The 56,595-nt window shown below is 31.6% G+C and carries 62 protein-coding genes, 1 tRNA gene and 1 pseudogene (2 of these 64 running past the window's edge); 33 read left to right on the plus strand and 31 right to left on the minus strand.

What is annotated here, in order from left to right:
- From KCTC32516_RS12135 to KCTC32516_RS02555, 10 genes are all read left to right on the plus strand, one after another.
- A protein-coding gene (locus KCTC32516_RS12135; RefSeq protein ID WP_366911547.1) for a four helix bundle protein crosses the window boundary here: on the plus strand, positions 1–128 show its 3' portion. It extends 88 nt beyond the left edge of the window; 128 of the gene's 216 nt are visible here — the last part of the coding sequence; the start codon falls outside the window, past its left edge; the stop codon is at positions 126–128.
- A 48-nt stretch (positions 129–176) separates the two neighbouring features.
- Complete coding sequence (gene hppD, locus KCTC32516_RS02515) at positions 177–1,340, plus strand: 4-hydroxyphenylpyruvate dioxygenase (RefSeq protein WP_301401769.1); 1,164 nt, start codon at positions 177–179, stop codon at positions 1,338–1,340.
- A gap of 86 nt (positions 1,341–1,426) precedes the next feature.
- Positions 1,427–2,347, plus strand: coding sequence for a tryptophan 2,3-dioxygenase family protein (locus KCTC32516_RS02520; protein WP_301401770.1), 921 nt, complete (start codon positions 1,427–1,429; stop codon positions 2,345–2,347).
- Between the two features lie 97 nt (positions 2,348–2,444).
- The gene (locus KCTC32516_RS02525; RefSeq protein WP_301401771.1) at positions 2,445–3,221 is read left to right on the plus strand and encodes a DUF3108 domain-containing protein; all 777 of its coding nucleotides are present in this window, start codon (positions 2,445–2,447) and stop codon (positions 3,219–3,221) included.
- A 43-nt stretch (positions 3,222–3,264) separates the two neighbouring features.
- Complete coding sequence (locus tag KCTC32516_RS02530) at positions 3,265–4,548, plus strand: M23 family metallopeptidase (protein WP_301401772.1); 1,284 nt, start codon at positions 3,265–3,267, stop codon at positions 4,546–4,548.
- 11 nt (positions 4,549–4,559) lie between these two features.
- Positions 4,560–6,131, plus strand: a complete 1,572-nt coding sequence (gene pgi, locus KCTC32516_RS02535) for a glucose-6-phosphate isomerase (protein WP_301401773.1) — start codon at positions 4,560–4,562, stop codon at positions 6,129–6,131.
- A 217-nt stretch (positions 6,132–6,348) separates the two neighbouring features.
- Positions 6,349–9,012, plus strand: a complete 2,664-nt coding sequence (locus KCTC32516_RS02540) for a TonB-dependent receptor (protein ID WP_301401774.1) — start codon at positions 6,349–6,351, stop codon at positions 9,010–9,012.
- A 100-nt stretch (positions 9,013–9,112) separates the two neighbouring features.
- On the plus strand, positions 9,113–9,541 hold the full coding sequence (locus tag KCTC32516_RS02545; protein WP_301402716.1) for a hypothetical protein: 429 nt from the start codon (positions 9,113–9,115) through the stop codon (positions 9,539–9,541).
- Between the two features lie 43 nt (positions 9,542–9,584).
- Entirely contained in the window at positions 9,585–10,313 is a 729-nt protein-coding gene (locus KCTC32516_RS02550) for a lysophospholipid acyltransferase family protein (RefSeq protein ID WP_301401775.1), read from the plus strand.
- Between the two features lie 4 nt (positions 10,314–10,317).
- Complete coding sequence (locus KCTC32516_RS02555; protein WP_301401776.1) at positions 10,318–11,301, plus strand: acyl-ACP desaturase; 984 nt, start codon at positions 10,318–10,320, stop codon at positions 11,299–11,301.
- A gap of 26 nt (positions 11,302–11,327) precedes the next feature.
- On the opposite strand, the gene KCTC32516_RS02560 is transcribed toward KCTC32516_RS02555, so the two are convergent.
- Positions 11,328–12,104 (minus strand): amidohydrolase, encoded by a 777-nt coding sequence (locus KCTC32516_RS02560; protein WP_301401777.1) that lies wholly within the window; start codon positions 12,102–12,104, stop codon positions 11,328–11,330.
- Between the two features lie 79 nt (positions 12,105–12,183).
- On the opposite strand from KCTC32516_RS02560, the gene KCTC32516_RS02565 reads away from it, so the two are divergent.
- Positions 12,184–14,922: a PD-(D/E)XK nuclease family protein gene (locus KCTC32516_RS02565; RefSeq protein WP_301401778.1), complete on the plus strand. Its 2,739-nt coding sequence runs from the start codon at positions 12,184–12,186 to the stop codon at positions 14,920–14,922.
- 3 nt (positions 14,923–14,925) lie between these two features.
- Here KCTC32516_RS02565 and KCTC32516_RS02570 read toward each other — a convergent pair whose 3' ends face one another.
- Positions 14,926–15,720, minus strand: coding sequence for a universal stress protein (locus tag KCTC32516_RS02570; protein ID WP_301401779.1), 795 nt, complete (start codon positions 15,718–15,720; stop codon positions 14,926–14,928).
- Between the two features lie 120 nt (positions 15,721–15,840).
- On the opposite strand from KCTC32516_RS02570, the gene KCTC32516_RS02575 reads away from it, so the two are divergent.
- The 3 genes from KCTC32516_RS02575 (at position 15,841) to KCTC32516_RS02585 (ending at position 18,518) form a co-directional block, all read left to right on the plus strand.
- A complete protein-coding gene (locus KCTC32516_RS02575; protein WP_301402717.1) occupies positions 15,841–17,175 on the plus strand; it encodes an MATE family efflux transporter in 1,335 nt (444 codons plus the stop codon).
- A gap of 24 nt (positions 17,176–17,199) precedes the next feature.
- On the plus strand, positions 17,200–17,967 hold the full coding sequence (locus KCTC32516_RS02580) for an enoyl-CoA hydratase/isomerase family protein (RefSeq protein WP_301401780.1): 768 nt from the start codon (positions 17,200–17,202) through the stop codon (positions 17,965–17,967).
- Positions 17,968–18,068: 101 nt separating this feature from the next.
- Positions 18,069–18,518, plus strand: a complete 450-nt coding sequence (locus KCTC32516_RS02585) for a 6-pyruvoyl trahydropterin synthase family protein (protein WP_301401781.1) — start codon at positions 18,069–18,071, stop codon at positions 18,516–18,518.
- 77 nt (positions 18,519–18,595) lie between these two features.
- On the opposite strand, the gene pth is transcribed toward KCTC32516_RS02585, so the two are convergent.
- The 3 genes from pth to KCTC32516_RS02600 form a co-directional block, all read right to left on the minus strand.
- Positions 18,596–19,162, minus strand: a complete 567-nt coding sequence (gene pth, locus KCTC32516_RS02590; RefSeq protein WP_436410109.1) for an aminoacyl-tRNA hydrolase — start codon at positions 19,160–19,162, stop codon at positions 18,596–18,598.
- Between the two features lie 154 nt (positions 19,163–19,316).
- A complete protein-coding gene (locus KCTC32516_RS02595; RefSeq protein ID WP_301401783.1) occupies positions 19,317–19,937 on the minus strand; it encodes a 50S ribosomal protein L25/general stress protein Ctc in 621 nt (206 codons plus the stop codon).
- A 24-nt stretch (positions 19,938–19,961) separates the two neighbouring features.
- Positions 19,962–20,903, minus strand: a complete 942-nt coding sequence (locus KCTC32516_RS02600) for a ribose-phosphate pyrophosphokinase (protein ID WP_301401784.1) — start codon at positions 20,901–20,903, stop codon at positions 19,962–19,964.
- Positions 20,904–21,094: 191 nt separating this feature from the next.
- On the opposite strand from KCTC32516_RS02600, the gene KCTC32516_RS02605 reads away from it, so the two are divergent.
- Both KCTC32516_RS02605 and KCTC32516_RS02610 read left to right on the plus strand, forming a co-directional pair.
- Entirely contained in the window at positions 21,095–21,340 is a 246-nt protein-coding gene (locus KCTC32516_RS02605; protein ID WP_301401785.1) for a GIY-YIG nuclease family protein, read from the plus strand.
- 3 nt (positions 21,341–21,343) lie between these two features.
- Positions 21,344–21,425: transfer RNA gene (locus KCTC32516_RS02610), tRNA-Leu, on the plus strand.
- 326 nt (positions 21,426–21,751) lie between these two features.
- Here the strand turns inward: KCTC32516_RS02610 and KCTC32516_RS02615 are convergent.
- The 5 genes from KCTC32516_RS02615 to KCTC32516_RS02635 all read right to left on the minus strand — a co-directional run bounded on the left by KCTC32516_RS02615 (position 21,752) and on the right by KCTC32516_RS02635 (position 28,643).
- Positions 21,752–22,285 carry a hypothetical protein gene (locus KCTC32516_RS02615; protein ID WP_301401786.1) on the minus strand — a complete coding sequence of 178 codons (534 nt, stop codon included), beginning with the start codon at positions 22,283–22,285 and terminating at the stop codon, positions 21,752–21,754.
- A 169-nt stretch (positions 22,286–22,454) separates the two neighbouring features.
- Positions 22,455–25,562, minus strand: a complete 3,108-nt coding sequence (locus KCTC32516_RS02620) for a GAP1-N1 domain-containing protein (protein ID WP_301401787.1) — start codon at positions 25,560–25,562, stop codon at positions 22,455–22,457.
- Positions 25,555–26,412, minus strand: coding sequence for a TRAFAC clade GTPase domain-containing protein (locus KCTC32516_RS02625; RefSeq protein WP_301401788.1), 858 nt, complete (start codon positions 26,410–26,412; stop codon positions 25,555–25,557). The genes KCTC32516_RS02620 and KCTC32516_RS02625 overlap by 8 nt, the downstream gene beginning before the upstream one ends.
- Positions 26,405–27,376, minus strand: a complete 972-nt coding sequence (locus KCTC32516_RS02630) for a TRAFAC clade GTPase domain-containing protein (RefSeq protein WP_301401789.1) — start codon at positions 27,374–27,376, stop codon at positions 26,405–26,407. The genes KCTC32516_RS02625 and KCTC32516_RS02630 overlap by 8 nt, the downstream gene beginning before the upstream one ends.
- 1 nt (position 27,377) lies before the next feature.
- On the minus strand, positions 27,378–28,643 hold the full coding sequence (locus KCTC32516_RS02635) for a GTPase-associated system all-helical protein GASH (RefSeq protein WP_301401790.1): 1,266 nt from the start codon (positions 28,641–28,643) through the stop codon (positions 27,378–27,380).
- Between the two features lie 646 nt (positions 28,644–29,289).
- On the opposite strand from KCTC32516_RS02635, the pseudogene KCTC32516_RS02640 reads away from it, so the two are divergent.
- From KCTC32516_RS02640 to KCTC32516_RS02650, 3 genes and pseudogenes are all read left to right on the plus strand, one after another.
- A pseudogene (locus KCTC32516_RS02640) lies at positions 29,290–30,234 on the plus strand (IS110 family RNA-guided transposase).
- Positions 30,235–30,717: 483 nt separating this feature from the next.
- Entirely contained in the window at positions 30,718–30,927 is a 210-nt protein-coding gene (locus KCTC32516_RS02645) for a hypothetical protein (RefSeq protein WP_301401791.1), read from the plus strand.
- 23 nt (positions 30,928–30,950) lie between these two features.
- Positions 30,951–31,499: a hypothetical protein gene (locus KCTC32516_RS02650; RefSeq protein WP_301401792.1), complete on the plus strand. Its 549-nt coding sequence runs from the start codon at positions 30,951–30,953 to the stop codon at positions 31,497–31,499.
- A 232-nt stretch (positions 31,500–31,731) separates the two neighbouring features.
- On the opposite strand, the gene KCTC32516_RS02655 is transcribed toward KCTC32516_RS02650, so the two are convergent.
- From KCTC32516_RS02655 to KCTC32516_RS02700, 10 genes are all read right to left on the minus strand, one after another.
- Positions 31,732–32,109: a hypothetical protein gene (locus KCTC32516_RS02655; RefSeq protein WP_301401793.1), complete on the minus strand. Its 378-nt coding sequence runs from the start codon at positions 32,107–32,109 to the stop codon at positions 31,732–31,734.
- A 265-nt stretch (positions 32,110–32,374) separates the two neighbouring features.
- Positions 32,375–32,578, minus strand: a complete 204-nt coding sequence (locus KCTC32516_RS02660) for a hypothetical protein (protein WP_301401794.1) — start codon at positions 32,576–32,578, stop codon at positions 32,375–32,377.
- A gap of 185 nt (positions 32,579–32,763) precedes the next feature.
- Positions 32,764–33,060: a hypothetical protein gene (locus KCTC32516_RS02665; protein WP_301401795.1), complete on the minus strand. Its 297-nt coding sequence runs from the start codon at positions 33,058–33,060 to the stop codon at positions 32,764–32,766.
- Positions 33,061–33,083: 23 nt separating this feature from the next.
- On the minus strand, positions 33,084–33,530 hold the full coding sequence (locus KCTC32516_RS02670; RefSeq protein ID WP_301401796.1) for a relaxase/mobilization nuclease domain-containing protein: 447 nt from the start codon (positions 33,528–33,530) through the stop codon (positions 33,084–33,086).
- Between the two features lie 92 nt (positions 33,531–33,622).
- Complete coding sequence (locus KCTC32516_RS02675) at positions 33,623–34,018, minus strand: hypothetical protein (RefSeq protein ID WP_301401797.1); 396 nt, start codon at positions 34,016–34,018, stop codon at positions 33,623–33,625.
- Complete coding sequence (locus KCTC32516_RS02680) at positions 34,005–35,456, minus strand: type IV secretory system conjugative DNA transfer family protein (protein ID WP_301401798.1); 1,452 nt, start codon at positions 35,454–35,456, stop codon at positions 34,005–34,007. The genes KCTC32516_RS02675 and KCTC32516_RS02680 overlap by 14 nt, the downstream gene beginning before the upstream one ends.
- A 131-nt stretch (positions 35,457–35,587) precedes the next feature.
- Positions 35,588–36,208 carry a hypothetical protein gene (locus KCTC32516_RS02685; protein ID WP_301401799.1) on the minus strand — a complete coding sequence of 207 codons (621 nt, stop codon included), beginning with the start codon at positions 36,206–36,208 and terminating at the stop codon, positions 35,588–35,590.
- 83 nt (positions 36,209–36,291) lie between these two features.
- Positions 36,292–37,416 carry a hypothetical protein gene (locus tag KCTC32516_RS02690; protein ID WP_301401800.1) on the minus strand — a complete coding sequence of 375 codons (1,125 nt, stop codon included), beginning with the start codon at positions 37,414–37,416 and terminating at the stop codon, positions 36,292–36,294.
- A 4-nt stretch (positions 37,417–37,420) separates the two neighbouring features.
- Positions 37,421–37,684: a hypothetical protein gene (locus tag KCTC32516_RS02695; RefSeq protein WP_301401801.1), complete on the minus strand. Its 264-nt coding sequence runs from the start codon at positions 37,682–37,684 to the stop codon at positions 37,421–37,423.
- A gap of 64 nt (positions 37,685–37,748) precedes the next feature.
- The gene (locus KCTC32516_RS02700) at positions 37,749–38,222 is read right to left on the minus strand and encodes a hypothetical protein (protein WP_301401802.1); all 474 of its coding nucleotides are present in this window, start codon (positions 38,220–38,222) and stop codon (positions 37,749–37,751) included.
- Between the two features lie 335 nt (positions 38,223–38,557).
- Here KCTC32516_RS02700 and KCTC32516_RS02705 point away from each other — a divergent pair, with 335 nt between their 5' ends.
- Positions 38,558–39,862, plus strand: coding sequence for a hypothetical protein (locus KCTC32516_RS02705; protein WP_301401803.1), 1,305 nt, complete (start codon positions 38,558–38,560; stop codon positions 39,860–39,862).
- A gap of 56 nt (positions 39,863–39,918) precedes the next feature.
- On the opposite strand, the gene KCTC32516_RS02710 is transcribed toward KCTC32516_RS02705, so the two are convergent.
- The gene (locus KCTC32516_RS02710) at positions 39,919–40,041 is read right to left on the minus strand and encodes a hypothetical protein (RefSeq protein WP_301401804.1); all 123 of its coding nucleotides are present in this window, start codon (positions 40,039–40,041) and stop codon (positions 39,919–39,921) included.
- 288 nt (positions 40,042–40,329) lie between these two features.
- Between KCTC32516_RS02710 and KCTC32516_RS02715 the strand changes: the two genes are divergently transcribed.
- The 5 genes from KCTC32516_RS02715 to KCTC32516_RS02740 all read left to right on the plus strand — a co-directional run bounded on the left by KCTC32516_RS02715 (position 40,330) and on the right by KCTC32516_RS02740 (position 44,388).
- A complete protein-coding gene (locus KCTC32516_RS02715; RefSeq protein WP_301401805.1) occupies positions 40,330–41,433 on the plus strand; it encodes an ImmA/IrrE family metallo-endopeptidase in 1,104 nt (367 codons plus the stop codon).
- Complete coding sequence (locus tag KCTC32516_RS02720) at positions 41,433–41,879, plus strand: hypothetical protein (protein ID WP_301401806.1); 447 nt, start codon at positions 41,433–41,435, stop codon at positions 41,877–41,879. Before KCTC32516_RS02715 ends, KCTC32516_RS02720 begins: the two co-directional genes overlap by 1 nt.
- A gap of 265 nt (positions 41,880–42,144) precedes the next feature.
- Entirely contained in the window at positions 42,145–42,702 is a 558-nt protein-coding gene (locus KCTC32516_RS12170; RefSeq protein ID WP_436410106.1) for a multiubiquitin domain-containing protein, read from the plus strand.
- Position 42,703: 1 nt separating this feature from the next.
- Complete coding sequence (locus KCTC32516_RS02735) at positions 42,704–43,090, plus strand: E2/UBC family protein (protein WP_301401807.1); 387 nt, start codon at positions 42,704–42,706, stop codon at positions 43,088–43,090.
- On the plus strand, positions 43,087–44,388 hold the full coding sequence (locus tag KCTC32516_RS02740) for a ThiF family adenylyltransferase (RefSeq protein WP_301401808.1): 1,302 nt from the start codon (positions 43,087–43,089) through the stop codon (positions 44,386–44,388). The genes KCTC32516_RS02735 and KCTC32516_RS02740 overlap by 4 nt, the downstream gene beginning before the upstream one ends.
- Positions 44,389–44,731: 343 nt before the next feature.
- On the opposite strand, the gene KCTC32516_RS02745 is transcribed toward KCTC32516_RS02740, so the two are convergent.
- The 5 genes from KCTC32516_RS02745 to KCTC32516_RS02765 all read right to left on the minus strand — a co-directional run bounded on the left by KCTC32516_RS02745 (position 44,732) and on the right by KCTC32516_RS02765 (position 48,559).
- Positions 44,732–45,220 carry a hypothetical protein gene (locus KCTC32516_RS02745; RefSeq protein WP_301401809.1) on the minus strand — a complete coding sequence of 163 codons (489 nt, stop codon included), beginning with the start codon at positions 45,218–45,220 and terminating at the stop codon, positions 44,732–44,734.
- Positions 45,207–45,572 (minus strand): helix-turn-helix domain-containing protein, encoded by a 366-nt coding sequence (locus KCTC32516_RS02750; protein ID WP_301401810.1) that lies wholly within the window; start codon positions 45,570–45,572, stop codon positions 45,207–45,209. The genes KCTC32516_RS02745 and KCTC32516_RS02750 overlap by 14 nt, the downstream gene beginning before the upstream one ends.
- A gap of 156 nt (positions 45,573–45,728) precedes the next feature.
- Complete coding sequence (locus tag KCTC32516_RS02755; protein WP_301401811.1) at positions 45,729–46,250, minus strand: hypothetical protein; 522 nt, start codon at positions 46,248–46,250, stop codon at positions 45,729–45,731.
- 52 nt (positions 46,251–46,302) lie between these two features.
- Positions 46,303–47,205: a tyrosine-type recombinase/integrase gene (locus tag KCTC32516_RS02760; protein ID WP_301401812.1), complete on the minus strand. Its 903-nt coding sequence runs from the start codon at positions 47,203–47,205 to the stop codon at positions 46,303–46,305.
- 421 nt (positions 47,206–47,626) lie between these two features.
- The gene (locus KCTC32516_RS02765; RefSeq protein WP_301401813.1) at positions 47,627–48,559 is read right to left on the minus strand and encodes a tyrosine-type recombinase/integrase; all 933 of its coding nucleotides are present in this window, start codon (positions 48,557–48,559) and stop codon (positions 47,627–47,629) included.
- A 107-nt stretch (positions 48,560–48,666) separates the two neighbouring features.
- On the opposite strand from KCTC32516_RS02765, the gene KCTC32516_RS02770 reads away from it, so the two are divergent.
- From KCTC32516_RS02770 to KCTC32516_RS02800, 7 genes are all read left to right on the plus strand, one after another.
- On the plus strand, positions 48,667–49,857 hold the full coding sequence (locus KCTC32516_RS02770) for a type IV secretory system conjugative DNA transfer family protein (protein ID WP_301401814.1): 1,191 nt from the start codon (positions 48,667–48,669) through the stop codon (positions 49,855–49,857).
- Between the two features lie 60 nt (positions 49,858–49,917).
- Positions 49,918–50,385 (plus strand): JAB domain-containing protein, encoded by a 468-nt coding sequence (locus KCTC32516_RS02775; protein WP_301401815.1) that lies wholly within the window; start codon positions 49,918–49,920, stop codon positions 50,383–50,385.
- Between the two features lie 50 nt (positions 50,386–50,435).
- Entirely contained in the window at positions 50,436–51,236 is an 801-nt protein-coding gene (locus KCTC32516_RS02780) for a DNA adenine methylase (protein ID WP_301401816.1), read from the plus strand.
- A 53-nt stretch (positions 51,237–51,289) separates the two neighbouring features.
- Positions 51,290–51,895 carry a hypothetical protein gene (locus KCTC32516_RS02785; protein WP_301401817.1) on the plus strand — a complete coding sequence of 202 codons (606 nt, stop codon included), beginning with the start codon at positions 51,290–51,292 and terminating at the stop codon, positions 51,893–51,895.
- A 66-nt stretch (positions 51,896–51,961) separates the two neighbouring features.
- A complete protein-coding gene (locus KCTC32516_RS02790) occupies positions 51,962–52,300 on the plus strand; it encodes a hypothetical protein (RefSeq protein ID WP_301401818.1) in 339 nt (112 codons plus the stop codon).
- Positions 52,301–52,305: 5 nt separating this feature from the next.
- Positions 52,306–52,737: a hypothetical protein gene (locus KCTC32516_RS02795; protein ID WP_301401819.1), complete on the plus strand. Its 432-nt coding sequence runs from the start codon at positions 52,306–52,308 to the stop codon at positions 52,735–52,737.
- Positions 52,738–52,808: 71 nt separating this feature from the next.
- The gene (locus KCTC32516_RS02800; protein WP_301401820.1) at positions 52,809–53,372 is read left to right on the plus strand and encodes a hypothetical protein; all 564 of its coding nucleotides are present in this window, start codon (positions 52,809–52,811) and stop codon (positions 53,370–53,372) included.
- A 60-nt stretch (positions 53,373–53,432) separates the two neighbouring features.
- On the opposite strand, the gene KCTC32516_RS02805 is transcribed toward KCTC32516_RS02800, so the two are convergent.
- The gene (locus tag KCTC32516_RS02805) at positions 53,433–53,777 is read right to left on the minus strand and encodes a hypothetical protein (protein WP_301401821.1); all 345 of its coding nucleotides are present in this window, start codon (positions 53,775–53,777) and stop codon (positions 53,433–53,435) included.
- A 152-nt stretch (positions 53,778–53,929) separates the two neighbouring features.
- On the opposite strand from KCTC32516_RS02805, the gene KCTC32516_RS02810 reads away from it, so the two are divergent.
- Positions 53,930–54,157, plus strand: a complete 228-nt coding sequence (locus KCTC32516_RS02810; RefSeq protein ID WP_301401822.1) for a helix-turn-helix domain-containing protein — start codon at positions 53,930–53,932, stop codon at positions 54,155–54,157.
- Positions 54,158–54,337: 180 nt separating this feature from the next.
- Here KCTC32516_RS02810 and KCTC32516_RS02815 read toward each other — a convergent pair whose 3' ends face one another.
- From KCTC32516_RS02815 to KCTC32516_RS02830, 4 genes are all read right to left on the minus strand, one after another.
- Positions 54,338–55,750: a chymotrypsin family serine protease gene (locus KCTC32516_RS02815; RefSeq protein ID WP_301401823.1), complete on the minus strand. Its 1,413-nt coding sequence runs from the start codon at positions 55,748–55,750 to the stop codon at positions 54,338–54,340.
- A 78-nt stretch (positions 55,751–55,828) separates the two neighbouring features.
- Positions 55,829–56,017 (minus strand): hypothetical protein, encoded by a 189-nt coding sequence (locus tag KCTC32516_RS02820; RefSeq protein WP_301401824.1) that lies wholly within the window; start codon positions 56,015–56,017, stop codon positions 55,829–55,831.
- Between the two features lie 95 nt (positions 56,018–56,112).
- The gene (locus KCTC32516_RS02825; protein ID WP_301401825.1) at positions 56,113–56,244 is read right to left on the minus strand and encodes a hypothetical protein; all 132 of its coding nucleotides are present in this window, start codon (positions 56,242–56,244) and stop codon (positions 56,113–56,115) included.
- A gap of 129 nt (positions 56,245–56,373) precedes the next feature.
- Positions 56,374–56,595 carry the 3' portion of a hypothetical protein gene (locus tag KCTC32516_RS02830; protein ID WP_301401826.1) on the minus strand. 72 nt of this gene lie beyond the right edge of the window, so only the last 222 of its 294 coding nucleotides appear in the window; its start codon lies off the right edge, out of view; the stop codon is at positions 56,374–56,376.

Raw genomic sequence — 56,595 nt, forward strand, 5'->3', positions numbered from 1 at the left:
TCGAACTCGAAACACAAATAATAATTGCATTTAAAAGAAAATATATTTCAAAAGAAAATTTAACAAAAATTGAAGAAAAGGTTCAAGAATTTCAAAAAATGACCATGAGTTTTCAAAACAAACTCTAATCAGTCTTTTTTCTCTTTTCTAACCTCTCTTCTTTAATATAAAACAACATGAGCAAAAAAGAAATAAAATCAGTAAACTACGGTTTAGAAAAAATATTTGAAGGAGCACAAGATTTCCTTCCATTGTTAGGAACAGATTATGTAGAGTTTTATGTAGGAAACGCAAAACAAGCTGCGCATTTTTACAAAACCGCTTTCGGATTCCAATCATTAGCATACAAAGGACTAGAAACCGGATCTAGAGATTCTGTGAGTTATGTATTGGTGCAAGATAAAATTCGTTTGGTTTTAACAACTCCGTTAAATAGTAAATCTATTATAAATGATCATATTGTAAAACATGGCGACGGAGTAAAAGTAATTGCGCTGTGGGTTGATGATGCAAGATCTGCTTATGAAGAAACTACCAAGCGTGGTGCAAAATCGTATTTAGAACCAACGGTAGAAACTGATGAACACGGAGAAATTGTAAAAGCAGGAATTTACACATACGGCGAAACAGTGCACATGTTTGTAGAACGTAAAAACTACAAAGGAACTTTTATGCCAGGTTTTCAAAAATGGGAATCTGACTACAATCCAACTTCAGTTGGTTTAAAATACATTGATCACATGGTTGGAAATGTAGGTTGGAATCAAATGGATGTTTGGGTAAAATGGTACGAAGATGTGATGGGATTCGAAAACTTTTTATCCTTTGATGACAAACAAATTCACACAGAATATTCTGCATTAATGAGTAAAGTGATGTCTAACGGAAACGGTAGAATCAAATTTCCAATAAACGAGCCAGCAAAAGCAGCAAAGAAATCACAAATTGAAGAATATTTAGATTTTTATGAAGGGTCTGGTGTACAACATATTGCCGTTGCAACGGATGACATTATTAAAACGGTTAGTCAGTTAAAAGCGCGTGGAATTGAATTTTTACCTCCACCTCCGCAAGCTTATTATGATGATATTCCGAATAGATTAGGAGCGCACAGAGATATGATGAAAGAAGATATTGGCGAATTGCAAAAATTATCTATCATGATAGATGCTGATGAAGAAGGTTATTTATTGCAAATTTTTACAAAACCATTAGAAGATAGACCAACCTTATTTTTTGAAATCATTCAAAGAATGGGCGCTCGTGGATTTGGAGCTGGTAATTTTAAAGCGTTGTTCGAATCTATAGAAAGAGAGCAGTCTAAAAGAGGAACTTTATAAAACAGAAATCAGGAAAGAGAGTTTAGAAAAGAGAAAAACACAATCTGTCTTTTTTCTGTATTCTCTTCTCTCTATTCTCAAAAAAAATGAACAAAGACGAATTATTAAAAGCAATAGAAGAAAAATATCAAAAGCTTGGTGTTCCTTTAGAAACCATGTTAGAAGGATTATTGCACAGCACGCCAATTACGTATTGGGATTATATTCAAACCGATGCTTTATTAGGATTACAAATTCCGAGAACAACCGAAAAAGATGAAATGGTTTTTATCATGTATCATCAAGTAAATGAGTTGTTGTTTAAAATGATTTTGTGGGAAATTGACCAAATTTCTTTATCTAAAAAAGCAATTACAGCAGAAAAATTTTCGAAACACTTAATGCGGATTAGCAGGTATTTTGATATGCTATGTAGTTCGTTTAGTGTGATGGGAGAAGGAATGGATGTAGAACAATATTTAAAATTTAGAAACACCTTAGCGCCCGCAAGCGGATTTCAAAGTGCGCAATACCGTAAAATCGAATTTGCATCTACAGAGTTAATCAATTTAATTGATGTGAGATTCAGAGATACCATCGACAGAAACTCATCTTTCAAAAACGCTTTTGAACATTTGTATTGGCAAGCCGCTGGTAAAAATCATCAAACAGGCGAAAAATCTATTTTGATAAAATTGTTTGAGAAAAAATACATGGGAGATTTTATCGACTTTATGGAAGATTACAACGAGTGTAATTTGTCTAAAAAGTTCAAACAACTTCCAGAAGATGTGCAACAAAACCCAGAATTGATAAAAGCAATGCGCCATTACGATTATACCGTAAATATAAAATGGGTGCTAGCTCATTACGAAGCTGCAGGAAAATATTTAGGCGGCGGCGATAAAGATTTAGAAGCAACCGGCGGAAGTAATTGGCGAAAATACATGCATCCAAAATACCAACGAAGAATCTTTTTCCCGTATTTATGGAGCAAAGAAGAACTTGAAAATTGGGGAAACTTTTAAAATTTACAGAATATTTAACACCAACTGTTTGAGAAATCAAGCAGCTTTTTTGGTTTTGGAATAGCTATTGTCATTCCTTTTTTATATGTTTGAAAACATGAAAAAAACTATTTTCCTTTTTATTGCATTTAGTAGTGTTGTTCATTCTTATTCTCAAGAAAAAACTACAATTTTTAAAAAAGGGGAATGGCTTCGTTACAAAATGAGTTATAGCGGTTTTTTAAAAGCTGGCAATGCAACTTTATCAGTAGGTACAGATACCATTAAAGGCAAAGAAGTTTTTCATGTAACGGGAAAAGGCTGGACAACTGGAATTATAAAATGGTTTTTTAATGTTGACGACACCTATCAATCTTATTTTGATAAAGAAACCATAAAACCATATGTTTTTAAACGCAATATCAACGAAGGTGGTTATGTAATCAACAGAGAGATTAAATTTAATTACGATACCAAAAAAGCTACGGTTTTAGATTTTAAATTGCAAACTACAGAAACTTTTGATTTTAATAATATACAAGATATGATGTCTTCTTTTTATTATTTAAGAAGTCGTGATGTTAGCAACTTAAAAGTTGGAGATGAAATTGCTTTAGATATGTTTATGGACGCTCAAATTTATCCTTTTAAATTACGTTATTTAGGCGAAGAATTACTAAAAACTAGTTTCGGAAAAATTAAAACTTTAAAGTTTAGACCAATGGTACAGGCTGGCAGAGTTTTTAAAGAAAATGAAAGCGTGACCATTTGGATAACGGCAGATGAAAATAAAATACCCATAAAGTTAAAAGCATCTTTATCTGTTGGATCTTTAAAAGCAGAATTAGATGCTTATAAAGGTCTTGCAAATTCTTTTGAAATTATATATGATTAAATTGTATTTTTGCGTTAATGTCTCGTATAAAATTTAACTTCTTTTGAAAAAAATAATCTTTCTTTTAGTAACACTCCTCATTTTTAGTTCTTGTAAAGAAGATAAACCAGAAAATATTGAGGAAATCCAAACAATACCTCAACCAAAAATAATCTATGAGTTTGGTTATAAACTAAACGATTATAAGGTAATTAATGATACGATTAAAAAAGGCGAAAGTTTTGGAGTAATCTTAGACAGACATCATGTAGATTACCCGATCATAAATAAAATAGCTTCCAAAATTAAAGATACTTTTGATGTTAGACGCGTTAGAGCAGGAAAACCTTATACTATTTTAGCAGCAAAAGATTCAACCGAAAAAGCCCAAGTTTTTATTTACAAAAACAACAAATCTGTTGCAACAATTGTAGAGTTTAACGATTCTATCATCCATAGCTATAAGTATAGAAAAGAAATTAAGACGATAGAAAAAGAAGTACACGGTAAAATTTATTCCAGCTTTTCTCAATCTATGGATAGTTTACATATAAATCCATATTTAACAAACGAGATAGCGGATATCTATGCGTGGACACTCGACTTTTTTAAACTTCAAAAAGAAGATACATTTAAAATTATATATGAAGAAAAATTTATTGATGATTCCACTTTTGTTGGTTATGGAGATGTAAAAGCAGCGGTTTTTAATCATAAAGGAACCAATTTATATGCATATAGATATATTCCAGATCCCCAAAAAGGCATTGTAGAATATTATGACGAAGAAGGAAATATGTTGCGAAGTCAATTTTTAAAATCGCCTATTAAATTTCAATATAGAATTTCTTCTAGATACAATCTAAAAAGAAGAATTAAACATTACGGCTATAAAGTAAAACCGCATCGAGGAACCGATTTTGCTGCAAATGAAGGAACCCCAATTATGGCTACAGCGAGTGGAATCGTTACAGAATCTGCTTACAGAAAAAGAGGAAATGGTAATTATGTGAAAATTAAACATAACAACACCTATTCTACTCAATATTTACACATGAGTAAAAGGAAAGTAAAAAGAGGACAATATGTGAAACAAGGAGACATTATTGGTTGGGTTGGACACACAGGAAGTACAGAGGGTAGACATGTTTGTTATCGATTTTGGAAAAATGGCAGACAAGTAGATCCACTTAAACAAAAATTACCAGCAGCTGAACCTCTTAAGAAAAGTTTAAAGCCTGTTTTTTTAACATATATTACTCCATTAAAAGAGCAATTAGAAAACATCACCAATTATAAATCTTTGGATTTAAAAATGGATTCTAATGACATTACTCTTAAAAACTAACACCCAATCTAATGGCATTAAAAAATACGAATCCAACTAAAACCAGGGCTTGGCAAAAGTTAACTTCGCATTTTTCTGATATAAAAGAGATTCATTTAAAAGAATTCTTTAAAAACAATGCGAACAGAATTTCTGATTTTTCTTTCTCTTTTGATAATTTTACTGTTGATTATTCTAAAAACAGAATCAATCAAGAAACTTTAGAATTATTAATTGAATTGGCAAATGAAGTTGATTTAAAAGAGGCAATAGAAAAATATTTTTCAGGTGACATTATAAACACAACCGAAAACAGAGCTGTTCTACATACAGCATTGAGAGATAATTCATCTAAAGAAATTCTCGTTGAAAAAGTAAATGTAAAGCCAGAAATTAAAGCGACTTTAAATCAAATTGCAGAATTTTCAGAAAAAGTGATTTATGGTAAATGGAAAGGTTTTACTGGAAAATCAATTACTAATGTTGTAAACATCGGAATTGGCGGTTCAGATTTAGGTCCAAATATGATTGTAGAAGCTTTACAATTTTACAAAAATCATCTGAACCTGCATTTTGTCTCTAATGTTGATGGCGATCATATTTCTGAAATCATTAAAAAACTACATCCAGAAACTACCTTATTTGTTATTGTTTCTAAAACATTTACCACACAAGAAACCATTACAAATGCAACTACACTAAAAGAATGGTTTTTGAAATCGGCTACAAAAAAAGATATTGCAAAGCATTTTGTAGCGGTTTCATCAAACATAAAAGAGGTCGTTGAATTCGGAATTTCTAACAAAAATATTTTTCCTATGTGGAATTGGGTTGGAGGTCGATTTTCTTTGTGGAGCGCTGTCGGATTATCAATAAGTTTATCTGTAGGGTTTCAAAATTTTAAAGCGTTACTTGATGGAGCATCAGAAATGGATGCACATTTTAAAAATACTGAATTCGAACAAAATATTCCTGTTATCTCTTCTTTAATTAGTATTTGGTACAACAATTTCTTTGGATGCGAAACAGAAGCAATTTTACCGTATTCTCATTATTTGAAAAAACTCCCTGAATACTTGCAGCAAACAAGTATGGAAAGTAATGGAAAAAGTGTTGATAGAAATGGAAAAAAAATAGACTATCAAACTGGCGCAATTATTTGGGGCGATGTTGGTACAAACATGCAACATGCTTTTATGCAATTATTACACCAAGGAACAAAATTAATTCCGGCGGAATTTATCGGATTTAAAGAATCTTTATCGGATTTAACAGCGCATCATAAAAAATTAATGGCAAACTTTTGTGCACAAACAGAAGCGTTGGCTTTCGGAAAAACGGCAGAAGAAGTTCATTTAGATTTAAAATTTAATAATCAAAGCAAAGAGTTATCAACATTACTTCCGTTTAAGGTCTTTGGCGGCAACAAACCTAGCACTACTATTTTAATTAAAAAACTAACTCCAAATTCTTTAGGTAAATTGATTGCTTTATACGAGCATAAAGTTTTTGTACAAGGCGTTGTTTGGAACATCTTTAGCTTTGATCAATTCGGAGTAGAATTAGGGAAAGAATTAGTCAGCAAACACCTAAATAAGAAGTAAATTTCTTTTTCTTAATGGGGGTTTTATTAATTTTACCATTAATTCTTCTTTTGTTAACAACCTGTTAATATTTAAAAACCTGTTTTTTAAGGCGTATCTGCAATATTTTACTATTTTTGGATGTCTTAAATTTTTGTTAACACTTAACATTAAATTAACATTAGAACTGTAAAAATTAAGGATTTTTGTAGAACATTTAATAACTTAAAATTTCAAAATGAAAAATTTTAAAAATTTATTATTAGTAGCGTTGTTTTTCGCAACTGCTGCTGTTTTTGGTCAAACCAAAATAACAGGTAAAGTAGTTGATGAAACAAATCAGCCCTTACCAAGTGCAAGCGTTATGGTAAAAGGAACAACAAACGGTACTTCTACCGATTATGATGGTAATTTTACGATAACTGCAAACTCAAATTCTGGAGTAATTGTAGTTTCTTTTGTTGGTTACAACAAAAAAGAAGTATCTTTTACTTCATCAAAAACAAGTTTAGGAACAATTCAATTAACTGAAGATGCAAACACTCTTGATGAGGTTGTTATTCAAGGAGTAATTGATGTTGCTAAAGACAGAGAAACTCCTGTAGCTGTTTCAACAATTAAAGCTGCTGAGATTGAAGAAAAATTAGGATCTCAAGAATTTCCTGAAATTTTAAAATCAACTCCATCTGTATACGCAACTAAATCTGGTGGTGGTTTTGGAGATTCTAGAATTAACATTAGAGGTTTTAACCAAGAAAATGTAGCTATTTTAATAAACGGTGTACCTGTAAACGATATGGAAAACGGTAGAGTATACTGGTCTAACTGGGCTGGTTTATCTGACGTTACCTCTGCAATGCAAGTACAAAGAGGTTTAGGGTCTTCTAAATTAGCAATTTCTTCTGTTGGTGGTACGATTAACGTTATTACAAAAACTTCTCAACAAAAAGAAGGAGCTAATGTAAGTTCTAGTTTTGGTAACGATGGATACATGAAATATGTAGGTTCTTACTCTACAGGAAAATTAGACAATGGACTATCTGCATCTTTCTTATTTAGTAGAACACAAGGAGATGGATATGTAGATGGAACTAAATTTTTAGGTTACAACTATTTTATTGGTGTTGGTTATAAAATAAATGAGAAGCATTCTTTAGAATTTACTTTTACTGGAGCACCACAATGGCACCACCAAAGAAGTTATGCAGAAAAATTATCTTTATACCAACAATTTGGAACATCTAATGACCCAAATATAAAATTTAACCCAGCTTGGGGTATGTATAAAGGAGAAGAATTTTCTTTAAGAAGAAACTTTTATCACAAACCAGTAATGTCTTTAAATTACGACTGGAAAATTTCTGATAATTCTAACTTATCTACTGTTCTTTATGCTTCATGGGGACGTGGTGGTGGATCTGGACCAATTGGAGACGTAAACAACATTCGTGATTATGACTTTAGATTAAGAGATGCACAAGGAAGAGTTCGTTTTGATGATATCGCAAAATGGAATGCTGGAGGAAATGTTCCTGATTTTGGAGCAGACAGAACTAGTACTATTAATGATAGAAAAAACGGCTTAACACGTAGAGCCTCTATGAATTCTCATAACTGGTATGGTGTTATTGCTAACTTCCATAAAGATGCTAGTGATAACTTTAGCTGGGATGTTGGTGTAGATTTAAGAACTTATCAAGGTATTCACTACAGAGTTGTTTCTAATTTACTTGGCGCAACAGGTTATACAGATAATAGAGATAAAAACAACCCTAACAGAAGTATTACTTCTTTTGTAGATCCTTCTCCAAGTTTTAACCCTTGGGCAAATATCACAAACCAACAAAAAATAGAATACTACAATGACGGTAATGTTCGTTGGCTAGGTGCTTTTGGACAAGTAGAGTATAAAAACGATGATGTTTCTGCTTTCTTACAAGGAGGTATTTCTCAACAAGGTTTTCAAAGAATAGATTACTTTAACTTATTAGTAGGTAGTCAAAAATCTGGATATGAAAACTTAATGGGTGGAAACATTAAAGGAGGAATGAACTGGAATATTAATGAAGCTCATAACGTTTTTGGTAACGCGGGTTATTATTCTAAACAACCTTTCTTTGGAGCTGTTTATCCAAATTATAACAATAATAATACTAGTGTCGGTTTAACCAATGAAAAAATCTTAGGATTAGAGTTAGGGTATGGATATAGAAGCGAAAACTACAATGTAAAAGTAAATGCATATAGAACTTCTTGGAAAGATAGATTCCAAAGAACTGGTGGTTCTGCCCCTGGTAATTTTGTAGATTTCTCTGGAATTGAACAAGTTCACACAGGTTTAGAGATTGAATCTACTGGTAGATTTGGCAAATTAACTGTTGATGCAATGTTGTCTTTGGGTAATTATCAATACGTTGGTAATGTAACAGGTACAGAATATGACCAAAACAATGCTGTTGTTGGTGTTTCTGGAACTACATATTACCTTGATAAAGTTAAAGTTGGTGATGCAGCTCAAACTACTGCTCGAATTGGTTTTACATATAAAGTTTCAGATAAATTAAAGTTTGATATAAGTCAATTTTATGCAGCAAGTTTATACCCTAGTATTTCTGCTTCTTCTTTTAAAACTCAAGTAGATAACACCCAAGGTTCTTTAAAATTACCTGGTTATGCATTAGTAGATGCTGGTGTTTCTTACAAATTTAACCTAAGTGAAAAAGTAAATGCTAGATTTAGATTAAATGTAAACAACTTAATGGATACAAGATATATTTCTGATGGTTTTACTAACATCCATGCTACTGCTGGAAGTACAACTTACAAAGGTATTGATGTTAATAACAGAGTTTATTTTGGATACGGAAGAACTTGGAATGCTTCAATGAAGTTTTCTTTCTAAATCAACAACTATAAATAGTTTAAAAACCACCTCAATCGAGGTGGTTTTTTTTTGATTATAATTAGTACATTTACATAATCTAAAAAACGAAGAAATCATGATGAAAGAAATTCACTCGTATTGGGCATATTTAGTGCTATTAATGTTAGTTTTTACAGTTGTAAATGCATTTATGGGATTGTCAAAAAAGAGAAGTTTCACCGACAAAGATGTTCGCATCGGTTTATTTACATTAATCGTTTCTCACATTCAATTATTAATAGGATTGGGTTGGTATTTTATGAGTCCTGCTTATAAAGCACTAAAAATTGACAGTTCTGCTGTAATGGGAGATTCGACTTCTAGATTATTAGCTGTAGAACATCCTTTAATGATGATCATTGCTATTGTATTAATTACTATTGGTTGGTCTAAACATAAAAAGAAAACAGAAGATGCGGCAAAGTTTAAAACGTTTGCAATCTTTTACGGATTAGCATTGGTGTTGATCTTATCTAGAATTCCTTGGAATCAGTGGTTACAGTTTTAAAAATAAAATACCCTAATTTACCTCAGATAAAAGAACCCTTTAAATGAAAATTTTAAGCTACATATTATCGCCAATCTTTATTTTTACTTTTGTATTACTATTAGTAATCTTTCATCCTTTACAATGGGTTGGATTAAAACTATTCGGACATAAAGGGCATCAGCATGTGGTAGATATTTTAAATTTATTTCTTGTCAAGTCGTTGCTTTTAATCGGAGTTACAGTCCGTTTAAAAAACGAACACGAATTGCCAAAAGACTGTACTTTAGTCTTTGTTGCAAATCACCAAAGTATTTCTGACATTCCGCCAATTGGTTGGTTTTTCAGGAAATATAAACCAAAGTTTGTTGCCAAAAAAGAATTGGGAAAAGGAGTGCCAAGTGTGTCCTTTAATTTACGACATGGCGGTGCTGCTTTAATCAATAGAAAAGATGCAAAACAAGCATTAAGTGAATTGGTAAAATTTTCGAAAAATATTCATAAAAATAAATGGGGAGCAATCATTTTTCCTGAAGGAACAAGAAGTAGAAATGGAAAACCAAAACCCTTTTCTACCAACGGGTTAAAAATGATTACCAAATACAATCAAGAAGGGTATATTGTACCAATAACCATCAATAATTCTTGGAAACTATTTAAATATGGAAAATATCCGTTAGGAATTGGAAATCCGATAACACTTACAACACACAAACCTATAAAAATTGATTCTGTGCCTTTTGAAACGTTAATGAAAGAGACAGAATCACAAATAATTTCACACATAAAATAACAATATGTCTATACATAATATTAGAAGAGAAGTAATGCTAAACCTAGAGAAAAGCATTGATACTTTCGTTGATAAATTTTTAATCACACCAGAAAAAATTTGGCAACCAACCGATTTTTTGCCAAATTCTCAAAAAGATTCTTTTATTGATGAGGTAAAAGAAATTCAAGAGCTCTCTAAAGAATTAGATGATGATTTTTGGGTAGTTTTGGTTGGAGATACCATTACAGAAGAGGCTTTACCAACTTACGAATCTTGGTTGTTAGACATAGAAGGTGTTTCTCAACAACCTGATAATGGCTGGGCAAAATGGATTAGAGCTTGGACTTCTGAAGAAAATAGACACGGAGATGTGCTAAATAAATACTTGTATTTATCTGGTAGAGTAAATATGAGAGAAGTAGAAATTACTACACAACATTTAATTGCAGACGGATTTGATATAGGAACAGCTTCTGATCCTTATAAAAACTTTATCTATACTAGCTTTCAAGAATTAGCAACATACATTTCGCACAATAATGTGGCAAAAATTGCACGTAAAAAAGGGCATAAAGCATTGGCTAAAATGTCTAAAATTATTGCTGGTGATGAAATGCGTCATCATATTGCTTATTCAGAATTTGTAAAAGAAATTTTTAAGATTGATCCAAGCGAAATGATGTTGGCGTTTCAACACATGATGAAATACAAGATTGTAATGCCTGCATTACACTTAAGAGAGTCTTTTGGCGCTAAAGGTGGGTTGTTTGATCAATTCTCTACAATAGCACAAAGAGTTGGTGTATATACGGGTTTTGACTATGTAGACATCTTACAAAAACTAAATACAACTTGGGAAATTGATAAAATAACCAACTTAACTCCGGAGGCAGAAAAAGCGAGAGATTGGTTGTTAAAACTCCCTGAAAGAATGTATCGAATTACTGAAAGAATTGTAGTTCCAGATACAACATACAATTTTAAATGGATGAATCCAGTAACATAAAAAAAGAGCCTTAAAAAGGCTCTTTTTTAGTGTATTGTAAATTGGTCTTTATCTTCTAAGAAAGGTAGTTTAGTTCTAACATTTCTCAATTTATTTTTACTTAAAGTAGCGTAGATAATTTTCTCTTCATTTTCTACAACTTCGGTGAGTTCATTTCCTAAGAAATCTATTGCCATAGAATTCCCATTATATTCATATCCATTTGTATCCACTCCAACTCTATTTACACCAATACAATAACTCATGTTTTCTATTGCACGCGCTTTTAAGAGTGTTTTCCACGCATTAATTCTTGGTATTGGCCAATTTGCAACATAAATCAACAAGTCATACTCTTCTACATTTCTTGACCAAACCGGAAAACGCAAATCGTAACAAATTAATGGACAAATTTTCCATCCTTTATAATCAACAATCAATTTGTTTTTTCCTGAAGTATATGCTTTATGCTCTCCGGCTAATGTAAAAGTATGTCGTTTGTCATAGGTTTCAATTTTTCCCTTTGGGTGCACAAATAACATTCTATTATAATACCTCCCTTTATTATTTATAATGATGCTACCAACAACTGCTGCATCAAAATGTGCCGCTTTTTGTTGCATCCAGTCTACAGTTTCTCCATTCATGTCTTCGGCTAAAGGCTTTGGCACCATCGAAAAACCTGTGGTAAACATTTCTGGTAGAATAATCACATCAACATTCTGAATGTCTTCTAATAATACATCTAGTTTTGCCTTGTTTTTAATAGCATTTTCCCAAACTAAATCTTTCTGAATAATGGCTATTTGTAAATCGGTTTGCATAAAAATAATTTTGTTACAATATAATAAAATAAATAGCTTCTTTTTGTACATTGTTTGTTCTAAAAATTGACTTTCGCAAATGCAGACTTTTATATCAGAAACGTTACAAACCATTTTAACGAAACAAAAATCGTTTGAAAACACCATTTTTGTGTTGCCTTCTCAAAGAGCTGGCGTTTTTGTTAAACAAGCATTAAAAGAAACTATTGATGTCGGTTTTTTGCCAACAATCTTTAATATAGAACAGTTTATTGAAGAAGTTTCTGGGTTGCATAAAGTGGATTCTATTCAGTTATTATTTCATTTTTATGCTGTTTATAAAAAAGTAGAAGCTGAACCTGAAGAATTTGAAAGTTTTATTTCTTGGGCTTTTACAGTTGTACAAGACTTTAACGAAGTAGATCAGCATTTAATCAATCCTAAAGAGATTTTTCCGTATTTAAGAGATATTCAACGGTTAAAGAATTGGTCAGTAAAAAAACCTTTTGAAGAAACTAAAATGGTAAAAAATCATTTTTCTTTCTTAGAAAAATTAGAAGTTTACTACACAGAATTTTATACTTTTTTACTCAAAAAACAGATTGGTTATCAAGGGTTAATTTACAGAGAAGCCAGTAAAAATATTGAAGCTTATATCGAAAAGAACAAGCATAAGAAGTATGTTTTTATGGGTTTTAATGCGCTAAACAAATCTGAAGAATATTTATTTCAAGAACTGTTGTCTGCAGGGAACACCGATGTTTATTGGGATATTGACAGTGCTTTTTTAAAAAACAAACATCAAGCAGGAACATTCATCAGAAAATATAAATCTGAATGGAAATATTACATCAACAATCCGATTGCGACAGTTTCATCGAATTTTGAATTGGAAAAAAGCATTGAAGTCATTGGAGCTTCAAAAAATACAACTCAAATTAAATATGCTGGAGAGCTTATCAATAAATTGCCAAATCACAACAAAACTGCCTATGTTTTGGCTGATGAAAGCTTGTTGCCAATCACGTTAAATTCGTTACCAAAGAAGGTTGAAGCGGTTAATATTACAATGGGTTATCCGCTAAAAGACATTCCGACAACTTCGCTGTTTTTTGCTATTTTTCAGTTGTTTTTAACGCAAGAAAAATTAAATAAAACGCAAGCAGCACAGTTTTACTACAAAGATGTGTTGCAGTTTTTTAAGCACGCTTCTATTCAGCCTTTATTAATTGATAACGGTACAAATTTATTAGATAAAATTTCTCTGAAAATAGCAAAAGACAACGATGCTTTTATCAGTAAAAATCAAATTAAAACCTTTTTAGCGCCTTTAGGAAAATCGGTAAAAAAAGCAATAAGTAACCTCTTTAACCCGATTGAAAATAGTCAAGATTTTATCAACCGGATTTTAAATTTAATTGTCGTTTTAAAAGAAAAAGCAGCGCCTTTAGAAAAAGAATACTTGTTTCGGTTTTACACCATTTTTTCGCAGTTGCAAACCTTTCAAAACGAATATAATTTTTTGAAAACATTTAAAACCATTCATCAATTATTCATTCAATTGTTGAATACTGAATCTATTTCTTTTAAAGGAGAACCGCTACAAGGATTGCAATTAATGGGAATGTTGGAAACGCGTGTGTTGGATTTTGAAAACGTAATTATAACCTCTGTAAACGAAAATATATTGCCAAAAAACAGTTCGCAAAATACCTTTATTCCGTTTGATGTAAAAATCGAATTTAGCTTACCAACCTACAGAGAAAAAGATGCTATTTTTTCCTATCACTTCTTTAGATTGTTACAACGCGCAAAAAACATATACTTATTATACAATTCTGAAAGCGACACTTTTGGCGGCGGAGAAAAAAGTAGGTTTATTACACAATTATTGCATCTTAAAGACGGAATTAAAGAGCTACAAATAAGTCCGAAAGTAACAACAGAAAAAATTGAACTCAAAGAAATAGAAAAAACTCCAGAAATAATTTCTGTGCTAGAAGACGTTGCAAAAACTGGCTTTTCGCCATCAACATTTGCTAGTTATTTATATAATCCGTATCAGTTTTATGTGCAGAAAATAGTAAAACTAAAAGAGTATAAAGAAGTTGAAGAAACTGTTGCTTCGAACACGATGGGAACGATTATTCATGATACGTTAGACGCTTTATATCAACCATATATTAACAAATTTCTTACGTTAGAAAACTTTAAAGAACTGTTTGCAAAAGTAGATGATTTTGTTACATTTTACTTTAAAGAACACTTTCATAATTCTGATCTATTCACTGGAAAAAACAAGTTGATTTTTGAAGTTTCTAAAGAATATGTAAATCGATTTTTAGAAAATGAAAAACAATTGGTGTCAAAAAACAATCAATTAAAAATTATTGCCACCGAAGAAAACTTAGAAACAACTATAGAAATTGAAGGATTTGATTTTCCAATTAAAATTAAAGGGCAGGTTGATCGAATTGATGAATTAAATGGCGTTACGAGAATTGTTGATTACAAAACAGGCATAGTAGAGGCTAAAAATTTAAAAATATCGGATGTTTCTGATATTGCTGATGAAAAATATAACAAAGTAATTCAGGTTTTATTGTACGGTTATATGTATGCTAAAAGCAACTCAACACCTACTAAAATTGAAAGTGGAATTATCTCGTTTAAAAATCTTAAAAGCGGATTTCTTAAAGTAGATTTTGGTAATAAAGATTATGAAATTACGCCAGAAAGAATGGATGTTTTCATGAATTCAATCAAAGAAATCATCAAAGAAATTTTTGATGTTTCAATTCCTTTTACAGAAAAGGCACATGAAAAACACAGCCTGTAAAAATTATTGCTTCCCTCCTAAAACCAACAAAGGAACATTACAGTGAAACTCTTCTTTTAGAATTGTATTCTTTTCCCATAGCTTTGTAAAAAACCCTCTTTTACGTCTAAAAACACACAACATATCTGGTTGATTCGATTGAAAATGTTCTAAAACTCCTTGAAAAGTAGTTGCATTTTCTGTAATTGTTAACGAAGATTTTAAACTGTCTAATGCTGGATTTAGAATCAAATCTTTATCTGTATAATTTGGTGTTTTAACCAACAACAAATTAATCACAGGATTGAATTTATCCTTTATAAATTGTAAAGGTTTCAATACCCCTTTTTTATTTACAACACCCGTTTTAAACGCTGTTAAAATAACATTAAATGGCTTAAAAACATACGATTCTGGAACAATTAAAACAGGAATATTAGATTGTTTTACAACGCTCCCAGAAGTGCTTCCTAAAAAAACTTCTTCTTTTATAGAGTTGCTTTTTGGCCCCATTACAATTAAATCCACTCCAATTTCTTTTTCTACAGATGCTATAGAGTCTAACACATTTCCTTTCGCGGTAATTAATTGAATATCTTTTCCTTTTCTGTTTGCAGCATTAATTATAGAACGCATATACAAATTAGATTCGCGCTCTAAAATTTCATCAATATTTATAATTGTTCCTGCTTTTGGCTGCACATTGTATGCTCTAAGCACAAAGACATTTGCATCAATCTCACAAGCAAAATCAATGGCGTACTGCAAGGTGTTTATTGAGTTTTCTGAAGAACCGATCGGAACAAGTATATTTTTCATGTGAGGTTATTTAGTATTTTAGAAAATTACACAAAATAAATGTACTGCAAAAATACACATTTTAAATCTATCTTTTTTATCAATTATAAGAACATTAATAGTAGTATTTTTGAAACGATTTTGAAAACAGATATTAGCCTTAAAAAAATAAACAAATTGGCTTTTCCTGCTTTAGTTGCCGGAATTGCTGAACCGTTGCTTTCTATTACCGATACCGCTATTATTGGAAATATAGAAAATAATGCAATTGAATCTTTGGCTGCAGTTGGAATTGTAGGCGCGTTTATTTCTATGTTGGTTTGGGTTTTTGGACAAATTAGAAGTGCAATTTCTTCGATTGTTTCTCAATATTTAGGCGCTAATAAATTAGAGGAAATCAAATCCTTGCCATCACAAGCAATAACAATTGTTGTTGTACTCAGCTTATTGGTGATTGCCATTTCATATCCTTTTTCAGAAACTATTTTTAAATTTTACAATGCTTCTGGAGCTATTTTAAAATATTGTGTGGAGTATTTTAATATCCGGATCTTAGGCTTTCCGTTTACCCTTTTTACATTCGCCATTTTCGGTGTTTTTAGAGGCTTGCAAAACACGTATTACCCGATGCTAATTGCCATTACTGGCGCGGTATTAAATATCTTTTTAGATTATCTCTTTGTATATGGTTTTGCTGATATTATTCCTGCAATGTATATAAAAGGTGCAGCCTACGCGAGTGTAATTGCGCAAATTACAATGGCTGGTTTATCTGCAATTTTATTATTGAAAAAAACCGCAATTCCGTTAAAAATTGTGCTTCCAATACATCCCGAAATAAAACGGTTATTGGGCATGGTATTCAATTTATTTATTAGAACATTGGCTTTAAATTTGGCGTTATATTTTGGAACTGCATATGCAACTTCTTATGGAAAAGAATACATTGCTGCTTATATTATCGGTTTAAATTTATGGTTATTAGGCGCTTTTATGATTGATGGATATGCTAGTGTAGGAAATATTTTATCTGGTAAATTATTAGGTCAAAAAGATTATAAAACACTGATCGAATTAAATAAAAAACTGCTAAAATATGCCTTTGTTTTGGGCAGTGTTTTTATCGTATTAGGAACTGTTTTCTACAAACCAATCGGAACACTGTTTACCAAAGAAACTGCTGTTTTAGAACAATTTTATTTAGCCTTTTGGGTCATTTTAGCCATGCAACCTTTGTGCGCAATGACCTTTATTTTTGATGGAGTTTTTAAAGGTTTGGGAGAAATGAAATACTTGCGAAATGTCTTAATTTTTGCAACATTGATCGGTTTTGTTCCCACATTACTTTTTTTCGATGCCTTAGACTTTAAATTGTATGCAATTTGGATTGCTTTTACCGTTTGGATGTTTTTCAGAGGCATCTTTTTATTCTTTAAATTTAAAAGAAAGTTTTCTCTACTAGCACAAAAGCAGTAAATTTGAATACTGATACTCAATTATATGACAACGCAACATACCGAAGGAAGTTTATATACCAATATTGTCAATCGAATTGCAACCATAGAATTTGGTCACCCAGCTAGTAATTCGTTTCCAAGTACTTTATTAGATCGTTTGACAAAAGAATTGCAACGTGTCTCTACGCTTGATGAGGTAAGCGTTATCATCTTAAAATCTGAAGGAGAAAAAGCATTTTGCGCTGGTGCATCTTTTGAAGAATTGGTTGCTATTGACAATTTTGAAGATGGGAAAAAATTCTTTTCAGGCTTTGCAAATGTCATCAACGCAATGAGAACTTGTTCTAAATTAATTATTGGAAGTGTACAAGGAAAAGCTGTTGGCGGTGGTGTTGGATTGATTGCTGCTTGTGATTATGTATTGGCTACTGAAGCTGCTTCTATAAAATTATCAGAATTCACAATCGGAATTGGACCTTTTGTAATTGCTCCTGCAGTTGAACGCAAAATCGGTGTTGCTGGTTTGGCGGAATTAACATTGGCGGCAACAGAATGGAAAAACGCCTATTGGGCAAAAGAAAAAGGATTGTTTTCTAAAGTCTTAGAGACTAAAAACGAACTAACGAAAGAAACTGAATTCTTAGCAGAAAAATTAGCTTCTTACAATCCAGACGCAATAACAGAAATGAAAAAAGCTCTTTGGAAAGGAACAGAAAACTGGAATAGTTTATTGCTTGAAAGAGCAGAAATAACTGGAAAATTAGTATTGTCTGAATTCACAAAAAAAGCTTTATCAAAATTTAAAAAGTAAAATTATGGGTGGAGATTATTTATTTTTAGGATTGGCAATATTAATTGCGGTCATGTACTTTTACAACAAATCTAAAGTGAACAGAAATAAAAAAAAATAGCATGAGTACAATAAGAATTACAAAACAATTCAATTTTGAAACAGGTCATGCATTGTATGGTTACGACGGGAAATGTAAAAACGTTCACGGACATTCTTACAAGCTTTCTGTAACTGTAATCGGAAAACCAATTACAGATAGTTCTCAGGTAAAATATGGAATGGTAATCGACTTTTCTGATTTAAAAAAAATTGTAAAAGAAGAAATTGTAGATGTGTTTGATCATGCAACCGTTTTTAATCAAAATACGCCACATATCGAATTGGCGAAAGAACTAAAAGATCGTGATCATCATGTGATTTTGGTAGATTATCAACCAACAAGTGAAATGATGGTGATTGATTTTGCTAATAAAATTAAAAAGAGATTACCAGAAAATATCAACTTATTTTCGTTGCGTTTGCAAGAAACAGAAACAAGTTTTGCCGAATGGTTTGCGAGTGATAATTGATTAATCTAGCAATGAATCAATGCGAGAAATGAATTCATAAAATTTCTCTTTTTTATACTAAAACGATTCTTTTTAACTTATTTTCCGTTAAAAGCATTCATGGTGTTTGCCATGCCTGCTGTTCCAAAAGAAGTAATTACATTACAAGAAACCGGTAATCTCTCAATCAATAAACTTGTTTCTTCTTTGCTCCATTTACTCAACACAAAATCTACTTGCCTTCCTTTAGAATAATCTGCGCCAACTCCAAATCGAAACCGTGGATATGTTGTGGTGTTTAATTTTTCTTGAATGTCTTTCAATCCATTATGTCCGCCAGCACTTCCTTTTCCTTTTAATCTGATAGTTCCAAAATCAATATTTAAATCGTCCGTAACAATTAATGTATTTTCTATGGATATCTTTTCTTTATCCATCCAATATTTTACTGCTTTTCCGCTTAAATTCATATACGTACTTGGCTTTAATAAAATAAAGGTTCTTCCTTTAAAACGAAAAGTTGCAACATCTCCTAATTTATCTGTTTCAAAAGTTACTTTATGGTCTTTTGCCAATTCATCTAGTATTTTAAAACCAATATTATGACGCGAATTGTCATATTGTTCTCCAATATTCCCTAAACCAACAATTAAAAATTTCTTCATCAATTCTTCTTTAGTTTCTTTATTAAATCCTAAAATGTTTTTCAAAAACCCAATAACATTCATTCTTCAAAAATAAGAAGAAATAAATAATTTCAGGATAAAAAAAAAGCGTTACAATAAGTAACGCTTTTTTAATATTTAGAATAGTTTATGTTTATTCTGTAGCTGTTGCTTCTGCTTCTGCTTCTGCTCCTTCTTCTGTTTCTTCTTCATCTTCTAATTCTTCAGTTGCATTACGAGACATTCTTACTTGCGCTACAACCGTGTTGGCTGGATGTAAAAATGTACAGTTTTTGTTATCAAGATCTGTAACAAATAACTTACTTCCGATCTTTAATTTAGAAATATCTGCATTGAAAAAATCTGGCAAATCACCTGGTAGTGCTTTTACTCTTAATTTACGTTTTGGAAAACGTAAAGACCCTCCATTTAAAACACCTGGAGCTTTTCCTACTAAATGTACAGGAATTTCCATAGTCACTTCTTTATCATCAAATAATTGATAAAAATCAATGTGTATGATTCTGTCTGTTACTGGGTGAAACTGAATGTCTTGTAAAATTGCTGCAATTTTTTTCCCGTCTAATTCAATCGTTGCTGTATAAACGTTTGGAGTATACACAAGATTTTTAAATGCGATTTCTGCTGCTGAAAAATGCATTGGCTTGTCTCCTCCGTATATAACGCAAGGAACCTGACCAGCATTACGTAAGGCTTTCGTTGCTACTTTACCTACGCTTTCTCTTTGAGATCCTTTGATTGTAATTGATTTCATTACTTTAATTTAATTAGTATTTGTTTACATTAAAAATTGTCCACTGATGCTAGTATTGTCTTGAACTTTGTGCATAACATCTGCGAATAAAGGGGCGCAAGTTACAACTTTTATTTTAGAACTCGCTCCTTTTAAAGGAATTGTATCAGATACAATTAACTCTATTAAACTAGAGTTTTCTATACGTTCAATTGCATTTCCAGAAAGTAAGGGATGCGTACAAATTGCTCGCACACTTTTCGCTCCTCTTTCCATCATTAAATCTGCAGCTTTTGCTAATGTCCCTCCTGTGTCAATCATGTCATCAACTAAAATAACATTTTTCCCTGTTACCTCACCAATCAATTCCATATGAGAAATTACATTGGCTTTTTTACGTTGTTTATAACAAATTACCACATCAGAATCTAAGTATTTAGAATATGCATACGCTCTTTTAGATCCGCCCATATCTGGAGATGCAATCATTAAATCTTCTAATCCTAACGATTTTACGTAGGGCAAAAAGATTGTTGATGCAAATAAATGATCTACTGGTTTTTCAAAAAATCCTTGAATTTGATCTGCATGTAAATCCATCGTCATAATTCTTGTTGCTCCCGCAGCCTGAATTAAATTGGCAACTAATTTTGCACCAATTGCAACTCTTGGCTTGTCTTTTCTGTCTTGTCTTGCCCAACCAAAATAAGGCATTACTGCTGTTACGTGTCTTGCCGATGCTCTTTTTGCAGCATCAATCATTAATAACATTTCCATTAAATTATCTGCTGTTGGAAATGTAGAGCCTATAATAAAAACGCGCCTTCCTCGAATTGATTCTTCAAAAGCTGGCTGAAATTCGCCATCACTAAAATGAGTAATTGTTACTTCTCCTAATTTGGTACCATATTCTTTGGCTATTTTTTCTGCTAATTCTATACTTTGTGAACATGCAAAAATTTTGGGTTCTAATTGATTTGAAGGCATTTAGTTGTGTTTTGTTATGAGTTAGTGTGTTGTGTGATGCAAAAATAAAAATATTTAATGAGTTGCGTTGTTTTTTTTGCTTTAATACTAAATTTATTTTTTAGATTTGCAATCTCTTATACAATTGCTCGAGTGCCTGCCTGTCGGCAGACAGGGCGGAATTATAAATTTGTTCATTTAAAAAAAATACAGTGTTTACAGTATATGCAATTTCAAGTATTAAAAGGAATTATATATATGTTGGATTAACTAATAATCTTGAAAAGAGATTGATAAGACATAATAAAGGTTATAAACCAACAACAAAACCTTATGCTCCTTTTCAATTAATTTATTCTGAAATAACAGAAACAAGAATAGAAGCAAGAGCAAAAGAAAAATATTGGAAATCTGGGATTGGTAAAGAAAAATTACGTTCTTTGCGTGATTCTAAGTAAATTGCTCGAGTGGCGGAATTGGTAGACGCGCTGGATTCAAAATCCAGTTCTTTCGGGAGTGTGGGTTCGATTCCCACCTCGAGTACTCTAGTAAAAGGCGAAATTTATACTTCGCCTTTATATTTGGGTCAAACATAGGTCAAACAACTTGGTCTTTCAATTCTTTTACAATATCTATATTTGCTATTATTACCTTTGTCTTTTAAGCCGAATGGATAGTAATCTAAGATCATTTTTTTGACCTTTTACACTTTTTCTACCAGTACCTCAACTTTTACAAGTGGGTTATTTCAATGAACTTCTTTTTCAAAACTAAAATAATTCTTTGTTTTTTATTGACCTAATGTTCAATCGTTAAATTTTAAACTGATTATTCATTATGCTCTATAATTATTGATTTCATAATTTAATTTATTTCCAATTTAACTCTTTTTTTATTCGCTCTCTTAAAACCGTTTTTATTTGTTCAGGTGTTTTTATGATATATTCTTTTGCAAGTTCTTTAGTTTCATCCTTTAATGATCTAAGATATTCAATCCTGTCTTCGGTAATGTCTTTCCAGTTTTCATTTAAGTCCGTCCAAATAACTGCATCGATTTCTTTTTTACATATCCAATCTAATATATTCTGCTTAAATTCAAAGTCTTTAGGAAAAAATTCATCACTATCTTTGCTGTAGTAGCCAATGTTTTTAAGATTCGTACCTTCTCTTTTTCTTAAATTAGCTATTGCATTATCTAATTTGCTTTCGGAAGAATTAGAATATAAGGTTTGAACCATACTTCCATTTTTTGAAATAACTAAAGTTATTCTACCATTCCGAGATATCCTTGAGAATTCAATTGGTAAAATTGGTCCTTCCTCATTCCAACCATTTTGTTTGTCAAATTTTAATATTTCGGGATTCCAAATTAGAGAGCCCCAACCTAAGATGGCTATTTTCATAAATTATTAATTATTTGGTGATTACTGCTTTTCCGAAGCATTGTACATAACTTTTTGTATATAATTATTTTACACTTTTATCAGTTAATAAAATCAATACTAAATTTCGATAATTTATTCTTTGTTTTTTTACTTTCAATATTTATTGTACTTGCAAGTGAGCATTTGATTATGGAAATGCTTTAAATATCAACCAGTATGTAAAAGCAGCAGCTGTATCCGAAGCTAATTGTTTTGCATTTTCTGGTCTTCTATCAGTATCTTCCTCTTCCATTTTCTTTTTGCTTGGTTGTCCAATTATATCAGAGATACCTCTAACAACCCCTATCATCATCTGGCTATTACCTCTTCCTTGCCGCATAGCAGCTTTTGCAAAACCAAAACCCTCCATTTCAACTACAGAAGTATCATTGTAGTGTTTGGTTAAAATATCACCTATTTCTGATTCATAATGCTCAATAATTTGTTCTCCAGAGGCAATAATTCCTAAATCAGCCTTTACAACTTGATTCCATCCATTTTTAATTAATGATTTCCAATCCTCTTTTCTTCTTTCCTTTTTTGCTATTTCCATAAGAGTGTATGTTGTGGAAGCTAAATCAGGTCTAGCCACAAACGATTTTTTATCTGATTTCCCTGCCTCATAAGAATATATCTCTTTCGGGAAAATTACATCTCCAAGGGAAAAATCATTTGGCTTTCTGGAGCCAGCAATTCCAGCGAAGAAAATTGCAGAAGGCTTGAAATTTCGGATTGCTCTTTCTGTTTCTTGTGCTGCAATTGTATTTTTTGCACCACATTCGCGGATAATGACTTTAGCAATATCTTTCTCATATAATGAAAATATTCCTGCTTCATAGGTGGTGTCATCTTGATCAACTTCTACAACTTCTTTCAGGAATAGTTTAACAGCATCATATTCTTCTTGTATTGCCGTTAAAATAACTACTGTTGGAAGTGATTCTATTGCATTTAATTCGCTTTCTTTTTGTTGTACCATAGGTTTATATTGTGATGATAGTGGTAGAATCGGACTAGGACGGAGTGATTCCCACCAGCTTAGTTTCACTAAAGATTTAGAAATTTCATAAGCCAACGTGAATGACATATAGTAACTTGATTTATCATAAATATTACGTGCTGTGGTTGTGAAATTTCTATTTAGAATAATAGTGCCAAGCCTATGAGATTCATTTTCCGTGATTTGTGAACTATAGTAGTAGATATAATCACTAAGAAATTTTTCTGGTAGATTAGAGAAACTCTCGAAAACCTTTAACACTGGCTCAATATTATTCCTGTTTTTATTTAGGAATGATGTGATATACAATGCAGATGTAAGACGATCGGTTAAAATCTGCTCTATTGAGTCACCATCAATTTCGTCTTTGAGCAACCTCTCTAATATTGTGTCGGCTGTTGCATCAATAAACATATCCCTAGAACTAATTGGTATGTATTCCCAAACTTCATTGCGACTGGTATAGTCTGAAATATTTGAATAAGTTGTGTGTGAAATATGTTCAAAAACTATGTCATCTACTTTTTTGCCTTGCAATATTAAATCAAAAGCACTGAAAACAATCGCTTGTTCTTTGCCCTTAATACCATAATTAAATACTTGCTTTTCGTTGAGAACAGCTGTCCAAATATTTAACCAACAAGAAACTTGTAAATCAAGGGTTTTTAAAAGAGTCTCACTTTTAATTATTCTTTTTGTCAGTTCTAGAATTAGTTTCTCGTTACACGAATCAAGAGTAATGGCTAAGACTCCATTATCTGAAATTTCTTTTAGGATCAAGTTCATACCTATTGAATCCTCAAAACTTAACGAATTCTCTAAAATTAATTGCCTTTTAACGGCTTCTTCAGTTTTGTAGAGTTTCAATAAAATTTCTGCATGCATCAAATACCATTTCCTTTTTTGTGACTCAAGCAAAAAAATATTTCCTATTTCAGCTGGTACTTCTTTTGGCAAATATTGAATTAGAATTGCTTCTGAGTCTTTAAGAGAAGGTATAATTGATAAGATAGTTTTGGAGCAATCTTTAGAGAAGAGTAAGAGTTTCCATATTGATTTCTGAATAATATCTTCCGTGTTTGAGATGTTCCTTTTTAAGGATTCAACTATGGTTTTATGCCACCAAGTTTTGCTTGTTTCATTTACAGCAATGATGGAAATTTCAGAAAGCATTTCAATATGCTTAAACTGGGAATCTTTAATGGTCTTTTCAATAATTGAATTTACAAGGTTTCTACCATTTTCTTCCCCTTGTGCAAAGGAGTTCCATGAGATATTTCTTAGTCCTTTCACATTCAACTCTAGTCCATTTAAAATCAAATTTTTATATTTTTCGAGATATTTTTGTTTTATTATTAATCCACTATTCTTATTGGGTGAAAGCTTTGATAGCATTCTGATGTCGCCCCTTAAAATATCAGTGTTATTCAATTCATTTATTTTAGTGTAATTGGAAAATAGTGAATCACATTGACGAGCAACTTGTAGACTATTTATATTTACATCAAGTTCTTTAATAAATATTTGAAACGGGTTTTCTTTTGAATGGCCTAGAAACAAGGCTTCTGAATGTGAAGTTATTTCTATTAAAACTTTATCTGTGTCATTAATTATACTGTGCGTCCCCCATTTTGGCAACAATTCTTTCTGAATTGAAACAATGGTTATATCATCCGAACCTTCTATGTCTTTGGGTGAAAAACTGGCTCTGTACTTAAGTTGTTCTCTAAATCCATCGATAGGAGAATTCCATAAACGCTGAAGTATTTCCTCAAAGGAGTCTAAATCACCTGTAAACAGAATAGGTAAATCACCCTTAATGAATGATGAAAGAGTTTTTTGGACATAAATTGGTTGTCTATTTTCATAAGTGTGATCAGAATTTACAACGTTAAGTTCTACAGGCTCCAAATTGGTTCTATCAAACGGAACTTCAGATATCAAAAGACTTAGGATACTTTTTAAGTCATTAAGGTTTTTAAGTGATGATATTTCCGTAATTAAAACATGTGTTAGAACCATGCCAGAGCGACTAGCTTGCGGATCAGGAAAGGTTTTAGTAAAAACGTAATATTTCTTAAAATCTGAACCTGAGAGATATGGTTTAAGAGTAACGCCAGGTGATAGTGAACCGGGTCTATCCGTAAATCTGATTAAGAATGAAGTTAGTTCAGAATCATCAATAGTTTGATGAATTTTGGAATGAGCTTTGTTGACTTCACCATAAAAGGCTTGATGGATAATAATGTTACTCATGCCCTATAAAATCCCAAATTAAACTTGTTAAATCCTCATTTCGGCTTCCACCTTTATCAACGAAATATCCAAAATTTATAGGTTCCTTATCCATGAAGTCATCATCAGGGTCATCTGAAAGTGATTTTTCTGTTGATGATAAGCCTATAATTGAAAGTGATTCATTTTGCCAGTTATTATTCAAGAAATCAAATAACATAGGAAGCCTCTCTTGAAGTAAAGTTGAAGGAACCTGATCTTCAGGAAGGTCTAGTTCATCCCAGCAGGATAAAACCACGGTTAAGTTAGGCTCAACAATTGGAGAGAATCTTGAAAGTCCTTTTATATATGCTAATGTTTGAATTAATTCTACATAGAAGGCCGCTTCTGATATCTTTACGGGAGGCGGTTGACTATTCCTTTTTTGAATTTCTTCCGCACTTGGAATTCCTTTATTCACGATATCCTCAAGAGTAGTTAGTTCGTTAAGTCGAATGAACAATACCCATGATGTACTATTTTCAATATAGTCTAGCCATAAATCATTGACCTTTCTATTATCTACAATTGAGGTGATTTGTTCACCTGCATAGTCTGGAAAAGCCAATTTAACCTCAGAGTTTTTTTCATCTGTGATTTTCAGTTCAATACTTCGGTTGGCACTAGCTTCTGTATGTGCGGCTCTTTTTCCATTATAAATGTTTTTTAATCCGTCTTCAAAAATTGATAAATCAGAAGGGCGGTTTTGAGGATCAATTTTAAATTCGAACTGACGACTGTTTATACGTTCGTACAATTGAATACCAAAATGAGTCTTACCTGTATTTGGACCTCCAATTATCAAAATATTATGTTTTTCCATATCATTCATTGATAGTGCGTTTTGAAAGAAACATATCCTCGGGTTTGGCTACTGAAATTTTTGGAAGTGTATTGTGATTTTGTTCCATTACCTCCATAATCCAGTTAACTGATTCCAAAATAGCCTTATGAAATTTCCCTTTATCGCCTTCTTGAACGCTAGTTTCAAATTGATTGAAGTGACTAAATGGTGTAGCTTCTATATGTGTGACAATTTGTTCTTTAGTCTGGTGAGTTAACTCTAAATCTGATTTAGACCATATTAGACCAATTGGTCGATCGGTGATGTTTTCAATTAGCCGATCCGCAACTTGTTTAAGTTGTCGTTTGGCATTACCTCTTTGACTACCAGAAAGCATATCATTGTCTGCAAAAAGTAAAAAACCGTCGCAGTTTTCATATATCCACTGAGCACCTATCGCATTTTCGCTATTTACATTATTGCTCCAGTGATCAAACCATTCGCCAGGCGCATCTGTGAAAATTAGGTCTATATTTTTGCCTGCTTTATTTTTTAAGGTTAAATGGAGTAACCCTGGAACTCTCCCTGAGTTATTGGTGGTATGGTCTGGGAACTGAATTTCTGCATTACTTTTCCAACTCAGATACCATGCAATATCTTCCCAGCCGTTGAGTGTAAGGGAACCAGAAAAACTGTATTCACCTATTTTAGCACCCTGTCTAATAAGACAGTATAGTGTGGCTAAAAAAGTAGTTTTCCCAGCACTTGCAACTCCTGTAACCCCTATAAAAATTGGCTTTCTGGATGCTGTCAAAAAATTAAGATCATTAAGCCCCATTGTATTTCCTGTCCAAGAGATTCTATGTCCTTCATCATCTAATGCTTGTTTGTCTTCCTTTTTAGGAGCTCCCTTTTTACCATAGAATTTGCAATCTGAAAGATTTATGCATCCTTCAATATTGCATCCACTGTCCTCAGGATAACACTTAGGTTGTGAGCAATTTCCAGCCATATTACTTAGAACTTAGTCTTTTGGTGAGTAAATCATGGAAAATTGCGACAGATAAATCTTCAATAGAAATCTCATCACCTTCCTTAATTCCTGTTCTTTCAGTAAAGTCTTTGAGTTTAGCCTTATTATTTAGGAAGAGAACAATGAAATCAGTTAAACTAATTCTTCCATCTGATTCATTAATTTCGGGCAAAAGGTTGGTTATTTCAGATTTGGTTGAATCTTCTGTTAAGGAGTTAAAAAAGTCCTTAAACTTTATTTTTTCACCTTTTTTTTCAATTAAAATTAACAAGGTATCTCTCAAAAGATAGTCTACACTTATTGGAGTTATTTTAGCAACCTGCTCGTTTAGGTCACTTCCCATTATAATTGGAAGAATAGGCTGTGAAACTTCTCGATAGCTTTTCCTGAGTGCTGGAGAATAAAGCGTCTCCTTCCACCAAAGTAACTTACTTCTGCGTTCAACAGCTAGAATAGAAGCAAATGAGGCTTTTAAACTCTCATCTAAGGACTTTTTAAATGAAGTGAAGAATTTGTTTATTGGATCTTCAAGGGTTGCAGGAGCTACTGATTTATTTAATTCAGATAATGCAGAATCAATGGAACTAGCTATTGCATTGCTAGAAGTGGCCGCAAAGTGTGGACCCCAAGCAGAGTTTCCTCCATGATTTGAACCATGACCATTTGGCTCATTCTTAATTGCCTTAAGCATTCCAGCATTAAGATTTTCTTTATCAATTTTAGCACTGCCAAATTTTAAGTCATTTATCTTTAAAGCTCCCAGTTTTAGTTTGGGTTCTTCTTCAATCAACGACCATTCTTCAATGGCATGGCTTTCTGCCATTTCTCCTAATTCAGTTAAGAGAGTATGGACAATATCCTTTTCCTTACCCAGTTTTGTATAAGGATAGAAATTTGCAGACGTCAAGTATATAATTCGTGCAGCAACAGGATCCTCACTTCCTATTTGCATTAAAGCATTTAAAATAACACCCCTGTGAATATTCCTAGGCATATCGGGATATTTACCTCTAAGAGCCGTCCAATATTTAGTTACAATTTCTTCAACATCATTTAGAATTGGTTCTTTATCCGAAATATTTGGGTCGAGTGCCACCAGAGAATACCTTGGTAATAGGGAGTAATTCTTTTGTAAATACTTCACTAGGGTTGCAACAGATTGTTGAAGCCATTTTAGCCTTTCGTCACTATCGCCAATATCAAATAGGCCAGATTTTAGAGTTGACTGCAAGAAATTATCGTCCATAATTATATTCTTTAAATGTTATTATTTGTTTTAAAGCGTTGTCAAAATTTGGTTCTTTTTTACTTCGTTTATATATTTTTTAGTTGGTCACATAAATTATAATGTGGCTTTTTTTTATAAATCCACACTTTTAACCATGAAGATAGTAATTCCATTATTACTTGTTAGTTTAATTTTCATAATTATTATCCTTCAAGGCAAATTAAGAAATTGAAACTTATTATTATTACGGTTTTCCTCATTAAAGAAGTCTTTTACTAACTTTTTTATATAAGTTTTCAATCTAACAATATTTAGAATATCAAAAAACAGGTAGAAATACCTGTTTTCTAACTTGCTTATTAGCAATATAATAATAGTATGAAATCTTATATAAGTAGAAGTACGGCTTTACCTTACTTTTGGGAAAGACAATACTTAATTGGATGAAAATTATCAATCAGTTCATGTAAATTTTCAAGATCATCCTGTACCTAACGCTCCGCTAGAGAGTTTAACTCAAGTAAAAAAAAATCATTTACGAAAGTATATGATTGCTCTAAATAAAAATTCTCCAAGAACAATAAAAAGGAAAGTTGCTTCAATTAAAGCATATTATAATTTTTTAGAATTTGAAGAAGTAATAATCGATACACCTTTTAGGAAGATTAAATTAAATATAAAAATTGAGAAGTTGCTCGGCAGTAGTCAAGGTCATTTACAGTTTAAAAACACAGAAAAAGGATTCGTTAAGTTTCTACAGATTTTAAATGATACTCCTTTAGTTGTCATGGAAACAACAGGTTATTATCATTACAGATTAGCGCAGTTTTTACACAAGAAAGAACAAATAGTCTCGGTTGTCAATCCATTGTCAGTAAAGCATTTCATTCAAATGAAATTAGCCAAAGTAAAGACAGATAAAAGTGATGCCAAAGCAATTTGTGAGTATGGATTAACTCAAGAAGTTCCGCTTTATAATGCACTAACCGATGTACAAAGTGAATGCTTACAATTGTTCCGATTAATGGATAATTTTATAAAGAAACGTACCGCTACCAAGAACAAGCTGCATGGAGAAGAAGTTTTAGGAATACCATCAAAATATGTGTATCGTTCATTAAAAAGAGATAAAAAGCACTTAGATAAAGAGTTAAAAGGTATTGAAGAAAAGCTTCTTTCTTTAGTAAAACAAGATCAGCAACAACAACTTACTTTATTACAAAGCATACCAGGTTTAGGGCTTAAAACAGCCTTGTTTTTAATTGTAGTTACTGATGGTTTTAAGAAGTTTGAGACAGCATCACAATTGTGTAGTTATGTTTGAATAACTCCTACAATAAGAGAATCTGGAAGTAGTGTTCGAGGTAGGGCAAGAATAAGTAAAGTTGGTAATAAAAAGTTAAGGAATTTACTTTTTTTATGTTCTTTTACAGCTTGTAAACACAACAAAGGTTGTAGAGAGATTTATGAGCGAATTGTAAATAAAGGCAAGAGTAAGAAATTAGCCTTGATAGCAGTTTCTAATAAATTACTAAAACAAAGTTTTGCAATTGCAAAATCAGGAAACCCTTATGATGCAAGTTTTGTTTCAGTATTGAAAGTTAAGTAGTAAAATCTTCCATAAAAAAATAAGAAAAAAAGCTTAAAAGGAGTTTTTAAGCTTAGAATACTAGTGAACAAAATTAATGAAGAAAATAGTTGTTTTTTAACTCAGTTCTTTGTTAGAGAATTGGTGCCGGAATCCGTGTTTTAACCAAAATATTTGTTAGATAAAAAGTAAAAAATTACAGTTATGGAACTCGATTATCGAAATTGAACAAGGTGCGAAATAACCATAAATAGATGACAACCTTAGTGTTATGTAAAAATAATATTTGTTTTTCTATATAAAAATCACTAAATTCACAAAGTTTTAAGATTTATTTGATTGTATTTTTGTATAATTGCGCTCAAATTATTAATTCTAACCTTTATTGCATTTGGCAAAAAGGCAACAATTTGTGTATAATAAGATTAAAGAAATATAAAATAGGTGCCATATATACTTCATTAGTATATATGGCACCTTGTTTGTTTAATTAAAAAACTAAATATGGAAGATTTATTAAATAAAGAAGTAATTGATTTTGCTGAAAAAAGTATGGAAGAAATCAACTCTGAATTGGACATGAATTATTGTAATCAACACAATATTGTATTTACCAATAATGAATTAGATACATCTAAATTAGAACTCTTTTCTAGAGAAGCAACAGACGAAGCTTATAAAGTCTTGTACCCTGACTTTGAGAAAAACGAATAAGTTAAAAACTCTATAGAAAAGATTTGAGTAGCAATTTTGAAGAATTAAAAGAGCCTTTAAAACCTGAAGACAAGAGAAAACAGGAGTTTGAAAGAGCCATTGAAATTTTTAGTTTAAAACATTTCAAAAGAACAGGGACAAAATTAAATACTATTAATTTTGCAAGTGCGAAAATCACTAGATTATACTTTGATTGGTTAAAAACCAATGTTAAACCATTTGTGCCGAAACGCATTAACAAATATAAAATTGCATCATTGGCTGAACTTTGTATTGTCAAAGTTCAGCCTTTTTATATAGAAAACAATGAAAATATGACTCGTAAAATAAATGCTGAGTTTGCTTTTTTTGTGACTGTATCCTTGATTATTGGGATATCTAAACACACTTTCAATTTTGATAAAGGCTCTTCTATAAAACGAGTAGAAGATATCTTTGACATTTCTAAAACTCAAAGAATTCAGTGGCTTGAAGCTAAAAACCCAAATGAATTCCCCGTTTTTAGCAATGGACTTGGCTTATTTCTTCTTTTTGAATTATATGCTTTGAGGTTTCAAGCAATACAAATATAGAAACCTTACTTTTTTAAAAGTATTCGCCTAGAAATAACTCAAGGCGAGTATTCTTCCAACAAGTCGAAACGGAAAATTCACTTTCTGAATCTTGCAAGATTGCAAGTTCCTACAAACTATTCATTTCATTACTGTTTTATAAACTTGCTATCTTGCCAAAGGAAGACCTTTGGAATCCCTAAACATAAAAACTCATTTCATTGATATGGGTTTTTTACCATATCAAATGAGACTATCCTCTTCTAAAAAACATTGATAATCGGTCTTTAAGAGGTAAATCTTTTAAAAGCTTATATATTTCTGGAAATCTTCTTTTGGCATAACGAGGGATTTTGCTTTCATAGATTTCAACTTCATATTTTTGCTGACTATCTTTTATTAAAGTAAACATATTTTGTGCTGACTTATTCTCAGAGGAATTATCAATCAATAACACGCGATCAAATAATTTGAAGTTTAAATTGAGATTTTTATACCCTTCTCTCCATTTATAATCTATTATATCTTTTGGGATGTGATGCCCATTACTTTGGGTGCGATAGAAAACCCTTCTTTTAGCTAAATCTAAAGACTCTAAACAATAAAAATGGAGTTCTAAATGATAACCCAATTGTTTTGCTTTCTCTGCCCAAAAAATAGGATGATTATCGAAATTAGTTTCATAACAGAAGTTTTTTCCATTTGAAAAAGCTCCTTTAATGGAGCTTTCAAATTCTTTTATAGTTAAGTTTTAGCCATTTTCTGTCTTAGGTCGCTATCAGACATAGATGTATAATTTTCCTTAAATCTCTTATCAAAATCAAAAGGAACTAATTCACTAGTGTAATTCTTAGAGAATGTTGATTTTCCCGAACCATTACATCCAGCAATTATTATTAAATAGGGTTTAGGCAACTAAGTTGTGCTTTTTGCGTAGAAGTAAGAACTTGTTCTTTGTTCTCTTTAAGATGTTCTTCATATGCTTTTTTATTTTTATCAAGATGAGGTAGCACATCCTTTGTATAAGTTTCTTGTGCTTCAATCAAATGTTTTTCATAGGAAATTCCTACGGTAAACTTTTTTTGTCCTTTGTTTTTCATTGGTACAAAAGTATAAAATTAATATTAAATGAGATTCATTAATAATGATATCACTAAAAATAACGAATTCACCCTTTACAAATTAGAGATAATTACATTTAAAAAACAACGCAAGCAATAAAAATAATTAACATCTTTTTAACAAATTCAAACAGGATATATTATAGAAACTGATTAAAGAAAAATCATATTTCTAATTCTTTGCCTTTAGACTGTCGTGCCCTTAAAAGAGTAAGTAGATCAAGTCGTTCTTGCTCTTTTGTTAATTGTTTCAAATGTTGTTTTCCTACACCAAGAGTTGTAAATCTAAATTTTCTGTTTCCAAACCAAAGCCCTGTTAGTTTCCCGTTTCTTGAATAAGGTGTTATTAAATTTTCTTCTAACCTTTGAGATAACTCTTCCAAAGATTTACATGTATTTGCTATTTGTATTACCTTTCTGGAAAGCTGTCCCTTTTCAGAGACAACACCTCGAATTTTCATGTGTTGTTCCTTTTGAGTCAATTTCAGGACAAGGCTTTTTTTTTGGAATGATTTACAATGGAATGTGATAATTCGGGAAATAGTTGTTGTTGAAATTCTTGTAATTTAATTTTAAAAGCCTTGAACTCTTCCCTGCTTATCCTTGTCGAAACCCCACCAATACCTACACCTGAAATGACAAAGTGGATATGTGGTGCTTTGTCATAATGTACTGTACAAATTCCCAGTGATTTTGGTGAGCGATGCTTTAAATAATATTTTGCAATAGTCTTTAAAACATCTCTTGTTAAATACTGATTACTCTTTGGAGAAAAACTAATGATTTCATGGCGAAGTACCGTTCTTTTAGCGTGTCTAAAAGTTCTATTGTTATCGTTTTCTTTAAAAGCATTTACCCATTTATCGGAATGATAACCTTGAACAAACTGTTTTAGAACGAGTTGTTCTCTTTTTTGTTCTATGTCTTGCATTTTATCAGGGTTAAGTACATATTCTATCAACTTTTTAATTGATGATTTATGAGTACTTGTATGAGATATAGCTTTTACAATCATATTCGTTTCTATTGCATTTGTTCCAGTAGACTCAAAAGGACTTTTACATCTACTGGTTCTTTTTCATAAACGGCCACTTCAATGATATCTGTCATTTGTAATAGTAGTAACCGCTGTTCATTTGTTTTAAGACTGAATGATTTTTTTAATTGTTGTAAGATTCCCTGTCGAATCAAAGTTGTTACTTTTATGTTTTTCTCTTTTGCTAGCTTAGAGAATGTACTAAACTGTTTTTTTGAAATCCGAAAACTAATCTGGATGTACTCTTGCCGATATGTTTTATAATACTGAGCTGAGTACATTTTTCGGTACTCTTTTTTTGCCTGTTTAATTTGCTCGTTTGTTGGCTGTGGTATTGTCGAGAATACATCATCCAAATAATCATGTAGACTATTGTATCTCATTCTCCTTTTGACTTGATAATTCTTTGTCATTGTATTTTGAAAGATCTAAATACTGTACTTCAAAATTTAAATGAATTTCTTCTACTTCAGTAGGAGTCTCCATGTTCATATACCCTACAAGTTTTTGTTGTTTGTAATACGGGGTAACCTTGCAACGAAGAGGACGCATGCCACTTGGTATCACAAGGATCGTGTCTTTTGACATTGTGCGGATTTCATCACTTGTCATTAAACTTCTCTTTCTTTTAATACCTTTGTCGTCTTGGTACTCATAAGTACCTAGTGTTTTTTCAAGATGAATACTCTCATCGGTAAGCCCTGTGAAATACACCTTCACATTTGCATTGTTTAGAATCGTTTTTGCATTATATGACCCATAATTGTTATACAATTGGTTTTCACTCTGAAGTACTCCTAAAATGGGAATTTTAAACTTTCTAGCATTTGAAATGATATTAGAAAGGTTTGGTAAATGTAGGCTTGAGAGTTCATCAATTAAGACAAAAATATCGTCATCTTCTTGTTTTGGCAATTCATTAAATACATGAGAAAAGAACTGTTCAAATAGAATTGATAGAATAGTGGAATAATAATTCATATCACCTAGTGGGCACCGTAAAAATACGACTGTTTTTTCTCTACGAAAATCATCAAAATTAAAGGTGTCAATACTTGTTAAATCACTCAATGTTTTATCATTTCCTATAAAAGATAAGCTCGCCTGTGCTGAAGAAATAATTGAGGCTCTCGTATTTTCTGAGTTCCCCATCAGCGATTTGTATTTTCTCCATAAGTATTCCGGTGCTTTATCGGCAAAGAGTGCATCAATATCTTTAGGTTCTGCCTGTAATAACTCCAGTAATCGAAAAACATTAGCAAGATTTTGATTCACCTTAGGAGCTGTTTCTAATAAGAAATTAATAAACAACCCTATGAGTTCAGTTGACTTTAATGACCAGAAATCTCCTTCTGATTTTGAGCTTGAGCGTACAAGCATCTGAGCAATCTTATTCACATCTGCATTGTTTTTAATTCTTCGAAGAGGATTGTAGTACAATGAATGTTCTTTATTTCCAAAGTCCAAAACTTTTACTTTAAATCCTTTTGAGAGAAGATAATTTTTGGTTTGTATAAGCTCCCCAGAGGGGTCGCTTATAAGCATTGAAGATTCAATATTAAAGATACTAGGATAAATGACAGAGGTTGTCTTGCCTCCTCCAGAGGGAGATATAATAACCATATTGTTTCTTGATTGCTGAACTGATAAGTGTTTCTTTCCCGTTACAGAAAAACCTTTATTTTTGGCAGATATTAGTTTTGAGGGTCTTTCAAAACTAGCCTCAAGACTATGGTTTTTTCCAATTAATGCTTGTAAAACGCTATCCAAGAATTCTCCCATTCTCTCCATAGCTACTATAGGTAAATCTTTTAATTTCATTTTTGTAATAGTTTTTTAAATGCGTTATTGAATACTTGTAAAAACAATTCTGTTCCACGGGTTAAGATGTATAGACAGATAAGCACGATTTTCCATAGGAAGCCTAATAATATTTTAAGTGTTTTCATCTTTTAGAGCTTTATTGAATTATCTATTCCAATAGTTATTTTAAGACCAGAATTTTTGAATAATTCTTGATATACTTCTGTCATTTTTTCAAACAAACGATTGTTGTGAACATTATTTGGATAATAGATAATATAGAGTTCCACATCATTTAGTTTGGGGACAACAAGCTTGGAGGAAAGTTCTTTAGCAACATCCTTCGGGTTTGTAAGTAATCTTGATTGCGACTTTTCTTGATATACATTCAATGCATCTGAAGCTTCTAGAATATCGCTGTAGAGTAGTAATACTTTACGGGTACTTCCTATTTCTTGTATTTTTTGCAGCTGAGTTATCAGAGGCTTTATAATACTTGAGTTGTCATAAATTCTTGTCTTCTCGCTCTGGACTGATAGCAAAGACTCTATTTGCTTATAAAAAGTGTCTTTCAGCATTTTTCGTTTGAGTGAATTCTCTAAACGTTCAGAAGCAGGCAACTCAATTTGATAAGCTTCATTAATACTCGCATCAGTAATTGTTAGATAGCGAAACACTTTTTTTCCGCTAGAAAACCGAAGATCTTTAAAAAAAGAGTTGATATGGCGTGACTTTGGACTCGGAATCAAGCTGTCGGTCTTATCTGCCATTACAACGAGCGTTATTGACTCCTGAGGCGCATTCGTACAAGTCCAAAAAAATGGAAGCAGGACAAGGCATTTAAGTAGGTTTTTCATATCGCTGGGAATTTATCGTTGATATTTTGGTAATTTAATTTTAGCTTTGGTAGGTCCTTGTCTATATCTCCAGTAAAAAGAACACCACATGTTCCATTAGTTTTTAAATACAATTCCATCTTAAAAAGCTCAAAACAACCTCTCATTTTTGTTACAATTTCATCTTCGGTTTGTTTACCAAGTCGCAGAATTTCGTAACGCAGGGTGAGTTTCTCACGAAGCTCTGGTTGAAGTGCAGCTTGTCTTTGGTGCAAGTCCTCAAGTTCTTGTTCCGCTTTTTGAAGCTCTATCAAATCATTGCGGTATTTCTTATAGGCAAGTATCATTTTATGACTTGGTTTAAAAGCCCAAATAATCCAACATGAAATTGTATAAGCAAAGGCATTTATAATGGTAAATACCCACGGACTGGTAGTATATACTTCTACCATTTGAGGATTCAATGCAATGGTGTACTGAATACGCATCAATGAGAAAAAATAGAAAACGACAAGTATGGGAATTAAGAAAAAGAAAAAGAGAAGTAGTTCTCTCTTTGGATTGTTATTTCCGTATTTCTTAATCTTTCCAGGAATGAAATGGGCGTACCAGTAGACAATGATTCCTGTTAAAAAAGCCAAGCCAAAACTAGAGATTCTATTGCCTCCTAAACTATCAAGGGAATCAAAATTACTAATCAGTTCCATAGTTGCAATAAGGATAAGCAAAGGAATAAAGAGCCAAAACCATTTTCTTATTTCTGGAAGGTATTTCTTTGGGGTATCATCAAATTTCCCTTTTAACGGAACAATCTTGTTCTGCACATCGGATATTTGTCTTTCAATATCAACTTGCTCATCTTGAGTATCAGAGATATGTGCCTGACCTTTCAGTTTTTGAACATCTCCCGTTAAATTTCCATCGGTATAATCAACTAAATGTTGATAGTCAGAAGTAAGCGCTCCAATAAAGTCTGAAACCTTAGCCTTTTTTGGTAAGCTATTGAAATTCAATACTGAAAGCTTTGTAGCTGTTCTTAGGTGTTCCTCACGATAAGCAACATCTTGCTTATTAATATACTCTGATAATTCTATGTCTATCAATCGAGTAATTTTTTCTTGTTGAGTGGTTTTTCTTTTCATGGTTTTACGTATTTGATTGTTGGTGGATAAATAATTTAAATCGACATAGTTCTATTTCACAGGGTAGTTCTGTACCTTTACTAATCTTAAATAGTTGTAAAATTTCATCTTCTGTGTAGCTTCCTTCTTGATAAGGAACTAGTACGTGTTCATTGGTCTTATAGTTATGATAAGCATCACAGTCTTTTTGCCTGTAGGTTTGTACATAACTATGATTCAATAAATATTTTCTTACACTCCTAAAAGAGTAGCTTTTATTATTTTTCATTTTGAATATTTTTAAGTTTAAGAATAGAAAGGCGCTTCTCAAAAAGAGAAGCGCCTGCTTACATTTATGTCTGCAATTGTTTTTGTAACCATAAGAAACTGTCATTTTGATTATCAAGAGAAAGAGCTCTATTTGTTATTGTTCTTGCCTTTTCAAGTAACCAAGGTTTACGTTCTTGATCCCAAACTAATTTTGATAATTGAAATTTCACAAAAGCTCTTGAGTAGAATAACCTTGGGTCTGTAATCTTTACTTTATGCTCATAGGCCTGTTTGAACATATCATCAAAAAAATCATTTGAGTTCTCTAATTTTTCTAAATCGTTGTCTAGTTTGAAACAGTATAAGAAGTACCTTCCATTTAAGTATAGGTATTGAACCTTCTGTTTTGGACTTAATGAATTAGAATCTAGTTTCATTAATAATTCATGTCCTACTTTTCTGTAAGCAGACACTTTAATTAATAACTCAATTGCTTTTAGAGATTGTGTGTTCTCTTTGAAGTTTTGAGCAGGTTGCTCTTTGTTATTTGTTTTCATGATTCTGAAAATTTTAATTAAACATTAATTTTTTCAAAACCACTTTGAAGTAGCTTGACTTTATTTACTTAAAATGATATTAAGTAAAGTTAGTTCAGTTGGGAGTCCTAATCTCAATTGTACTAGTCAAGATGTCAAAGATGGTTTTTGATGTTGTTGGCGAGCCCGAATCATTTTCGGGCTTTTTTTATTACCCATTTTATCTCGATATCGCTACCGAAATATACTATCAACATATTGATATATAGAGTTTTAAAATCTTTTTGAACATCCTTTTATATATCCGTTTATCCGTATAAGCATCCGTTTTGTTAAAAAAGGTTATTTTTGAAACTATGAACGCGCCATATCAAACAAATTATTGGTTTGAAATTATTAGTAGTAATGATTTTAAAGAGACTTTTGGAAGTGGTCTTGGAAAATATTCTATTGCTACAAAATCATATAATGCTAGTACTTATTTTAAAGGCATTGCTGGTTTAAATGGAAAAAGAATTCTCGCTAATACAAGTAATTCTAATGTTGGAGATAACATAGGCAAAGGAAACCTTACTTTGATGAATGTAATTTCTATTTTATGCTTTTTATTTAAAAAAGAATCCAACTATGATATTGAAGAGATAAAAAGATTTTTATCCAATTTAAAACTTAAAGACAAAGAGATTGGAGTTGTTACAGGTTTTGATACTTTTATTGAAAATATTAGACCAGTACTTGAAGATGATTTCAAAAAATATAATTATTTAATTAACCCGAAAACGTGGAAGTTTGAAATTATCGAAATAAAGACTTCTCTAGAAAATATAAACTCTACCAAAATTAACTCTGAAACAATTTTCACTAAAATAAAAAAAGGTTTAAATAAACACCTTCTTTATATTGGTTACTTTTTTGGTTATTTATTTTCGTTTGTCCCGTTTGTTGTACTGCCCATAGCATCCATTGGAATTTATAAAACATATAACCAAGATTATTCTAAAAAAGTTAAACGAAAGAGATATTTTGCTTTTGGTGGAATGATTTTGTCTTTCATTATATTACAGGTTTTAATTACAAGAACTTTATTAGCACAAGATTTAGAAATAAATAGAAATTTAACTTCTATGCTTTATGGAGAATTCAATGGAGACCCATCTGATTCAGGATTAGGCTTTTTATCTGTAAATGATGATCTCTGTGAAATAGGTTGTGGAAGTTTGCTAGATAAAATAGACGTGCCTAAATTAAAATATGGAGAACAATATTATTTTAATGTTTTTTTAGATTTTCATAATAAAGGTAAAGGGAATATTCGAAATGCAATAGCAAAAATATCTTTTCTTAAAGGTGAAACTCTTTCAATTACTGGTACATTAATAGGAGATTACTTAAATCCAGTATTTGACACAGCTTATTTAACAAATCTTCCTGAAAATTATCAAATTATATTTGAAGGAGGGACTCTTAGTAATAAACATAATAGCAGAGATAATCAAGGGTGCTCAGGATACAGCTATGCTTTAGAGGTTGGCAAAGAAATAATAAATGAAGGTATTTCGCTAGATGTCTTAGATTCCAAACTTGGAGGTTGGTGTGACCAAGGTACTGTCTCTATTAAATTTTCCATACTGAACATCACTGAGCCAATAAAAAAACCTTAGCTTTTTTATCACTAAAACTTTATCAAAATATTTATAAGTCTCTATTTATTTCCTCACTAAACTTCCAAATAAAAATAAACCAAAGCCAGTGCAATAGCATCAAATGCTCCTGTGCTGTGATTTTCGTCATCCAATGTTTCCTTTTGGGTAATTCTAGTGTTTCCAATTTCGGAAACCACTCCATAATCTTTTTAGAGATTTTTTAGAAGGGCAGTTTTATCAATCCTTGATAAATATTCTTCTAAAGTAGAGATTTCTTGTCTTGGATAATAAGTTTCGTGTTTTATTCCTAATTTAAATTACTTAAAATAACTTTATATCTTACTTCAAATGATAAAAAAATACTGAATAATATTATTTGAATCAAATTTAAACCACAAAATAGTTAATATTTTGTCACTTTTAAAATAAAATAAAAAAAATTAAGTGACATTAAATGTTTTATTGTATATTTGTGGTAACTAACATTGAAAAAAACAAATAAAATGAAAACTGTGGACTCAAATTTTGGATTTAAGTTAAAAAAACGAAGAGAAGAAAAAAGATTATCACTGCAATCATTGGGTATTTCGGTTGGGTTATCAAAACAATCTATTTTTCGTTATGAAAATGGAGAGCAACTACCAAGTACTTCAATATTGTTGAAGTTAAGTGAGGAATTAAATGTTCTTCCTACATATTTTTTTGAGGATGATAATATTGAGATTGAAATTAATCAATTAAATTTTAGAGAGGAAGATTTAATCAATAAAAATAATTTTGATGTTGGTTTTGTCAAAACTATTTGTAAAAAGTATTTGCGTAATTTCTTAGAATTAGAAACAATATTAAAAATTAAAAATAATTATATTAACCCTTTAGAAGGATTAATAATTGAGAGTGAAAAAGATGTAGAAAAAGCCGCAAAGAAGTTAAGAAGAAAATGGAGGTTAGGTAATGCTCCTATTTCTGATGTAACTCAGCTTATTGAGGATAATGGAATCTATGTTATTGAGGTAGATATGAATAGTACTTTTTCAGGATTGAGTGGTTTAGCAAATGAAAATATTCCTTTAATTGTAATTAATTCAAATGTTAATGATAAAGCAAGAAAGAGATTTACTACAATTCACGAATTAGGTCATATTGTTTTAGACTTCGTCGAAGAATTGGATAACGATGCTATTGAAAAATATTGTGATCATTTTGCAGGTGCTATACTATTAGTTGATGATACTTTGGAAATGGAATTAGGTAAAAACCGAACAAAGATATCCTTGAGAGAGCTAAAAGCAATTAAAGAAAGATATGGAATATCAATTGGTGCAATCATTTTTAGAGCGAAATCTACAGGATTAATATCTAGAGAAACTTGTAATGATTGGTGGAGTTCATACAATGTTTGGCGTGATAATTCTGAAGAATTTGGAAAATATTTCAGCTCTGAAAAACCAACAGCGTTTGATAATTTGATTTTAAGAGGTATTAGTGAGCAAAAAATTACCTGGGGTAAAGCAGCAGAATTAAAAAACACGAAAATTGATTTATTGAAAAATCAATTTAAAAATGAACCAGCATTAATGGTAAGCTAATGGATTATGTAATTAATGACATAGAAGATATGATAATACAAAATAGATTTGGTTTGTTTTGTATTATCAGTAGTAAGTGTAATTCTATTTCATTGACTAATATAAAAATTAGTGATTTTAGTAAACTAAAAGAGTTTGATATTCAGCTACTTCAAAGTAATGGACTTACGGTGGTTGAAGTTGATATTGAAATGTTCTATTTTAAAAAAAGACACTCATTACTTGCTTTTGGAAAAGGAGATGTGAGTTCAATATATCAGGCTTTTATAACGAATTCCTGCTTAATAACATCAAATAGGTCGGTTTATAGTAAGTGTATTGAGCTATCAATACAAGTAATATACTTAGATGAATTTATGAAGTTAATATTTGGAGATTCTAGTAAATTAAAAAGAATTAATAAACTAAAACTAATATATAAGAGAAATATAAAAGATATAATATAGAAAAAGTCCAGTCAATTAAAAAGACCAGACTTTAATTTTTAACACAGAGAGTATCTGCGTTTGTGAATTGGAACACCAAACATACAATACTTCCTGAAATAAAAAAAATTAAGGCTACTTTTTTATACTGTTCATCGGATTTCAATCGACTCGGATTGTATCCAACATTAGAACTTTTTCTCTTCAATAAACCTTATCAGTGCTAAAAACAATGAAGTGGCGCTATTGAGTGAAATTAAAGTATTAACATTCTAAAATTTTAAGGATGATAAGTAAAAGTTATTACACAGTGTTTACTGGCAAAGACAGTCAGTATTATTTTAACCTGAAAGCAGGTAATCATGAAATTATTCTTCAGTCAGAAGGATATAAAAACAAGCAAAATGCTTTAGGTGGAATTTCATCTGTACAAAAAAATTGTATTGATGATGAAAATTACATTAGAAAAACAGCGAAAGATGGTTCGCCGTATTTTGTATTAGAAGCAAAAAACGGAGAACCAATTGGTAAAAGTGAAATGTATAGTTCAGAACAGATGAGAGATAATGGTATCGAATCTGTTAAGAAGAATGGAACTACTATTGTTATCAAAGGTGGCTCAAAGCATACGTTTCAAATTACCATAAATAAGAGTCCATATACCGTGGATAATAAAGAAATGTCAGGAGCTGAAATTTTAGCCTTAGCCAATTTATCTTCTAACCAGTACAGTTTATTTCTTGTAAAAGGAGTAAGCCAAGAAGAAATAAAAGCTACTGACACAGTGAAAATGAAAAATGGTTTATGTTTTCAAGCTATTATTAGTAATATTCAATTTGGATAAAATGATTCCTAGTGAATTATTAAAAGAGATAGCCGACCTTCAGAAGGTCGGCTATCAAATTGAAACGAGTTTAGTTGGCAGTAGAGTTTATGTAGTTTTTAAAGATTACATCTTGCCCTCTAGTTTTAATATGGAAAAAACAGATCTTTTGGTTTGGACAAATACAAATTACCCAAGTTGTGCATTTGATATGTTTTGGGTACATGAAAAATTGTTTTTATCTAATGGAGTAGTTCCACAAGCAGCACAGCATATAGAAAATCATTGTGGCATAAATTGGAGGAGATTTAGTATTCATCCATACCAAGTCAAACCTTGGAATCCATCAGAGGATAGTTTAGAAGGTTATATAAGTTATATTAATAAACGTCTAAATCAAGGAATATGAAGTGGAAAATTAAATTTAAAGAATGCTTATTCAATGAATTAAATACATATTTATTTAATTTAAGTCCAAAAGAAAATGGATGTTTCCTTTTGGCTAACACCAAAGGTAAAATCATATTTATTACAGATATTTTTTATCCTCAAGAAGATAGTTGGGTTAAAAGAGACAGAGATAGGTGTATTCCAAATTCAGCATATATTTCTTCTGCGTGTTTACAAGCAAATCATTTAAACAAAACTTTAATATTTGTTCATTCTCATCCTGAAGAACACCATCCTGCAACTTTTAGTTTTATAGATGATATTTCTAACGATAAAATGTTTGAAAATTTAAAAGATATTCTTAACCACTCTATTGGAAGTTTTGTCTTTAGTAATAAAGGAATACATGGTGTAGTTTTTTCAGATTCAAAAAAACAAAAAATTGAATCTTATTCAGTTTACGGAGAAACCATAAACTATATAATTGATGCTGGTCAAAAAACAAAAAGGTTAGACATTGAAGAGTTTGATAGACAGATTAGGTTTATGAAAAATAGTGGCATAGATGTTTTATCTAATATAAATATTGCTATTGTTGGGCTTGGAGGTATTGGTTCTCCTTTAGCCGTAATGTTGGCAAAAATGGGAGTTAAGAATTTGAGTTTTTATGATTTTGATAAAATTGAAGTGCATAATTTACCCAGAATTTACGGAGCAACAAAAAAGAGTATTGGAAAATACAAAGTAGATGTTGTTAAGAAACATATCAAATCTTTTAGTGATGATATTAAAATCAAAACTTATTATAAAGCTATAGATACACAAACTGATTTATCAATACATGATGTTGTTTTTGGGTGCTTAGATAATCACACAGCTAGAGATACTCTTAATAAAAACACTTTAGAAAATTCCATTTTATATGTAGATTCTGGTTGTGCAATTCCACTTGATGATAAAGAAGTGGTGCTTCAATCTGCAATTTCTACAAATGTTGTGATGAATGATAAACCTTGTTTATGGTGCACTAATACACTAAATGCAATGACAATTATGGAAGAAAGTTTAACACCTGAAGAATTAAAACAAAGACAGGATGATGGGTATGTACAAGGCGTTGAAAAAGCTCCAAGTGTAATAACATTAACGACAGCAGTTGCAACTTTTGCTATAAATAGATTCTTAAATATTTATAAAATACTAAAAGGTTCATATCCAACAAAAAGTATGTTTGATTTTAACAACAACATATATTTTGAGCCTAAATTAACTGTAAATAAAAAATGTAAATGTATTAATAATAATCCATTTACTTAATCTGATTAAGTATACATAGTAAAAGCATTTAAAACGAGTGCTTTTACTATCTATATATAAATACCCTAATGTTTTCCTTGATAAATTTATTTTACAAAAGGATATAGTAACAAATCAAAGAAGTTCTTTGAATAGCATTACATTTAATAAAAAAATATTAGCTTTTTATCACTAAAATTTATCTTATATATTCAATATTCTCCCTCTTTGATTTGTTGAATTCGTTTAGGAGATAGGGCTGAGTCCATAAAATACTTTTTCAGCTTGTGTTTATGTGTTTGCGAGTTGTTTATATTGTCACCAGCAGTAGAAACAAAATTAATTAAAGGTAGGTAGTTAGAAATTACTCAGTCAAATAATTATGCGACAACATCAACGCAAAACAATCCAGCACAGCCATCTGATAATGTTCAGCTCCCCACGGTAGTCGTTTATGTGGAGCTATTCTTTTTAACTGCGGATACCATTTGATAATAAGAGAAGCTATTTCAAATTTTGTACTTGCCTTGAAAGAAGAAAACACTTCTTTTATCTGTGAGCGAGAATAGGAGTGAACTTTTAAATTTTTAGCCTTAATTGTTTTTTTAATCATTTGAAGGAGTGTTCGCTGTCGTTTAGAAACTTTAGATTTATAATCTAGAAGCAACACTATTTCAGGTTTACAAAAGTCCATCAGTTTTTCTACTTTTTTTAGATACTTCGCTTTAGAGAACGGACGTATTTTATAAATCCCAAAATCAATAATTTTCTGAGGACTCTCACAGATTAAAAAACCAAGACCATAGGTGTTTGGATATAAAACCAGGATTAGCGGTTGTTTATTCTTTTTCATGATTATTTTCAGACACATCTTTTAAACAAGATATGGTGTTAAGCACCTCGTAGAGACTTGCAATTCGTTGTTCCATCTTTGGAGAAGTTACTTCTTCTTCCAAGCGAGTAATAAATTGTGTCAGCTTTTTAGATATCGAATCAATAGCTGTTAAAATATGTTGTCCAAATAATTCGGAGAGTGGTATCTTGGTAATAATATGGTATCCTAGTATGACTTGTAAGGTTGGTGTTTTGATTCCTCTTTCATATTTGGAAAGATTGGAAACATCCATCTCTAATAGATGGGCAACATCTTGAAGAGAAAGACTAGCATTTTTCCTTGCTTGTTTTAAATAATTGATAATATTCATTATGTTTTAAAGGACATAGGGGTTAGGATCCTATGTCTTTTAGTATACTATCGTTTGTTTGATTTCTTGAGCAGTCTAGCTTTTTGGTACTGGAGTACCAAAAAATTTCTCGGTCACTCAATGTTTGTAGATAAGATGTGCAAAAAGGTGATTCTATTAATTATTTTTTCTTTTTGTATTGTTTTCAATCTGTTCAAATCGTTGTTTATCTGTAATTTTTTGTAATTGTTGAGTTGTTTCTGCATTGCTTATTTTCTTTTTTGTAGGTGTTTGTTTTGTATAAGGTGGATAAGTAAACATGTTTACCAAGAGATCTACCATTGTTTTACGCTTTAAGCTTCTAAAATAGGGTGCATATGTGTAATAAATACGTTTCTTCCCTCTTCTGTCTTTAGGATGTCGCAACACTTTTTCATTATAATCTAGGGCAATTATTAACTCTTTGTAAACCAGTTCAGCAATTGCAATGGATATAGATTTGTGCGTTAATCCTGTTCTTTTGGAAAAGAACGGAATCGAAATCCAATCCTTGCGTTTACGTTTTTTTGTTTTAGGGTCAATCCAACCTAGGACTTGTCGTATCACAACTAGCAGTACTTTAAGCTGTGCTTGGTTTAAGAATGGTAAGTGATGGTCAAAAATTTCATTTGGTACTTGAGTGGAACGATAATAATACATGTACCTACTATGAATACTTCTCTAGAGAATAGACAGTGTAGCTTTTTGGTATTTAGAGATGAACATTATCATTAAGAGGATGAATAGCAATTTGAGAACGTAAATGCTCTGTGGTAGCAGAGAGGTAGATGGTAGTTGTTTTGATATCACTATGCCCCATCATTTTAGATAAACTATAGATATCACAACCTCCCTCTAGCATAAGTGTAGCAAAGGTGTGTCGCAACTTATGAATAGTAAACTGAAGTCCTGAAGCTTTTTTTAATTGATTGACCAGGAGTTTTAACCCAGAGCTTGTAAACCCACTATTGCGATTGGAAGAAGTAAAAAATTCAGGACAGGTCTTGTACAGTTTTTTACGCTCTAAAAGATACCGATTCAGACTTTGAGCCAATGTACAGCTCATTGGAATAATCCGGTCTTTGTTTCCTTTTCCAAGGCGGACAAAAATAGTGAGGTTCTCTAGATCAACATCGTTCAGTTTTAGGTTCAACAGTTCACTCTTGCGAAGTCCTGCAAATAGGAACATGGAAAACAACGCATGATTTCTGTATTTTAGGTATTTGTGCGTATATGGATAGTTATAGGCAAATTCTAATAAACGCAATGCTTCTTGTTTTTTAAGTTTAGTAGGCAAAGACTTTTCTATGATTGGCAGTTCTAAGTCCTTGGCGTAATTCTTTTCTAGATGACCATTTTTAATGCACCAACGAAAAAACACTAACAAGGTCATGTAGTAGGTTCTGTAGGTGGTAGCTTTCCAATTCTTAAGCATTCTTCCCTCTAAGAAGAACGTTTGTACGTTTTTCTCTGTTATGTCGCTTACAAGGGTAATTTTGGAAGCTCTTGCGTAATGTGAGATGTTCTGTCGGTAACGTCGTATCGTGTTTTTTGAAACCCCACGAATATAAGTTGAATAATGACAAAAATCTTCTAATAATAATTCGATGTTCATATATAGATTTATATAGGCAATCGCTATTACAAGAATATTTTTGGTATTCTGCCTCTGCCTCTGCCTCACTTCAGGAGTGGGTTCGAGACAGTTGTTTTTTGACTTACAAATCACAAGAATTCGTGAATTTATAAGGACTATCGGTGCGCATGCTAGGACTTGAACCTAGGACCTCATCATTATCAGGAATCCACCCATACTTCAATCCCTATATCTTGTTATTTCATAAGGGTTTTAGCCCTTTTTTGATAAAATAATATGTCTTTTTCAATGACCACCTCCCTACAGCGTATTCTTCTTTGTAATAGTGATACTTATCTATTAAAGCTTAATACCATTTTCATGTAGCAAAAAATGGTGAATTGATAAATGTATCGACATCTTTAGTCTAACATGATAATTCATGACAAACAAGAAATCTTTAATAAGAGAGTTTTTCAATAAACAGTCTTGAGTTTTCTGATTTAATAGAACGTAGGTACCTTTCAGTCATTAGAGTGGATGAATGTCCCAAAACATTCATGATGCTAATAATATCCGCATTTTGTTTGGCAAGTGTACAGGCGAATGTATGCCGAAAACGATGAATATGAAATTTCACTCCAGATAATCGTATATACTTATCTACCCAATGTTTTAAACCATGATCTGTGAATGCTCTGTCTTGTCTACTAGAGACAATCAAATGTTCACATTTTAACCGTCTTTTCTTACACAGCTTTAAATAGGATTTTAAGTTCATGAGTAGTGAATAGTGGAGTGGAATGAATCGACTCTTTCTTGATTTGGAAGTTTTACCATTGATAAATAAGGTTCGCTCTTCAAAATCTATATCATAGGTACGAAGCCCTAAGAGTTCTCCCCTACGGATTCCTGTATAGAGCAAAATGCTCACAATCACTAAATCACGTTTATACATAAATTCATCTTCTGAATTATTTAAGGCAATGGCTGAGATAATTTTTGATACTTCTGATTCATTTAAAGCCTTTTCATCTTCATAGGTCGGGTTGGGAGGTTTTACAATCTTTTTAGATAGAGAATATTTTTCTATATAATCATGTTCTTCCAACCATCTAAAAAACACCATCAGTTTATTGTAATAGGTACGAATGGTAGAAACTTTAAGTTCAATGCCATTACCCTTGGCTCTTTCCCCTAAACGTTTAAAGAACTCACTGACCATAAATGGCTTTATATCCTCGGGAGTTTCAACTTCAGGGATCAAATTTAAAAAATTGTTTAATACCTCTCTATACCCTATCATTGTCTTAGGACGTAATTTCTTGGAGTATTCACACTCTGTAAGATATCGTTCAAAGCAATTCCTTATTTTATTTGTTTGTTCAGCCATATTCTTATCAAACTATATCCGAAGCAAAAACCCAAGTCTTGCCTTTAGGTACAGGAAACCAGTGTGGCAGACTGTAAAAAAACCAGCCTAGGAATAAAATACAAACTATGATAGATAGTTCAAATTCCAATATTTCCTATTTTGCACAAGTAGATTTTAGGGACGATAATCGCCTATTCGGTATTAAGCAATTAGATCGTATGGTGGGAATGTACCTACTAGGAAAAACAGGGGCAGGAAAAACGAACGTTTTAGAGGTTCTACTACAGCAAGATTTTTATCATAATAGAGGCGTTTGTGTATTGGATGTCAATGGAGATTTGGTTAAAAAAATGAGAGAACAAATCCCAAAGCATCGGCAAAAGGATCTTATTTATTTAGATGCTTCTAATCCACATCAGGAATGGGGTTACAACCCCCTTAAAAAAGTAAGTTATCATCACAGGCATTTGATTGCCTCTCATATCATTGAAACTTTTCAGAAATTATGGGGACAACAGGCTTGGGGAGTTCGGCTAGAATTCATTCTTCGTAATGTGATATTAAGCTTGTTAGATTTACCCAAAACATCCTTTTCTGATATCACTAGAATTTTAACGGATGATGTCTTTAGAATGGGGTGCATGGAACATATTGTTTCTAAAGAAGTACAAGACTTTTGGAAACACCAATTCCCTAAGTTTTCTAAAGCGGATGTCCTGCCTGTGCTCAACAAGGTCGGAAGTTTTATGGCGATTCCTACGATAAAGAAAATACTAGTTGAGAACAAAAAACAATTGTCCATCAATCAGATTATCAATCAAGAGAAAATATTCTTGGTAAATCTATCCAAAGGAAGTTTGGGGGCTGATGCTTCTCATCTGTTAGGCTCCTTGCTTTTAAGTTCTTTGTCTTCTGCTGGATTTCATAGGGTGATGATTCCAGAGAAGAAACGTAAACCCTTTTTCATTTATCTTGATGAGTTCCATAATTTCACAACATTGTCGCTGGTCAATATGTTCTCTGAGCTTAGAAAATTTAGTATTGGTTTTGTAATTTCTCATCAATATTTAGGGCAAATTTCTCCAAAAATTAGAGATGCCGTACTTGGGAATGTCGCCAGTATCCTCTGTTTTCGTATTTCATATAATGATGCCAAGTATATGGCGCAAGAGTTCTATCCCACTTTTAAAGCCAATGATTTTATAAGTCTTGAAAACTATCATGTCTATTTACGGCTTTTGGTTGATGGTAAAATCTCACCTCCTTTCTCCGCTAAGACAATTCCTTTTGATTGGTTACAATTACCAAAAGGCTAGACTACATCAAATTATTGATTGCTTCATACTGATATGGAATAACCTTAAATTACATATCAAATGAAAACAAATACACTTTCTACCCAATTATTGGGTAGTTACGAAATAGAAATTCACTACAAACGCCCTTTGTTTAATAGTATGAAATCTATTAAAGGAATCGATGATGCAACAGCATGTTTCAAATCATTTATCCATCCATTACGTATGGATTTAAAAGAATTTTTTTTAGTAATGCTGCTAACCAATAGCAACCGATTGATTGGGTTTTCAGAAGTTGGGAGTGGAACCAGTACAGGTGTTATGGTCAATCTTAAAGAAATCTTTCAGTTAATCCTTAAAACCCATGCCACAGCTTTTATTGTTTGCCACAATCATCCTTCGGGGAAATTAATTATTTCTGAATCAGATAAAAAGCAAACTAAAAAACTACAACAAATCGCAAAAATCATGGAAGTAACTCTTTTAGACCATATCATTATCACTTCGGAGTCTTCTCTTTCTTTTTCTGGAGAAGGTATTCTTTAATTAGAAACTCCTAATTCATTATTACTCGCCCTAATCTTCTACCCTTTACAATGCCTAAAACCCCCATCACTTATTACGGCGGAAAAATCAATATGGTATCTACGATACTGCCATTAATTCCTAAACATAGGATATATACGGAAAGTTTTTTTGGAGGAGGCGCAATCTTCTTTGCAAAAGAACCATCCAAGGCGGAAGTAATCAATGACACCAATAACATGGTCGTAAACTTCTTTGAGGTGGTAAAAACAGATTTTGATAGACTCAAATTAAAAATTGAAGCTACCCTATTCTCAAGAGCCAGTTATACCGTTGCAAACATGATATACAAAATGCCACACTTGTTTGATAAAATACAACAAGCTTGGTCATTTTATATCGCTACCAACATGGGGTTTTCCTGTCAGATAGGTTCTTGGGGCTACGATAAGTATGGTAAACGAGTCAAAGCTTTTCAAAACAAAAAACTACTCTTTAATAAGGATATGTACAAACGTTTAGAAAATGCACAGATTGAGAATAATAATGCTTGCAAAGTAATCAGTAGTAGAGACACCGAAGATGCCTTTCATTATGTAGACCCACCATACATTGATGCTAATCAAGGGCATTATGGGGGCTATACTGAAAGCGATTACAAGCAATTGCTTGATACATTATCTAAACTCAAAGGAAAGTTTTTATTGAGTTCCTATCCTTCAAAATTATTGGATTCATATATCCAAAAAAACGGATGGCACACCAAAACTTTTGATAAGCCTTTATCTGCAAGAAAAGCGGTTGAAGGTAAATCGAGAGGACGAAAAATAGAAGTGTTAACAGCAAACTACTCGCTAAACGAGATTAAATAATACATCAAAATAGAATACTAATCTGTGCGATTCGCACTAAAAATTAAATACAAATGAATATTAAACAACGAAAATTAATACTCCACTTTTTAGAAATGTTGGAGAAACTAATGACGAATTCTTCAATGCCAAAATTGATTCCAGATTTGTCTGATTTACAAAATTTCTTAACAAGAGATGAACTGATTGAAATTGCTCTCTGGATATGTTTGGTTTGTGATAAGTCTTCACTTGCTAGAAAGAGTGATGCTAAACTTTTAAAACTTATTGGAAACAATCGTTTTATCCTATCCTATACGATCAAACAGTGGAAAGCAGGAATTACTGCAACACCTACCATGTCACAAGAAGAAGTGTATGAATTCTTTGACCATTTTCAGCTCGGTGCTCATTACTTACGTGATAAACCAGTAGAATATTGGGATGAATATGACCGAAGTAATTACTATTCCATTTTATTCAAACATGGAAAGACAAGAAGGGTGTTTGCCATATTCACTACTGATGTAGATGATAAGGACAAATATGCTGTAACTACAAAACCCTCTTTCTTTTTTGATACCAAACAAGAAGCAGAAATTGAACTGCTATCTATTATAGCTGAGAAAAAGTTTAAAAAAGAAGAGTTAAAGATTATGTCTTTATGGAAAATTAATTAAGTGTCGAGAATCGACAAACAATTTAATAATAACCCGTATCAAATAGATACACAAAACCCAAGTATTATGGAAACAAATAAAAAATCCTTAATGAAACATTTTGCAGCCGTTTTAAGAAAACGTGCTTTAGCAACAACAGAAATCAATGAGCCTGTGAACCCACAAATCTTAAAGTTCTTTACACGTAAAGACCTTATTCAGATTATTAACGATTCGCACAATGGTGCTATTCCTAAAGAACATAATCTTATGGAAATGGAAAACCAAGAATTACTTACCCTTATTGGGGATGATATGTTTATTATCTCATACATAACACGTAAGTGGTGCCGAGAGCCTCAAAAGGTAGATAAAGAAGTTTCTCAAATAGTAAAACTTCCTATGAACAAAAAACCTAAAAAGTAATTCTTATGAAAGATAACTATTTAGATTTCTTTGAGGATAAAGACAAAGCGATAGATCATGCATTATGGCTTAACTTTAAATACCGTATTGCCAATATTACATTTGGTGTTATTGCTGGACCTGATAACAATTGGGCGGTACTTGAAGAAGCTACTTCCAAGGAAATGGAAATGCCTTTTTTGAATGTTCTTCCGAATGATTACTCAAAAATGAGTTATCGAAACCTAAGACATATAAAAATGGATAGCAATCCTTTGCCTCATTTTGAAGAACTCTTTGGTGCTTTTTCTACGATGGATGGCGAACTACTGCGGTTTATTCTTCAAACTAAAATACCTCTCGAGAAAATTATCCGACATGAGTTGGCTAGTAGAGGGTTTGATAAAAATCATCGTTGGTGCGGATTTGATAAGGCTCAAAAGATTTGGCTTAAATAATTGAATATCAATTTAAAACATTTCATTACTATGGAATGTTTTTTTAAATTAGTAGCTCTAAAAAGAAAACTATGATTACTAAAAATTCTAAAATTTGGAAATATATTTCAAATCTTTTCCTATCGATTGACCAACTTGGAAATGCAATTGCTGGCGGTAACCCTGATAATACGATTTCTGCCAGAGTTGGTTACTACAATCATCATTATTACATTAGTAAGAAAGATGTGCCTTGGTATTGGTCTTTATTTGAAAAAATAATTGATGCGACTTTCCTTCCTGTTGATGGTAAAGATCATTGTCATGAAGCGTATCATAATGATGCAGGAGAAATTTTTGATAATCGAGTAACGGATGTTTTAATTACTATTGCTGCTGTAATTATTATTATAAGTTGTATACCTATAGCCTTAATTTTATATCTATCATCTGCAATACGGATTGTAAAAAGGAAAAAAATTGAACGTGATGATAATTTAAGAAAACGCTTCTTTTCTTCTACATCTCAATTGATCAGTTCACTCCAAGAAATCGAAGAACATGGTTTAGATTTTGATCTTCAGAAACCTAAACAAGAACTGAAAATACTTATTGAAAAAGTTGAAGACCTAAAAGAGAAATTTAAAATTTCTTAAATAACAAAAGCACTCAAATAATATTGAGTGCTCTTTAGCTACGCTATTTTCTTTTTATATCTACTCTATAAATCTAATGACTACTCCTTTAACATTTGCAAGGCCTTCTTGTAGGTTAATAATTGCATTACCTCCAATAGAAGCTGCTTTTTCTTTTAATGTTCGATAGATTTTCTTATCAGAACGAGATAAACCTACAACATATTTTGAAGTTGAAACAGTGCCAATTTCAATATATTTCCTTGTTGGTTGTTTAGAAATAAATACTTTAATGTCATCTGGGTTTGTTTTTGTAAAACTTTCTGTAGAAGTTTTGAGAATTGAGGATGTTTTACAAGCTTGGAAAGATGAAACTCCAATTAGTAGCGTACACGCTAAAAAAATCTTAAATACTGCTTTTTTCATAAAAATGGTTTTAATTGCCTTGACCCGAAAGACGTTGATTAATTATGAGTCAAGTCAAATATAGTAATAAAATCAATTGACACGACAATATTGTCGTGTTTGTTTTGTAAAATTACTTATACTTTCATTTACTTATAATAAGTACATTATTTATGAAGGAAAATGAAGTAGATTTATTTATTAATGATATTGGAAAGCGAATTCGTGAATTTCGTAAAAATCAAAAAATGACTCAATTAGATTTAGCCATAAAGTCTAATGTTGATGAACGTCAAATTCAGCGATTAGAATCTAGTCATACTTCAGCAACTCTTAAAACTTTATACAAAGTAATCAAAGGTTTAGAGACTGACTTTGAAACATTCTTTAAAGGAATATAAATTTAGATATTTTTAATTTAGTAGTATTTTTTATAGAATAGAATTAAATACAAATTCTTACATTTACTTTTACAAACATTAGACATCGTCCGTTTTTAGAACGTTTCCTTTATTTAACTTACTGGTTTTAAAATGTCAACTACAACTTGCTTTTTATAAGTACTAATTTGAAGCATTACATTACCGAGTAAGCTTGATTACAACCGCTTCTAAAGTATTTGAATCTTTAAATGCATTAATAACTACATCATGATAATTTTTCAATTCAGCTAAGAATTCGATTGAACCGTATTTACTAAAAACATCAAACATGGCAATAAGTAATTCTTCTATTGTGTGACCTCCATATTTTTTAACCAATTTATAGTGATCTGTAGATAATTTTTCCTTTCTGAGCATGACAAATGTAGGGCCAGATAATCTTATCCAAGTGACCATACACTCTCTATTATTCATTATCAAATTCCTTCCTTCGGGGTAAAATTTAATAAAAGAAGTAAGAAATTTTTGTCCATTTTCGCTTGTTGAAAGAACTCTTTTAAATTCACTTAGTCTTGGAATATCTTTAGCAATGAGAACTTTTATTAAATCAGTAGAAATAGGAAACTTTAGTTTTTTACCTATCTTAGTTTTTATATAGCCTATATCATTTGCATTTACATAAGTAAAAGATGGACTCGTTTTGTATGATTGACTATTTATACCAAGAATACCTCCATCAGGAGTTAAAAGTGCTGATCCAGAATCACCTTGTTCAGCAAAAATATATAAATTTTCTTCCAAGCCAACTACTGAAACAACTGTATGGAATTTTGTATCAGGTATAAAGCTACCTAATCTTCGAACTGTCCCTAAGGTTAATCGAGTAGTGCGTCCGTATTTTAAAACTGATTGTCCCAGGTAAGTCCCAGGGGTCCTATCGTTCAAAAGAAATAGAATATTTTCACCAACCAATTGATTATTTGCTTTTATATCTTCGTTCAGTTTGCATAGAGCAATATCCAGTTGAGCTCTATTTGGTGAACCTGGGATAAGTTCGTAATCCCTAAATATGACTTCTGCGATAGAAGGACTATCATCATAATCATAAGGTTGATAAACTTTATTATAATCTTCATTTGGAAGCACATGCTTACATGTCAGGAAACCAAGATTATCAGAGCTACTTTCTTCGGAAAAACCAAAGACCCCTGCTGTTCCTTTCCCACTTTGGTTGTCAGTTATCTGACAACCACTTAACATAGGTCTATAATTATTTTGGTCCGGGCTGATTTTGGGATCTTCCATCCCATTTTCGTTATAAAGATCGGTTAAGTTGGCAAAATAAATTTCTTCAACAATATCTACTGGAATATCTTCGATGATAATCGGTAAAACCTGAGAGGGTTCAAGTTCGATTATATCTTTTTTTTTCTTTACCTCTATGTAAATACATGCCTCACCTAGTTTGGAAACTCCACGTTTCTCTCTAAACCCAATTCCTATAGTCAGTACACAATCAAATTGCCTAATTTTAGCTTCATTTCTTGACAAAACTTCCATCATGTATTGAGTCCTCTCTATTAACTTAACTTTTGTTAGCGAATTGTCCATGTATAAATTTAAAAAAAAAATTAACCTTGTATAAAATTAACAAACACTTGGTTTTTTTGACTATTAAATACTGTTTTGTTATTTAAAGTTACATTCACCACAACCTCTTTTACCAGGTATCCAAAAAATATAGTATCTACATTCTCCTTTTCTTTTGCCCCAACCCCAAAATTTCGCACCTATAGTAACCTTTTTAAAATAATCATCTTCCCAAAAAATGAATTTTTCATCATCTGATTGAATAAAAGTTTCAGTTCTTTTCCCCATATTAATTGTATTTAATTTATTAGTAAATTATTATTCGATTTATGTAGTGGAATTAACCCTAAATAATATGTGTTTTAATACTAGAGGCAAATTGGTTAATCCCCTTTCTTATGCTTGTGTGGCTTTAGCGATGGCGTATTTCCCGGAGTTTTCTTATTATCTCGTTGACGTCTGTCTGGTTTTCCGGTTGAATCGGCTGTTCTTTTAGGTCCTGGTTTAATTCCCATAATTTTTTTATTAAAATTTATACTACAATTTAATTAATTTTTCTCTAAACTTCAGCAAAGTTTCTTAACAATTCAATAGCTTAAGACATAACAAGTACAAGTTACTTTATTTGAATATTTTTAATCTGTTTATAGTAATGAAGCCAAAGAAGGTATCTTCTTTGCAATTTGAACAGCAATTTCTCCAAGTTCTAAAATTTGTTCTTTTAATTTTGCCTGCGTTTCATTTGTTGCTGAAGCTTCTTCTACCACTGCTATTAATTGGGCATATACTTCCATATCGGTAGTGTCTGGTGTTATACTATCTATTTCTTCTTTAGATAGCCCATGTAGTTTTTCAATTTCATTTTT

The organism is Polaribacter huanghezhanensis, from assembly GCF_030444335.1.
Taxonomy (GTDB): Bacteria; Bacteroidota; Bacteroidia; order Flavobacteriales; family Flavobacteriaceae; genus Polaribacter; species Polaribacter huanghezhanensis.

What these genes read in the sequence shown, in the direction of transcription:
- KCTC32516_RS02560 (WP_301401777.1), bottom strand. Translation starts at nt 12,104, where the DNA reads ATGCAAACCGATTTACAAATAGCCATTATTCAGAAAGATTTAGTTTGG.
- KCTC32516_RS02825 (WP_301401825.1), bottom strand. Translation starts at nt 56,244, where the DNA reads ATGGGAATTAAACCAGGACCTAAAAGAACAGCCGATTCAACCGGAAAA.
- KCTC32516_RS02565 (WP_301401778.1), top strand. Translation starts at nt 12,184, where the DNA reads ATGCAGACTTTTATATCAGAAACGTTACAAACCATTTTAACGAAACAA.
- KCTC32516_RS02700 (WP_301401802.1), bottom strand. Translation starts at nt 38,222, where the DNA reads ATGAAAACAAATAACAAAGAGCAACCTGCTCAAAACTTCAAAGAGAAC.
- KCTC32516_RS02675 (WP_301401797.1), bottom strand. Translation starts at nt 34,018, where the DNA reads ATGAGATACAATAGTCTACATGATTATTTGGATGATGTATTCTCGACA.
- KCTC32516_RS02595 (WP_301401783.1), bottom strand. Translation starts at nt 19,937, where the DNA reads ATGAAATCAATTACAATCAAAGGATCTCAAAGAGAAAGCGTAGGTAAA.
- KCTC32516_RS02555 (WP_301401776.1), top strand. Translation starts at nt 10,318, where the DNA reads ATGTCTATACATAATATTAGAAGAGAAGTAATGCTAAACCTAGAGAAA.
- KCTC32516_RS02545 (WP_301402716.1), top strand. Translation starts at nt 9,113, where the DNA reads ATGAAAGAAATTCACTCGTATTGGGCATATTTAGTGCTATTAATGTTA.
- KCTC32516_RS02600 (WP_301401784.1), bottom strand. Translation starts at nt 20,903, where the DNA reads ATGCCTTCAAATCAATTAGAACCCAAAATTTTTGCATGTTCACAAAGT.
- KCTC32516_RS02720 (WP_301401806.1), top strand. Translation starts at nt 41,433, where the DNA reads ATGGATTATGTAATTAATGACATAGAAGATATGATAATACAAAATAGA.
- KCTC32516_RS02755 (WP_301401811.1), bottom strand. Translation starts at nt 46,250, where the DNA reads ATGTATTATTATCGTTCCACTCAAGTACCAAATGAAATTTTTGACCAT.
- KCTC32516_RS02745 (WP_301401809.1), bottom strand. Translation starts at nt 45,220, where the DNA reads ATGAAAAAGAATAAACAACCGCTAATCCTGGTTTTATATCCAAACACC.
- KCTC32516_RS12170 (WP_436410106.1), top strand. Translation starts at nt 42,145, where the DNA reads ATGATAAGTAAAAGTTATTACACAGTGTTTACTGGCAAAGACAGTCAG.
- KCTC32516_RS02740 (WP_301401808.1), top strand. Translation starts at nt 43,087, where the DNA reads ATGAAGTGGAAAATTAAATTTAAAGAATGCTTATTCAATGAATTAAAT.
- KCTC32516_RS02570 (WP_301401779.1), bottom strand. Translation starts at nt 15,720, where the DNA reads ATGAAAAATATACTTGTTCCGATCGGTTCTTCAGAAAACTCAATAAAC.
- KCTC32516_RS02815 (WP_301401823.1), bottom strand. Translation starts at nt 55,750, where the DNA reads ATGGACAATTCGCTAACAAAAGTTAAGTTAATAGAGAGGACTCAATAC.
- KCTC32516_RS02735 (WP_301401807.1), top strand. Translation starts at nt 42,704, where the DNA reads ATGATTCCTAGTGAATTATTAAAAGAGATAGCCGACCTTCAGAAGGTC.
- KCTC32516_RS02520 (WP_301401770.1), top strand. Translation starts at nt 1,427, where the DNA reads ATGAACAAAGACGAATTATTAAAAGCAATAGAAGAAAAATATCAAAAG.
- KCTC32516_RS02615 (WP_301401786.1), bottom strand. Translation starts at nt 22,285, where the DNA reads ATGAAAATAGCCATCTTAGGTTGGGGCTCTCTAATTTGGAATCCCGAA.
- KCTC32516_RS02625 (WP_301401788.1), bottom strand. Translation starts at nt 26,412, where the DNA reads ATGAATGATATGGAAAAACATAATATTTTGATAATTGGAGGTCCAAAT.
- KCTC32516_RS02705 (WP_301401803.1), top strand. Translation starts at nt 38,558, where the DNA reads ATGAACGCGCCATATCAAACAAATTATTGGTTTGAAATTATTAGTAGT.
- KCTC32516_RS02800 (WP_301401820.1), top strand. Translation starts at nt 52,809, where the DNA reads ATGATTACTAAAAATTCTAAAATTTGGAAATATATTTCAAATCTTTTC.
- KCTC32516_RS02680 (WP_301401798.1), bottom strand. Translation starts at nt 35,456, where the DNA reads ATGAAATTAAAAGATTTACCTATAGTAGCTATGGAGAGAATGGGAGAA.
- KCTC32516_RS02635 (WP_301401790.1), bottom strand. Translation starts at nt 28,643, where the DNA reads ATGGACGATAATTTCTTGCAGTCAACTCTAAAATCTGGCCTATTTGAT.
- KCTC32516_RS02670 (WP_301401796.1), bottom strand. Translation starts at nt 33,530, where the DNA reads ATGCAAGACATAGAACAAAAAAGAGAACAACTCGTTCTAAAACAGTTT.
- KCTC32516_RS02770 (WP_301401814.1), top strand. Translation starts at nt 48,667, where the DNA reads ATGATAGATAGTTCAAATTCCAATATTTCCTATTTTGCACAAGTAGAT.
- KCTC32516_RS02665 (WP_301401795.1), bottom strand. Translation starts at nt 33,060, where the DNA reads ATGAAAATTCGAGGTGTTGTCTCTGAAAAGGGACAGCTTTCCAGAAAG.
- KCTC32516_RS02585 (WP_301401781.1), top strand. Translation starts at nt 18,069, where the DNA reads ATGAGTACAATAAGAATTACAAAACAATTCAATTTTGAAACAGGTCAT.
- KCTC32516_RS02820 (WP_301401824.1), bottom strand. Translation starts at nt 56,017, where the DNA reads ATGGGGAAAAGAACTGAAACTTTTATTCAATCAGATGATGAAAAATTC.
- hppD (WP_301401769.1), top strand. Translation starts at nt 177, where the DNA reads ATGAGCAAAAAAGAAATAAAATCAGTAAACTACGGTTTAGAAAAAATA.
- KCTC32516_RS02790 (WP_301401818.1), top strand. Translation starts at nt 51,962, where the DNA reads ATGGAAACAAATAAAAAATCCTTAATGAAACATTTTGCAGCCGTTTTA.
- KCTC32516_RS02645 (WP_301401791.1), top strand. Translation starts at nt 30,718, where the DNA reads ATGGAAGATTTATTAAATAAAGAAGTAATTGATTTTGCTGAAAAAAGT.
- KCTC32516_RS02805 (WP_301401821.1), bottom strand. Translation starts at nt 53,777, where the DNA reads ATGAAAAAAGCAGTATTTAAGATTTTTTTAGCGTGTACGCTACTAATT.
- KCTC32516_RS02685 (WP_301401799.1), bottom strand. Translation starts at nt 36,208, where the DNA reads ATGGCAGATAAGACCGACAGCTTGATTCCGAGTCCAAAGTCACGCCAT.
- KCTC32516_RS02540 (WP_301401774.1), top strand. Translation starts at nt 6,349, where the DNA reads ATGAAAAATTTTAAAAATTTATTATTAGTAGCGTTGTTTTTCGCAACT.
- KCTC32516_RS02525 (WP_301401771.1), top strand. Translation starts at nt 2,445, where the DNA reads ATGAAAAAAACTATTTTCCTTTTTATTGCATTTAGTAGTGTTGTTCAT.
- KCTC32516_RS02695 (WP_301401801.1), bottom strand. Translation starts at nt 37,684, where the DNA reads ATGAAAAATAATAAAAGCTACTCTTTTAGGAGTGTAAGAAAATATTTA.
- KCTC32516_RS02795 (WP_301401819.1), top strand. Translation starts at nt 52,306, where the DNA reads ATGAAAGATAACTATTTAGATTTCTTTGAGGATAAAGACAAAGCGATA.
- KCTC32516_RS02760 (WP_301401812.1), bottom strand. Translation starts at nt 47,205, where the DNA reads ATGAACATCGAATTATTATTAGAAGATTTTTGTCATTATTCAACTTAT.
- KCTC32516_RS02765 (WP_301401813.1), bottom strand. Translation starts at nt 48,559, where the DNA reads ATGGCTGAACAAACAAATAAAATAAGGAATTGCTTTGAACGATATCTT.
- KCTC32516_RS02690 (WP_301401800.1), bottom strand. Translation starts at nt 37,416, where the DNA reads ATGAAAAGAAAAACCACTCAACAAGAAAAAATTACTCGATTGATAGAC.
- KCTC32516_RS02620 (WP_301401787.1), bottom strand. Translation starts at nt 25,562, where the DNA reads ATGAGTAACATTATTATCCATCAAGCCTTTTATGGTGAAGTCAACAAA.
- KCTC32516_RS02780 (WP_301401816.1), top strand. Translation starts at nt 50,436, where the DNA reads ATGCCTAAAACCCCCATCACTTATTACGGCGGAAAAATCAATATGGTA.
- KCTC32516_RS02580 (WP_301401780.1), top strand. Translation starts at nt 17,200, where the DNA reads ATGACAACGCAACATACCGAAGGAAGTTTATATACCAATATTGTCAAT.
- KCTC32516_RS02785 (WP_301401817.1), top strand. Translation starts at nt 51,290, where the DNA reads ATGAATATTAAACAACGAAAATTAATACTCCACTTTTTAGAAATGTTG.
- KCTC32516_RS02660 (WP_301401794.1), bottom strand. Translation starts at nt 32,578, where the DNA reads ATGAAAAACAAAGGACAAAAAAAGTTTACCGTAGGAATTTCCTATGAA.
- KCTC32516_RS02550 (WP_301401775.1), top strand. Translation starts at nt 9,585, where the DNA reads ATGAAAATTTTAAGCTACATATTATCGCCAATCTTTATTTTTACTTTT.
- pgi (WP_301401773.1), top strand. Translation starts at nt 4,560, where the DNA reads ATGGCATTAAAAAATACGAATCCAACTAAAACCAGGGCTTGGCAAAAG.
- pth (WP_436410109.1), bottom strand. Translation starts at nt 19,162, where the DNA reads ATGAAGAAATTTTTAATTGTTGGTTTAGGGAATATTGGAGAACAATAT.
- KCTC32516_RS02775 (WP_301401815.1), top strand. Translation starts at nt 49,918, where the DNA reads ATGAAAACAAATACACTTTCTACCCAATTATTGGGTAGTTACGAAATA.
- KCTC32516_RS02810 (WP_301401822.1), top strand. Translation starts at nt 53,930, where the DNA reads ATGAAGGAAAATGAAGTAGATTTATTTATTAATGATATTGGAAAGCGA.
- KCTC32516_RS02630 (WP_301401789.1), bottom strand. Translation starts at nt 27,376, where the DNA reads ATGGCTGGAAATTGCTCACAACCTAAGTGTTATCCTGAGGACAGTGGA.
- KCTC32516_RS02750 (WP_301401810.1), bottom strand. Translation starts at nt 45,572, where the DNA reads ATGAATATTATCAATTATTTAAAACAAGCAAGGAAAAATGCTAGTCTT.